Consider the following 57,671-nt stretch of genomic DNA (forward strand, 5'->3'; position numbering starts at 1 on the left):
CGCGCGCGCCGCTGCGCGCCTCGCCGAGCCAGGAGCGCAGCTTCTCGCCGGAGACGCCGGTCAGCGTCAGCGTCGCGCGATCGCCTTGCACCGAGATCTTGCCCTTGTCGCCGAGCCGGTCGGTGGCCGACTTGAGCGCCTCGGCGGCCTGCTGCGGCGACACCGGCGCCACACCGCGCAGCTCGCGCACCTCGCCGGCCAGGCGCTGCATCGACTGCAGCTGGGCGTCGAGCGCATCGAGCGTGGCCGGGGCCTCGCGCAAGACGCGCAACGCCGGCGCGACCGCGATCATCCAGACGATCAGGATGCCGACGCAGATCATCGCGGCGCCGGCGCCCATGCGCTCGCGCGCGGCCAGGCCGCTCCACATCGTGAGGAACTGGGTGCGGATGGCCGCCAGCGGCGCCGGCAGGGCCAGGCGCGAGGGGCGGGAAGGGCGAGCGTTGCGGGCGGTACTCACAGCGGGCGTCCTGGCGTCGTGGCGGGGGCGCGGCTGATGGTGAGCCGGCCATCGACCGACTCGACCTGCCAGCCGGCGGGTGTCAACTGGTTGCGGAACTGGTCGATCTGCGGCGGGCTCCAGCCGGCGGCCGCGAGCGTCAGCTTGCCGGGCTCGTACTTCAGCGTCTCGACCGGCGGGCGATCGGGCGGCCACGCGGCGGCGGCCGCCTGCAGCATCGGCTCGAAATCGGTTTCTCCAGGGCGGCCGGCAGCGGCCCGAAGGGTGTCGGTCTCACGCTGCATCTGGGCCGGCGCATCGAGCACCGCGCGCACCTGCGGGTAGGCGGTCTGCACGACGGTGACCATCGCCTGCCGGCGCGCCGAGATCGCCGAGCTCTGGTGCGCGGCCCACAGGTTCAGGCCGAGCAGCTGCACGACGACCAGCGTGATCAATCCGTAGCGCAGCGGCCGCCACGCGGGCGTCAGGAACTTGCGCCAGCTGTCGCGCATCGCGCGGGTGCCGCGGTTCTTGCGGGCGAGCGAGAACTGGCGCAGATTCCACAGCGAACGCGAGGCCTGCAGCGCGCGCTGGGCCGGCGTCATCACGGTGATCGGGTTGCCGAGCCAGCGCTCGGCGGTGGTCGCGGCGGCCGGGGTGGCGCTCCAGCGCGCGCCCTCGGGCAGCGGTTGCGGCAGCAGCGCGCGTGCGAGCGTGCCCTGCAGGCTGAAGAGCGCGACGCCGTCGTGGTGCGCCCAGCTCAGCGTGACGCCTTCGGAGCCCCGGGCGGCCTGCGGATCGGCGCTGCTCTCGGCGAAGTGGCCGGTCGGCGGATCGTCGGGCCAGGCCACCGGCACCACGCGGTCGACGAAGACCTGCGCCTTCTCGAGGGCGGCCAGCTCGCCGGTGAGCCACAGGCGGTCGACCGCGGCGATCCAGGTCGGCTGGCCGGCGGTGGCCTCGGGCGCCACCGCCAGGTGCACGCCTTCGGCGTCGTCGAGCAGGGCTTCCTCGAGCACGCCGGTGAGGGCGGCGCGCAGCCGCGCGGCGGGTGCCTTCGGCAGCGTGATGCGGTGCCAGCTGACGTCGGTGTCGGCGAGCACCGCGACGACGACGCTCGCCTTCGGCAGCAGCGACGCGGCGCAACGCCCGTGCGTGGCCATCGACAGGCCGTCCGGCGACATCGCGTAGACGTACTCGGTGCCCGTGCCGTCCGCGCCGGCCGGCGCCTGGCTGCTGGCGCGCAACCGGGGACGGGGCGGGATCTGGATGACGAGTGTGCTCATGGGGGGCGCAATGTTGGCTGCGGCATTGTAGGCATTCGGCGCACGCAAACCTTAGGAAATCAACGACTTACGGTGTCTTGTTGTAGTAATTCCTGCGCCAGCGTGGCGGCGCTGGCGGGGCTTGTCAATTGCTGCTGTCGATCGAACTCACGCGTTCTCGCGACAACGGGGTCACGGTGGTGCCGCGGCGCTCGACGACCGAGCGCTGTTCGAGCACCTGGTCGGTCAGCCGCAGCCGGCCGCGCACCTCGAAGTAGCTGGTGTTCACGCCGACCTGCTGCGCGTTCAGCTCGGGGAAGGTGGCGGGGAGCTGCGCCTTGATGTCGGCCGGGGTCTTGAACGGCGTGCGCTGGCGCACCTGCACCAGCCGCTCGGCGCTGCCGAGGTCCAGGCCCGGGATCACCGCGGCCAGCACCTCCTTGCTCGCGGTGTTGGCGTTGATCGGGGTGYGCGTCGGCAGGATCGTCACATAGGGCTCCAGCCGGGCGAGCGCCGCGGCGTCGACGCCCAGCCAGGTCAGCTGGTCGAAGCGCTTCGGCAGCAGCGGTGCGTTGGCGGTGCCTGCGGGGGCGCTGGCGCCGGGCGCCGGCGGCGTTGCCTGGACCAGGCCCTTCGCGAGGTTGTCGGCCACCGTCACCGCGACGTTGGCGCGCTCGCACAGGCGGCGGAACGCCAGCAGGTCGGGCTCGCTGATCTTGCCGCCGTCGACCAGGTTGCTCAGGTTGAAGCGCGCCTGCAGGTCGGTGATGCCGCCGGACAGGAAGGCCTCGGGCGCGTCGTCGGTGTTGTCCTTGTCGGCAGCGAGGAAGGTGGACAGCCGGGCCTCCTCGAGCGGCACCGCCCAGGGTTCGCCGAGGTTGTCGGAGCCGCCGGACTTGGCGTCTTCCTTCAGGATGATGCGCGACCAGTCGAGCGCGCCCGACAGCATCCAGCCGGACTGCGAGCGCGAGCGCTCGGCCGTCTCGACCTGCACCGCGCGCCATTGCTGCCAGACCATCGACACCGCCAGCGTCGCGATCAGCGTGACGATGATCATTGCCATCAGCAGCGCGGCGCCGCGCTGGGCGGCCGGCGGGGAGGTGGCGTGGCGCGTCATTGCGGGCCGATCGTCACGTCGCGCGTGACGTTGCCGGAGAAGCCGCTGCCCTCGCCGAACGTCAGCACAAGCCGCACGCCCTGCGGCAGCGGGGTCGTGACGCCGCTCGGCGGATTCGGCTGGCCGGACCCGGGTCCGGTATTCGGCTGCGTCGGGTCGGCGCTGGATTGCGCATTGGTCCAGGCATTGCCGCGGTAGTAATACACCTGCCAGTCCGACAGGTGGGTCAGCGTGCGCAACTGGCCGACCTCGCTGCCGAGGAACTGCTGGCTCGACATCCAGTTCTGCTGCAGCTCGCTGGCCGTCGTGACGACCGGGCCGGCCCAGCGCAGCCAGGTGCCGCCGCGCAGCGACCACACCACCATCTGCAGCCCGCCGGGCACGCGGCGCGTGACGCGCATCGAGGCGCCGTCGAAGGCCATCGCGCTCGGCAGCACGCCGCTGTCCTGCGCGTTGTCGAGGTCCTGCTCCCACTGCGCGAGCACGCTGCTCACGCGCAGCACCTGCTCCAGCCGCTGCTGGCTCGCGGCGCGCGCGCGCACGATGCCGTCGACGCCCTGCCACGACATCATCGCGACGATCGCCATGATGGTCATCGCGACCAGCACCTCGATGAGGGTGAAGCCGCGGGCAAGGGGGGCGCGCAGGGGTGGCGTGTCCATCAGCGCGGCAGGATGGTCGAGAGCGTCAGCACCGGCTGGTCGTCCTCGTTGAAGATCTGCGCGTCGACGCGCCGGAAGTTCGGGTTCGGCGTCGGCCGCGTGGCCTGCTTGCCCTTGTAGCTGGTGCCGAACTGGTCGCAGCTGAATTCGGCGTCGCCGACGCTCGGGAAGGTGTGGCTGAGCTTCAGGCCGGTGAGCTGGTTCTCGGCGCACCACTGGGCCGCGGTGACCTCGACCAGGCGCTGCGTGTTGTTGGTCAACGCGCCGGCCGCCTTGATGCCGGCGCCCAGCGTGACCGCGATGATGGCGAGCGCCACCAGCACCTCGATCAGCGTGAAGCCGCTCGCTTTGGCGAGATGCGGACGGTGCTTGCTCATGGCTGCGCGACCTGCTCGTTCTCGAGCACCACGAAGGGCCCGAGCCCGTCGGTGCCGAGCGCGACGCTCTGGTCGTCGAGGTGCAGCACGATGCGCTGCGCGCCGATCAACGGCTCGGGGCCGAGCACGATGCCCTTGGAGCCCGCGATGTCGGCGGAGACTTCGGGCGTCAGCCACTTGGTCGGCAGGTCGTTGGTGGTCGGCAGCCCGACGAAGCGGAAGCCTTCGGCCGCATTCGGCTCGGCGGCGCGCGGCAGCCAGGTCACCGGGATGCCCGAGGCGCGCGACGCGGCGCGCGCCGATTCGAGCAGCGCGACCAGCCGGGCGGCTTCGTGGTCGAGCCGCGTGCTGGCCGGGTTGCGGATCGACAGGCTCGCGACGGCCGACGCGATGGCGATCAGCGTGATCACCACCAGCAGCTCGATCAGCGTGAAGCCGCCCGCGTGCGCCCGGCCTGCGGGCGACGCGGCACGGCAACGCTCATTGCCAGGAGCCAACTTCGGCGTCTTTGCCTTCACCGCCCACCTGGCCGTCGGCACCGAGGCTGTAGACATCGATCTCGCCTTTCACGCCCGGGTTGGCGTATTGATACGGCTTGCCCCAGGGGTCGTTGGGCAGCTTGTCGAGGTAGGGCTTCCAGTTCGGCGGGATGGTGCCGGTCGTCGGCTTGACGACCAGGGCCTGCAGGCCCTGCTCGCCGGACGGGAAGCGCTGGTTGTCGAGCTTGTAGAGCTTGAGCGCCTGCATCAGGTTGTTGACGTCGGTGCGGGCGGCGGTGACGCGCGCTTCGGCGGCACGGTCCAGCACGTTCGGGACGATCAGCGCCGCCAGCACGCCGATGATCACCAGCACGACCATCAGTTCGATCAGCGTGAAGCCGCGGTGGCGACGCGGGGCTTGAAGAGAGGCTCGGGTCATAAGAGTGTCAGCAACAATCACGTTACCGTTCGGAGGTGAACGATCAATCATAATCGTCGAATGACTGCGAGATTGTCGGCATTCGTAATCTGGGCCCTGGTGGCCGGATCCATCGTGTTCTGGGGGATGCGCCTGTTCGTGCGGCCGACCCCTGCGCCTTCCAATGCGGTGACGGTGGCGACCTCGGTCGGCCTGCGCGGCGACCTGACGCGGCTGCTCGGTGCCGAGCCGGTCGCGGCCGTGGCCGAGGTCTCGCCGGCCGCCAACCGCTTCAAGCTGATCGGCGTGATGGCGGCGAAGAACAGTCCCGAGGGGTCGGCCCCGGGCGTCGCACTGATCGCGGTTGATGGCAAGCCGGCGCGGGCGTTCCTGGCCGGCGCGCGTGTCGACGAGAACTGGATCCTGCAGACCGTGAGCCTGCGCACCGCGTCGATCGGCCCGCTGCAGGGGACGCCGGCGCTGGTGCTCGAGATTCCGGCGCTGCCGCCGCCGGCGACCGGCAGCCTGCCGCCGGTCGATACCGCGTCGATGCAGTCCTCGCCGCCGCCGATGCAACCCGCACCGCCGCAGATGCAGCCGGCACCGCCGATGCCGGCCGTGCAGGGCGCCATTCCGCCGCCGCCGACGTCGCAATCGAAGGGCGGCAACAACATGGGGCGCCCTCGCGCACCCTATGTGAAACCAGGCGAAACGGCGCGCTGATGACAGCCCCTCGGTCGACGGGTACGTCGACCGATCCCCCGAGGGGATCCGGGCCGGCTTGGGGCGRCCCGGCGCTCGGCCCGGCTTTGCTCAGTCGCGGGTGAAGCGCCCCGGTCCCGAATTGCCCGCCGGACCGAACTCCGCCGGCAGCGACGGCCCCGGATCCTCGCCCTCCGCGACCTCGGTCAACAGCGCCGCGGCGCTGCGCACCAGCGGCCATGCCAGCGTCGCGCCGGTGCCGTCGGTGCTCTCCATGCCCAGCTCCAGCAGCGCGAGCGCGTGGAACAGGCCCAGTGTCTGCGTGAGACCGGGATGGCTGTGGCTGCGGCAGAACACGCAGTAGTCGGTGACGGTCGGCGCGATGCGCGAGGCCACCATCAGCGCAGCGCAGGCCGGCACGCCGTCGGCCATGATCAGGTGGCGCTTGCTCGATGCGACGAGCATCACGCCCACCATCATCGCGATCTCGAAACCACCGTAGGCCGCGAGCACCTCGACCGGGTCGGTGACGTCGCGGTGGCGGCCCTGTGCGCCCTGCAGCACCATCAGCAGCCGGGCTTCGTGGTCGGCGCGCGCGCCGGGGCCGCCGAACACCAGGTCGCGGATCGGCTCGCCGGACAAGCCCGACAGCACCAGCGCCGCGCTCTCGTGCGAACCGACACCGACGCCGGCGCAGGCGATCACGTTGCCGGGCAGCGCATCGGCGATCTCCATGCCGGCGCGGATCGCGGCATGCGCCTGGTCGAGCGTCATCGCGACATTGACCCGCGCGTTGCGCGTGCCGTGGGCGATCTTGCGGGCCATCAGCCGCGGGTGCGGCGCCACCGCCTCGGCGACGCCGCAGTCGACGACGCTCAGCTCCAGCCCCTGGATGCGCGCGAACACCGACACCGGCAGCTGCGAAGCCAGCAGGTTCTGCACCAGCCTGGCCGTCGAGGGCTGGCCGACCGGGCTGATGCCGTCGACCGCCAGGCCGTGGTCGGACGCGAACAGCGCGATCTGCGGCGAGCTGAAGCGCGGCTTCAGCGTGTTCTGGATCAGGCCCAGGCGCACCGCGAGCGGCTCGAGCTCGCCCAGGTTGCCGGTCACCTCGCTGCGGCGCTTCAGCTTCTCGCGCAGGGCCTGCTCGAGAAGGGGGTTGGCCGTGGGAGAGATCAGCGAACGGTTGACGGACATGGGCAGGGTGTTGGATCGTGCCGGAGGGGTCGTCATGGAATTCGCCCCGGCGTCACCGTCACTTCGACTTCGATTTCGACCTCGATTGGCGAGCACGGATTGTGGGGCTGCTTGCGCGGCTGCGGCAATGGTGTGTCATCCCTAAGCTGGGTGGTGTCCGTGCACACGATGGGTGTCAGCGCAGGAACAGCCGGTAGACCGGGTTGTCGGTTTCGTCGACACACGGGTAGGCGAGGCCTTCGAGGAACGCCTTGAAGGCCTTCTTGTCACCGCGCGGCACCTGGATGCCGACCAGGATGCGGCCGTAGTCGGCGCCCTGGTTGCGGTAGTGGAACAGGCTGATGTTCCAGTCCGGGTGCATCGACGACAGGAAGCGCATCAGCGCGCCCGGGCGTTCGGGAAACACGAAGCGGTACAGCCGCTCCTCGCGCGCGAGTTCGCTGCGCCCGCCCACCATGTGGCGCACATGCTGCTTGGCCAGTTCGTCGTCGGTCAGGTCGATGGTGTCGAAGCCGTGCTTGCCGAAGCTGCGCGCGATCTTCGCCGACTCGCCGCGGTTGCTGGTGGCCAGGCCGACGAACACATGCGCCTGGTTCGCATCCGAGATGCGGTAGTTGAACTCGGTGACGCTGCGCGCGCCGATCAGCTCGCACAGGCGGCGGAAGCTGCCGTGCTCCTCGGGGATCGTCACCGCGAACAGCGCCTCGCGCTCCTCGCCGACCTCGGCGCGCTCCGCGACGAAGCGCAGCCGGTCGAAGTTCATGTTCGCGCCGGTGGTGATCGCGACCAGCGTGCGACCCTTCAGCTTGTGCGTCTCGGCGTACTGCTTGATGGCCGCCACGCCGAGCGCGCCGGCCGGCTCGAGGATGCTGCGGGTGTCCTGGAACACGTCCTTGATGGCGGCGCAGGCCGCGTCGGTGTCGACGAGCACGAAGTCGTCGACCAGCTCGCGCGTCAGCCGGAAGGTCTCTTCGCCGACCAGCTTGACGGCCGTGCCGTCCGAGAACAGGCCGACGTCGCTCAGCTGCACGCGCTTGCCGGCCTTGACCGAGCGCACCATCGCGTCGGAGTCGGACGTCTGCACGCCGATCACCTTGATCTCGGGCCGCACCGCCTTGATGTACGCGGCGATGCCGGCGATCAGGCCGCCGCCGCCGATCGCGACGAACACCGCGTCGATCGGACCCTGGTGCTGGCGCAGGATCTCCATCGCGATGGTGCCCTGGCCGGCGATCACGTCGGGGTCGTCGAACGGGTGCACGAAGGTGAGGCCGCGGGCCTTCTCGAGTTCCAGCGCGTGCACGTAGGCGTCGGAGTAGCTGTCACCGTGCAGCACGACCTCGCCGCCGAGGGCGCGCACCGCGTCGATCTTCACGCGCGGCGTCGTCACGGGCATCACGACGACGGCCTGGCAGCCGAGCTTGTGGGCGCCGAGCGCCACGCCCTGCGCATGGTTGCCGGCCGAGGCGCAGATCACGCCGCGCTTCAGCGCCACGCTGTCCAGGTGGGCCATCTTGTTGTAGGCGCCGCGCAGCTTGAAGCTGAATACCGGCTGGCTGTCCTCGCGCTTGAGCAGCACCTGGTTGCCGACGCGCTTCGAGAGGCTGCGTGCGGCCTCGAGCGGCGTCTCGTCGGCCACGTCGTAGACCTTGGCCGTCAGGATCTTCTGCAGGTAATCGGACAGGCCGAGCGGCGAGCCGGCGGCTCTGGCGGGCGCGGGGCGCGATGTTTTCGGACGAGCGGCGCCGGCCATCGGGAGACTCCTCGGAGGGGTTGTTCTGGGGGCGCCGGATGATACGTCGTCAGTGACCACCAACCGCGCAGGCAGAAAAAAGCCCAAGTCATTGCTGACTTGGGCTGAATCCACCAATGGAGGAGGTGGAGGAGACAAACGGTGATGTCCCGGAAGACATCGATTGCGCGAGTGTAGCTGCAGTCATGTTGCGCCGCAATATGGGCGAGGGGCTTCGGCGACGCTGCCGGGCGTGGGGTTGTGACGGGATGCACAATGCCGGTCGCCCGTTGCGGCGGATGTGGCGGTTTTGCGAAGGCCTGGAGTCAGACGATGGAATGCACGATCAACTGGATGCCCGCGACCGGGATGGGCATGGTGGCCGAGACCGGCAGCGGCCATGTGCTGCTGATGGACGGCGCGCCCGACGGCGGCGGCCGCAACCTCGCGCCGCGCCCGATGGAGACGGTGCTCGCCGGCACTGGCGGCTGCACCGCCTACGACGTGGTGCTGATCCTGAAGCGCGGCCGCCACGAGGTGACCGGCTGCCAGGTGAAGATGCAGGCCGAGCGGGCGCCGGCCGACCCGAAGGTCTTCACGAAAATCCACCTGCACTTCACCGTCAGCGGCAAGGGCTTGCCGGCGCAGGCGGTCGAGCGGGCGATCCAGATGTCGCACGACAAGTATTGCTCGGCCACCATCATGCTGGCGAAGACGGCCGAGATCACGACCAGCTTCGAGATCGTCGACGCCTGATCGTCGTCGGAGCCCGTCAGATGCGGTGCGCGGTGGCCGTCATGACGCGGGCCGCCAGGCGCATCGCGGTGCGCACCGGCCACGGCAGCGCGATGCCGCCAGCTGCGCTGGCGTCTTCCGCGTGGCGGGCTTCGTCGTCCTTCATCTGCTGCACGATGGCACGCGACGCGTCGTCGGCGGCGGGCAATTGCTCGTCGTGGCCGGCCAGGTGCGCCTCGACCTGGCGTTCGGTCTCGACGATGAAGCCCAGGCTGATGCGGTCGCCCGCCAGGCCGGCCGCCCAGCCGATGCCGAAGGCGCCGGCGTACCACAGCGGGTTCAGCAGGCTGCGGTGGGTCTGCAATYCGACGAGCCGCTGGTGCGTCCACGACAGGTGGTCGGCCTCCTCGCGCGCCGCCGATTCGCAGTGCGCGCGCAACGCCGGATCGCGCGCCGTCAGCGCCTGCGCCTGGTAGAGCGCCTGGGCGCAGACCTCGCCGACGTGGTTGACGCGCATCAAGGCGCCGGACAGCTGCTGTTCGGCACGCGTGAGGGCCGGCAGCGTGCGGGCCGGCGTGGGCTTGGAGGCGGCGCCGGGTGTCGGCGCGGCGAGGGTCCTGAGGGCGCTGTCGGCTGCGCCCAGCCAGTGATCGAGACGCGAGAGCGAGCGGCCGGGAGGTGCGATGGAAGGCATGTGCGCAGGATACCGAACAGGCGTCCGCGCCGGCATGCGCCAGCGCAGCAAGCACGCTTTCGTGTCGATTCCGTGCACGTTGTGCTCAGACAACACAAGCCCCCAATGCAGCGCCACGAGCCTTTGCTTACATGCCGCGCTCTGGTGCAATACGCCAACTTCCACTGAGGAGGTTGGCTCGGTCTGTCCCCGGCGGGGATTCTGGTGACCGGGACCTCTTGTTCAACTTAGGAGATCGTCGCAATGAAAAAATCTCTACTCGTTCTCGCAGCTCTGGGCGCGTTTGCCGGTGCAGCTTCGGCGCAATCGTCGGTCACGCTGTTCGGCATCGTCGACGTCAACGCCCGCTACACCAAGAACGGTGACCTGAAGGTCAAGTCGCTGAGCACCRACGGCCTCAACAGCAGCCGTCTGGGCTTCCGCGGTGTCGAAGACCTGGGTGGCGGCCTGAAGGCTGGCTTCTGGCTGGAAACGAGCTTCGCTGCCGACTCGGGCAACGGCGGCACCACCAGCAACGGCACGAACCGTTTCTGGCACCGTCGTTCGACCGTCAGCCTGCTCGGCAACTTCGGTGAAATCCGTGCCGGCCGCGAACTGACCGCGACCTACACGGGCTTTGCCGACTACGACGTGATGGGCACGAACGGTGTTGGTGACGTCGGTCACTTCAACGCTCCCTCGACCGTCGGTGCAACCCTGGTTGACACGGCCACCCGTGCCGACAACATGGTCAGCTACTACACCCCGGCTCTGGGCGGTCTGTATGCCCGCGCTTCGGTGGCTGCCGGTGAAGGCACCCCGGGCAAGAAGCACATCGCCGGTCGTATCGGCTACGCTGCTGGTCCCCTGGACGTGTCGGGCTCGTATGGCACGACCGATGCCAACGCCGCTGAAGACAAGTACAAGAAGGGCAACTTCGGCGCTTCGTACGACTTCGGCGTCGTCAAGGTGATGGGCTTCGTGTCGCAAGCCAAGTTCCTGGATGCCAAGCAGAACGTGATTCAAGGCGGTGTGTCGGTGCCGTTCGGCCCGACCACGCTGCGCGCGAACTACGTGCGTGTGGATGCCAAGGGCAAGATCGGCGCGACGAGCATCGATGCTGACGATGCGAACCAGTTCTCGCTGGGCGCGACCTACGACCTGTCCAAGCGCACCGCGCTGTACTCGTCGTACGCCCAGATCAAGAACAAGGGTGCTGCGAAGTTCGCCGTGGCCGGTGGTTCGGCCACCAGCCTCCCGAACATCGCTGCTGGCCAGAAGTCGCAAGGCTTCGAAGCTGGTATCCGCCACTCGTTCTGATCGCTGCGGCACGGCTTGCCGTGCCTCTCTGATCCAGTTCGTTCAAAGGCCGCCTTCGGGCGGCCTTTTTCATGGGCATGTCACCTGAGTGACACGAATTGACACAACAAGAACGAACCAGGCTTCGTCGCAATCAAGGTTTACGCCAGTGAACGCGTAGCAACAGGAAAGCGCACGACCGTGCTGCTTCAATGACAATTCCTGCAACAAGAAGTTCGCTACCGACAACAGGAGACAACTGTGAGAAAGACGATCTTGGTGACTGCGGCGCTCGCTGCAATGGGTTCTTCGGCATTCGCGCAGTCGAGTGTCACGATCTACGGCATCGTCGACGTGGCGGTGCGGCACACGTCGAACGAACAGAATGCCGGGCAGGCCGAAGCCGGCATGTGGCGCGAAATCGGCGGCGGCATGTCGCAAAGCCGACTCGGCATCAACACCGTCGAAGACCTCGGTGGCGGCATGAAGGCGCTGGTCAACCTGGAGCACCGCCTGTTGCCCGACAACGGCACGCAGGCGGCCACACAGTTCTGGCAGCAGTCCTGGGTCGGCTTGCAGACCGGCTTCGGTCGCGTGACCCTCGGCCGCCAGTACAACGTGCTGTTCGACGTCGTCACCAGCACCTACGCGTCCTACCCCTATTCGCCGTACTTCGAGGCCTACAAGCCGGAGATCGGTTTCGCGGTGGGCGCGCGCGCTGACAACATGGTCAAGTACCTGATCGAAGTCGGCCCGGTGCGCGCTGCGCTGCAGGTGTCGGCCGGAGAAGGTTCGGCCACCGGTGGGAAAACCGTGGGCGGCTACCTGCGCTATTCGGACAGCGGCATCGGTGCCGGCGTGGGCTACGAAGAATACGAGTTCGCCTCGGAGAAGAAGTTGAAGGCCACGACCTTCGGTGCGTCGTACAAGACCGGCCCCTGGTACTTCAATGTCGGCTGGGGTGAGAACAAGGTCGACTCCGGTCTAACGGCCACCGACAGGGCGACGCTCGGCGCCTTCTGGACCGGCTCCGCCAACGGCGGCTTTGGCGGCGCGGCCTTCCTGGCCGCCGACAAGCGCCAGATCTGGAGCGTCGGCACCAACTTCCAGGCCACGACCGAACTGAACCTTGGCATCCACTATTTCCATGCGAAGCAAAGCGGGCCGCTTGCATCGGCCGATGCCACCGCGAAATTCCTGACCGCCGCTGCCGACTATGCGCTGTCGAAGCGCACCGACGCCTACCTCGAAGCCGACACCACCAAGCTGACTGGCAATGTCAGCCTCAACGGTGCCGGCGGTGCAGCCAACGGCGCCCAGAAGCGCAATGGCTTCACGATCGGGCTGCGCCACCGCTTCTGATCGACGACGCCTTCTCCAGCCAGGGCCGCCACCGAGCGGCCCTTTTTCATGCATGCGCACCCCCGGGCCCCTCGTTTGCCCGAGGCGGTTCGGAAGTTGCTTCGGAAGTAAAGTCACGCGGGACCTTTCGGGACCTCTTTCACCCACGCATGCTCGCTTTCATCATTCGCCGGTTCCTGCAGGCCATCGTCGTGATGCTGTCGGTGGCCTTCATCTCCTTCATGCTGTTCCAGTACGTCGGCGACCCGGTCACCAACCTGCTCGGCCAGGAGGCCACGCCCGCCCAGCGTGCACAGCTGCGCGCCGATCTGGGGCTCGACAAGCCGTTTCCGATCCAGTTCGCACGCTTCGTCGGCAATGCGGTGCAGGGCGAGTTCGGCCTCAGCCTGCGCCAGGGCCGCAAGGTCTCGTCGCTGATCGTCGAACGCCTGCCGGCGACGCTCGAGCTGTCGCTGGTGGCAGCCGTCATTGCGCTCGCGGTCGGCATTCCGTTCGGCGTCTATGCCGCGCTGCGCCGTGGCAGCGCGCTGTCGCAGGGCCTGATGACGCTCTCGCTGCTCGGCGTCTCGCTGCCCACGTTCCTGATCGGCATCCTGCTGATCTACGTCTTCGCCGTCACGCTGAAGTGGCTGCCGAGCTTTTCACGCGGCGAGGTGGTCGCCTTCGGTTCGTGGACCTCGGGTTTCTTCACGGTCGACGGCTGGCGCCACCTGATCCTGCCGTCGATCACGCTCGCGGCCTTCCAGTTGACGCTGATCATGCGGCTCGTGCGCTCGGAGATGCTCGAGGTGCTGCGGGCCGACTACATCCGGTTCGCGCGTGCACGCGGCCTGCCGAACCGGGTCGTCTATTTCTCGCATGCGCTGCGCAACACGCTGGTGCCGGTGATCACGATCACCGGGCTGCAGCTGGGCGCGTTGATCGCGTTCGCCATCATCACCGAGCAGGTGTTCCAGTGGCCCGGCATGGGGCTGCTGTTCATCCAGGCCGTCACGTTCGCCGACATCCCGGTGATGGCCGCCTACCTCTGCCTGATCGCGTTGATCTTCGTCGTGATCAACCTGGTCGTCGATCTTCTCTACTTTGCCGTCGACCCGCGCCTGCGCGTCGAGCGCACGGCAGGAGCCCACTGATGATGCGCGAATCTGCCCCCCTGGCCGCGTCGGGTGCCTACCAGCGGCTGGCCGGCTGGCAGCCCGAGTTGATGGCGTTCCGCCGCGACCTGCATGCCCACCCGGAGCTGGGTTTCGAGGAGGTGCGCACCGCCTCCAAGGTGGTCGAGGCGTTGCGCGTGTGCGGCGTCGACGAGGTCCACACCGGCATCGGCAAGACCGGCGTGGTCGGCGTGATCCGCGGCAGCCGCCCGGCTGGTGCGCATGGCGCGAAAGCCATCGGCCTGCGTGCCGACATGGACGCCCTGCCGATGCGCGAAGAGAACGACTTCCCGTGGCGATCTGCCACCCAGGGCCTGATGCACGGCTGCGGCCACGACGGCCACACCGCGATGCTGGTGGGCACGGCGCGCTACCTGGCCCAGACCCGGCAGTTCGCCGGCGACGCGGTGCTGATCTTCCAGCCGGGCGAAGAAGGCTTCGCCGGCGCGAAGGCGATGATCGACGACGGCCTGTTCGACCGCTTCCCGGTCGATTCGGTCTACGCGATGCACAACTGGCCGAGCATGCAGCCCGGCACGATCGGCCTGAACATGGGCGCGATGATGGCGGCCGCCGACCGCATCGAGATCACCGTCAACGGCCGCGGCGGCCACGGTGCGCACCCGTACATGGCGATCGATCCGGTGCTGGTTGCCGCGCACATCATCACCGCGGCGCAAAGCCTGGTGTCGCGCAACGTCAATCCGCTCGACAGCGCCGTCGTGAGCCTGTGCGCGATGCAGGCCGGCGACCTGGGCGCGTTCAGCGTGATCCCCCGCCAGGCGAAGCTGATGGGCACCGTGCGCACGTTCAAGCGCGAAGTGCAGGACCTGATCGAGGAGCGCCTGGGCCGCCTCGCCGAATCGGTCGCGCTCGGTTTCGGCGCGACCGCGAGCCTCGACTACCAGCGCGTCTACCCGGCGACGATCAACACGCCGCGCGAGGCCGCTTTCGCGGCCGATGTCGCAGCGAGCCTGGTCGGCGAGGACAAGGTGGTGCGCGAGCTCGTGCCGAGCATGGGCGCCGAGGATTTCTCGTTCATGCTGCAGGCCCGCCCCGGCGCCTACCTGCGCATCGGGCAGGGCGGCGAGGGCGGCTGCTTCCTGCACAGCACGCGCTACGACTTCAACGACGAGATCCTTCCGCTCGGCAGCGCCCTGCTCGCGACCCTGGTCGAGCGCGCGATGCCGCTGTAGCCGCCTCCACCTGCCGCGGCCGCGCTGCCGGCCGCCGCGCCACCCCGACGTTCGTTCATCCCCCAAGGAGTCCACGATGAAGCTGAAACCCACCCTGCTCGCGGCTGCGCTGTTCCTGTCGTGCGGCATGGCCGGTGCCGTGACCCTGCGCGTCGCCAACCAGGGCGATGCGCAGTCGATGGACCCGCATTCGCTGAACGAGACGCTGCAGCTCACCTTCACCGGCAACGTCTACGAGCCGCTGATCGGCCGCGACAAGAAGCTCGCGCTCGCGCCGATCCTCGCCACCGAGTGGAAGCAGACCTCGCCGACGGTGTGGCGCTTCGAGCTGCGCAAGGGCGTGACCTTCCACGATGGCACGCCGTTCAGTGCCGACGACGTGGTGTTCTCGCTGAAGCGCGCGGCCGGCGAGGGCTCCGACATGCAGAGCTACACCTCGCCCTTCAAGGAGGTGCGCAAGGTCGGCCCGCTGACGGTGGAGATCGAGACGCTCGCGCCGTTCCCGATCCTGCCGGACGTGCTGACCAACGTCTTCATGATGAGCAGGAAGTGGTGCGAGGACAACAAGGCCGTGATCCCGGTCGATCGCCGCAAGGGCATCGAGAACACCGCGAGCTTCAAGGCCAACGGCACCGGCCCGTTCCGGCTGAAGGAGCGCCAGCCGTCGGCGCGCACCGTGCTGGTCCGCAACGGCACCTGGTGGGGCAAGGTCGAAGGCAATGTCGACGAGGTGATCTTCACGCCGATCGGCAGCGCTCCCACGCGCGTCGCGGCGCTGCTGTCCGGCGAAGTCGACGTGATCGAGCCGGTGCCGCTGCAGGACATCGATCGCATCAAGTCGTCGCCGAACCTGAAGGTGTCGCAGGGCCCCGAACTGCGCACGATCTTCCTCGGCATGGACCAGAAGCGCGACGAGTTGCAGTTCTCGAGCGTCAAGGGCAGGAACCCGTTCAAGGACAAGCGCGTGCGCCAGGCCTTCTACCAGGCGATCGACATCGAGACGATCAGGAACCGCGTGATGCGCGGTGCATCGCTGCCGTCGGCGCTGATGGTGGGGCCGGGCATCCGCGGCTTCACGCCGGAGCAGAACAAGCGCCTGCCGTATGACGTCGACGCGGCGAAGAAGCTGCTGGCCGAGGCCGGCTACCCGGCCGGCTTCGAGGTCGGCCTGAACTGCCCGAACGACCGCTACGTCAACGACGCCGACATCTGCCAGGCGGTGGCCGCCAACCTCGCACGCATCGGCGTGAAGGTGAACCTGCAGACCGAGACCAAGAACACCTATTTCCCGAAGATCCTGCGCCGCGACACCAGCTTCTACCTGCTGGGCTGGACGCCGAGCACCTACGACGCCCACAACGCGCTGACCTCGCTGATGGCCACGCCGACCGACAAGGGCCAGGGCCAGTTCAACCTCGGCTCGTACAGCAACCCGAAGGTCGACGAGCTGACGCTGAAGATCCAGAGCGAGACCGACCAGGCGAAGCGCAACGCGATGATCAAGGAGGCGTTCGAGCTGCATGCCAACGACGTCGGCCACATCCCGTTGCACCAGCAGGCGCTCGCCTCGGCGATGAAGAAGAACGTCGACATCGTCCAGCTGCCCGACAACTTCATGCCCTACAAGTGGGTGGTCGTGAAATGAAGTCGGCGCTGCGGAGGTTCTTCGACGGCGACCTCTGGTACAGCTTCCGCCGCTCGCCGACCGCGATGGTGGCCGCGGTCGTCGCCTTCACCTGCATCTTCTGCGCGCTGTTCGCCGAACTGGTCGCGCCGCACAACCCGATGGACCTTGCCACGCTGGAGCTTGCCGACTCGCGGCTGCCGCCGGCCTGGCTGCCCGAAGGCAGCTCGAAATACCTGCTCGGCACCGACGACCAGGGCCGCGACATCCTGTCGGCGCTGATGTACGGCTCGCGCATCTCGCTGCTGGTGGGCGTCGCCTCGGTGCTGGTGTCGCTCGCGGTCGGCGTGTCGCTCGGGCTGCTGGCCGGCTTCGTCGGCGGCAAGACCGATGCCTTCATCATGCGGCTGTGCGACGTGATGCTGTCGTTCCCGTCGATCCTGGTCGCGCTGCTGATCGACGGCATCGGACGGGCGGTGTTCCCGAATGCGCACGAAGGCCTCGCGTTCGCGGTGCTGATCGTCGCGATCTCGCTGACCGGCTGGGTGCAGTACGCGCGCACGGTGCGCGGCTCGACGCTGGTCGAGCGCAACAAGGAGTACGTGCAGGCGGCGCGCGTGATCGGCGTGCCGACGCTGCGCATCATGCGGCGCCACGTGCTGCCCAATGTCACCGGGCCGGTGATGGTGCTGGCGACGATCCAGGTGGCGTCGGCGATCCTGATCGAGGCCACGTTGTCTTTCCTCGGCGTCGGCGTGCCCCCGACCTCGCCGTCGCTCGGCACGCTGATCCGTGTCGGCAACGACCTGCTGTTCTCCGGCGAGTGGTGGATCACGCTCTACCCCGGCGCGATGCTGGTGATGATCGCGCTGAGCGTGAACCTGCTCGGCGACTGGCTGCGCGATGCGTTGAACCCGAAATTGCGCTGACCATGACCGCCTTGCTTGAAGTGAAGAACCTGCGCGTCGAGTTCCCGACGCGGCGCGGCACGCTGGTGGCGCTCGACGACGTCTCGTTCGACATCGCGCCCGGCGAGATCCTCGGCGTGGTCGGCGAATCGGGGGCCGGCAAGTCGCTGACCGGTGCCGCGATCATCGGCCTGCTCGACCCGCCCGGCCGCGTGGCGTCCGGCGAGATCCGCTTCCAGGGCCGGCGCATCGACAACCTGCCGTACGAGCAGATGCGCCGCATGCGCGGCAAGCACATCGGCGCGATCTTCCAGGATCCGCTGACCTCGCTGAATCCGTTGTTCACCGTCGGCCGCCAGCTCGTCGAGACGATCCGGACCCACCTGCCGCTCGATGCGGCGCAGGCACGGCAGCGCGCGATCGAGCTGCTGAAGGAGACCGGCATCCCGGCCGCCGAGGCGCGCATCGACCAGTACCCGCACCAGTTCTCCGGCGGCATGCGCCAGCGCGTGGTGATCGCGCTCGCGCTGGCCGGCAACCCGCAGCTGATCGTCGCCGACGAGCCGACCACCGCGCTGGACGTGTCGATCCAGGCGCAGATCATTTCGCTGCTGAAGCGGCTGTGCAAGGAGCACGGTGCGGCGGTGATGCTGGTCACGCACGACATGGGCGTGATCGCCGAGACCTGCGACCGCGTCGCGGTGATGTACGCCGGCCGCGTGGCCGAGATCGGCCCGGTGAACGACGTGATCCATGCGCCGGCGCACCCCTACACCGCCGGGCTGATGGGCTCGATCCCCGCGATGGACCTCGACCGCGAGCGCCTGCTGCAGATCGACGGCGCGATGCCGCGGCTGAACGCGATTCCGCCCGGCTGTGCGTTCAATCCGCGCTGCCCGAAGGCCTTCGGGCGCTGTCGTGAAGAACGCCCCGACCTGCTCGAAGCCGGGGCGACCCGGGCCGCCTGCTGGCTTCACGACAGGTCGGTGGCAGCCGTCGCAGGGGCCACGCCATGAACGTGCTCGTGGAAGTGCGCGACCTGGTGAAGACCTTCGACGTCTCGGCGCCGTGGCTGAACCGCGTGATCGAGCGCAAGCCGCGCCAGCAGGTGCATGCGGTGGACGGCGTCAGCTTCTCGATCGAACGTGGCACCACGCTCGCGCTGGTGGGCGAATCGGGCTGCGGCAAGAGCACCGTCGCGCGGCTGCTGGTGGGCCTGCAGGCGCCGACCGCCGGCGAGGTGCATTTCGGCCACAAGAACATCGCGCTGACGCTGGCCAGCCAGGAGGCGGCCGCGTTGCGCCGGCGCATGCAGATGATCTTCCAGGATCCGTTCGCAAGCCTGAACCCGCGCTGGAAGGTGCAGCAGGTCGTCGCCGAGCCGCTGACCGAGCACGGGCTGATCACCGACCGGGCGCAACTGAAGGCCAAGGTCGGCGAGCTGCTGCAGTCGGTCGGCCTCGCGAGCGGGGACATGGAGAAGTTCCCGCACCAGTTCTCCGGCGGGCAGCGGCAGCGCATCTCGATCGCACGGGCACTGGCCACCGAGCCGGAGTTCCTGGTCTGCGACGAACCGACCTCGGCGCTCGACGTCTCGGTGCAGGCCCAGGTGCTCAACATCATGAAGGACCTGCAGCGCAGCCGCGGGCTGACCTACCTGTTCATCTCGCACAACCTCGCGGTGGTGCGGCACGTCAGCGACCAGGTGGGCGTGATGTACCTCGGCCGCGTCGTCGAGCTGGCGCCGAAGGCGGAGCTCTTCGCGCGGCCGCGGCACCCGTACACGCGCATGCTGCTGGATGCGATTCCGGACATCGCGATGAGCGGGCGGGCCCGCACGCCGGTGCAGGGCGAGGTGCCGAATCCGCTGAGCCCGCCGAGCGGCTGCTCGTTCCACCCGCGCTGCCCGCATGCGAACGAGCGTTGCAAGCTGGAGCGGCCGGCGCTGTTGTCGCTCAACGGCATCCAGGTGGCCTGCCACGCGGTGGCAGAAGGACGGCTCTAGCCGGGCAGCAGGTGCTCGCCGGCAAACAGCGCGGCAGCGTCTTCGCGGTCGCGGATCAGCCAGGCCTGCGAGCCCGACACCAGCACCTCGGCCGCGCGCGGCCGGGTGTTGTAGTTGCTGGCCATGCTCATGCCGTAGGCGCCGGCGGACAGCACCGCGACGCGGTCGCCGGGTTGCACGGCCAGGACGCGGTCGCGCCCGAGCCAGTCGCCCGATTCGCAGACCGGGCCGACCACGTCCCAGGTCAAGGCGGCCGTGGCTCGCGTGCGGCAGGGCACGATGCCCATCCAGGCCTCGTACATCGCCGGACGGGCGAGGTCGTTCATCGCGGCATCGACGATGCAGAAATTCTTCTCGTCGCCAGGCTTCAGGTACAGCACCTCGGCGAGCAGCACGCCGGCATTGCCGACCAGCGAGCGGCCCGGCTCGAACAGCACCTTGCGGTGGCCGTGGCCGCGGGCGTCGATGCGCTCGAGCAGTTGCGCGACCAGCACGCCGGCCTCGGGCGGTGTTTCATCGGTGTAGGTGATGCCCAGGCCGCCGCCGACGTCGACGTGGTGCAGCCGGATGCCCTGGGCTTCGACCGCCTCGACCAGGTCGAGCAGCCGGTCCAGCGCATCGAGGTAGGGCGTGGCCTCGGTGATCTGCGAGCCGATGTGGCAGTCGATGCCGACGACCTCCAGGCCCGGCAGCGCGGCGGCGCGCTGGTAGGTGGCGACCGCACGCTCGTGCGCGACGCCGAACTTGTTGCCCTTCAGGCCGGTGGAGATGTAGGGGTGGGTGCCGGCGTCGACATCGGGGTTCACGCGCAGGCTGACGCGGGCGGTGCGGTCGGCGGCGACGGCCACCTGCGACAGCAGTTCGAGCTCGGGCTCGCTCTCGACGTTGAAGCACAGCACGCCGGCCTCGAGGGCGTCGCGCATCTCGGTGCGGGTCTTGCCGACGCCCGAGAACACGATGCGCGACGCGGGCGCGCCGGCCGCCAGCACGCGCTTCAGTTCGCCGCCGGAGACGATGTCGAAGCCGCAGCCGGCCTGCGCGAAGGTCTGCAGCACGGCCAGGTTCGAGTTCGCCTTCATCGCGTAGCAGATCAGGTGATCGCGGCCGGCCAGCGCACGCTGGTAGCTGCCGAGTGCCGCCAGCATCGCCGCCTGCGAGTACACGTACAGCGGTGTGCCGAAGCGGTCGGCGAGCGCGTTCAACGCGCAGTCTTCGATGAAGAGATCGGCGCCGCGGTAGGCGACGTAGGGCGAACCGGGCAGGGTCATGGGGTCAGCGGGGCGCAGAGGCGGGAGAGGATGCGGAGGGCGCCGCGGCAGGCGGCGAGGGCAGCTTCAGCGGCCCTTTCTGGCCGCAGGCCGCGAGCGCGGCCAGCAAAGACATCGATGCGCCCAGTGTTGAAAGGCGTGTCGCTACACTGCGCTGCTGCTGAAACATGCGAACAATTCTACCGGCCATGACTGTCGAGATCGTCCCCACGCCCCTGAGCGATGCCCAGTTCCACGCGCTGACGGGCGCCATCCTGTCGAGCATCGAGGCGAGCGTCGACGCCTGGCTGCAGGACGACGTGATCGACATCGACGCATCGCGCACCGGCGGCTTGCTGGAGATGGGATTCCCGAACGGCAGCAAGCTGGTGATCAACACGCAGCCGCCGCTGCACGAGCTGTGGCTGGCCGCGCGCTCGGGCGGCTACCACTACAAGCACGTCGGCGGCCGCTGGCTCGACACGCGGGAAGGGCGGGAGTTCTTCGCGGACCTCTCGGCCTGCGCGAGCGAGCAGGGCGGGATGCCGCTGCACTTCGCCCCGCCGGCCTGAGATCCTGCCTAGCGCTTGAAGAGGTCGAGGATGCCCTTCTTCTCGTCCTCGCTCGGCGGGGTGGGCAGCTTCTCTTCCAGGCCGAGGCTGCTGACGCCGCTGCCGTGGGTGTACTCCTCGTAGTACCACTCGCCACCCAGGTTGACCACGCCCTCCGGGGCTGACGGCTCCTCGACCGGCACGCCCTTCAGCGTCTGCTGCATGTAGTCGATCCACACCGGCAGCGACAGGCCGCCGCCGGTCTCGCGGTCGCCCAGCTTGCGCGGGTTGTCGTAGCCGATCCACACCACGCCGACCACGCTGCGCTGGAAGCCGGCGAACCAGGCGTCGTTCGAGTCGTTGGTGGTGCCGGTCTTGCCGTACACGTCAGGGCGCTTCAGCGTGCGTTGCGCATTGGCCGCCGTGCCCGAGCGCGTGACCTCCTGAAGCAGGCTTTCCATCACGAACGCGTTGCGCGCCGGCAGCGTGCGCGTGCTCTCGTCCATCGCCTGCGGAGCCGCCTCGTTCAGCACGTGGCCGCGCGAATCGGTGATCTTGCTGATCAGGAACGGGTTCAGCCGGTAGCCGCCGTTGGCGAACACGCCGTAGGCCGACGCCATCTGCAGCGGCGTCACCGAGCCCGCGCCGAGCGCCATCGTCAGGTAGGCGGGGTGCTTGTCGGGATCGAAGCCGAAGCGGGTGATCCAGTCCTGCGCATACGCCGGGCCGATCGCCTGCAGGATGCGGATCGAGATCATGTTCTTCGACTTGGCGAGGCCGCGCCGCATCGACATCGGTCCGTCGAAGGTGCCGTCGTAGTTCTTCGGCTCCCACGGCTGGCTGCCGGTGGTGCCGGCGTCGAAGAACAACGGGGCGTCGTTGATGACGGTGGCCGGCGTGAACCCCTTCTCGAGCGAGGCCGAGTAGATGAACGGCTTGAAGCTCGAACCCGGCTGGCGCCACGCCTGCGTGACGTGGTTGAACTTGCTCTTCGCATGGTCGAAGCCGCCGACCATCGTGCGCACGGCGCCGGTGCGCGGATCGAGCGAGACGAAGGCGCCTTCGACCTCGGGCAGCTGGGTGATCGACCAGTCGCCCTTCGGCAGCTTCACGAGCCGGATCACGGCGCCGGGGCGGATCTGCGTCTTCGGGTTGCCCTTTTCGGCCAGGCCGGAGGTGGCCGGCTTCAGGCCTTCGCCGGTGACGGTCAGCGATTCGCCGCTCTGCAGCACCGCCACGACCTTGCGCGGGCTCGCTTCGAGCACCACGGCAGCGCGCAGTTCGTCGTTGTCGGGGTGCTCGACCAGGGCCTCGGCGATGCGGCTGTCCAGGTCTTTCACGTTGGCCGGCAGGTCGACATAGGCCTCGGGGCCGCGGTACACCTGACGGCGCTCGAAATCCATGATGCCCTTGCGCAGCGACCGGTAGGCCACGGTCTGCTCGGACGCCTGGATGGTCAGGTAGACGTTGAGTCCGCGCGTGTAGGCCTCTTCTCCGTACTGCGAGAAGATCATCTGGCGCGCCGCCTCGGCCACGTACTCGGCGTGAACGACCACTTCAGGTGCGGCGCGGTACTTCAGTTGCTGCGCGCGTGCCGCATCGTGCTGCTCCGGCGTGATGAAGCCGTTCTCCAGCATGCGGTCGATGATGTAGAGCTGGCGCTGCGTCGCGCGCTTCGGGTTGACGATCGGGTTGTAGGCCGACGGCGCCTTCGGCAGGCCGGCCAGCATCGCGGCCTCGGCGATCGAGATGTCCTTCAGCGGCTTGCCGAAGTAGATCTCGCTGGCCGCCGCGAATCCGTGCGCGCGCTGGCCGAGGAAGATCTGGTTCATGTAGATCTCGAGGATCTGGTCCTTGCTGAGCAGGCTCTCGATCTTCAGCGCCAGCAGGATCTCGTAGATCTTGCGGGTGAACGTCTTCTCGGTGGAGAGATAGAAGTTGCGCGCCACCTGCATCGTGATCGTCGAGGCGCCCTGGCTGCGCGACTCGTTGAACTGCGCGAGGCCGGCCCGCAGCACGCCCTTGTAGTCGACGCCGCCGTGCTGGTAGAAGCGCGCGTCCTCGATCGCGAGCACCGCGTCCTGCATGACCTTGGGCACCTGGGCGAGCGGCGTGAAGTTGCGGCGCTCCTCGCCGTACTCGCCGAGCAGCACGCCGTCGGCCGAATAGACGCGCATCGGCAGCTTCGGCCGGTAGTCGACGAGGCCGCTGACCTGCGGGAGGTTCGGATACGCCACCGACAGCGCGATACCGATCACCAGCAGCAGCGCAAGCACGCCGGCCAGCGCACCCCCCACCAACCACAACAGCGCACGGCCCAGCCAGCGAGCCCAGTTGGGCAAGGGCGAGGTGGCAGAAAAAGACGATCGGCGGTTCGGGCTGGCTGCCGGGCGCTCGGACGGGCCCTCGGATTCGCTCATGGGACTCCAACAGTGGTCGCGACGATTATATGAAGCGACTTTGACCGGTCCGCATCGACCGTGAACTGCTTGGCAGCTTGTGTCGCCGGGTGCCTAGGGTTGACCCGGAATGACAATTTTTGGCTCCAGAATCCGTCACGATTTCGCAACGAGGACGGGTTGCAAGAAAAGGAAAAATCTTTGGTGCACAAAGGGTTTACTGCTAGCATTGAAGTAACTTCTTAACAATCCAGCGCACGTATCACAGCCAATTCGGTCGTCGATTCGTGTCGCGTTGGGAGATGGCCCCTTGAGCTTCCTAGACCTGTTGTTAGGCCGAAAGCATCCACCGATGATCGGCTTGGATATCAGCTCGTCCAGTGTGAAGCTGGTCGAGTTGGGCCAAAGTGCCTCCGGTGAATATGTACTCGAGCGTTTCGCCTCCGAGAGCTTCGAGAAGGGCTGGATCACCGACGGCCAGATCGAGAAATTCGACGAGGTGGCCGATGCCGTCCGCCGCGTGGTCACCAAGAGCGGCACCAAGACCAAGCAGGTCGTGCTCGCGATGCCGCAATCGGCGGTGATCACGAAGAAGATCATGCTGCCCGCCGGCTTGCGCGAAGAAGAGCTCGAGCTGCAGGTCGAATCCGAAGCCAACCAATACATCCCGTTCTCGCTCGACGAGGTGAGTCTTGACTTCTCCGTGGTCGGCCCGAGCCCCACGTCGGTGGGCGATGTCGAGGTGCTGATCGCCGCGTCGCGCAAGGATCGCGTGCAGGACCGTCAAGGCCTGGCGGAAGCCGCCGGCCTGAAGCCCGCGGTGCTCGACATCGAGTCGCATGCCTCGCGCCTGGCGATGGGCCGGCTGATCGAGGCGCTGCCGAACGAGGGCAAGGACGCCCTCGTCGCGCTGTTCGAGATCGGTGCCGACACCACCAGCCTGAAGGTGCTGCGCGACGAAGAGATGCTCTACGACCGCGACCAGGCCTTCGGCGGTTCGCAGCTGACGCAGCTGATCTCCCGCCAGTACGGCTTCTCGTTCGAGGAGGCCGAGCAGAAGAAGCTCTCGGCCGAGTTGCCGGAAGACTACGAGTCGTCGCTGCTGGTGCCGTTCGTCGACAGCCTGTCGCAGGAGATCGGGCGCGCGCTGCAGTATTTCTTCACCAGCACGCCGCACCACAAGGTGCACTACGTGATGCTGGCTGGTGGCACGGCGACCCTGCCGGGGCTGAAGGACCGCGTCACCGAGCTGACGGGCTTCGCATCGATGGTCGTCAATCCGTTCGAAAACATGAAGCTGGGCTCCGCGGTCCGCGAGAGCAAGCTGCGCCGTGAAGCGCCTTCCTACCTCACGGCCTGTGGGCTGGCGATGCGGAGGTTCTTGCAGTGATTCTGATCAACCTACTTCCGCACCGCGAAGAAAAGCGCAAGCGGCGCAAGGCGGCCTTCTTCCTGGGCTTGGCGCTGGCCGCCGCGGCGGGTCTCGCAGCCGTCGGCATGTGGTACCTGGTGCTGCAGCAGATGACGGAGAACCAGATCCACCGCAACGAATTCCTGTCGGCGGAGATCCGCAAGCTCGAGGCGCAGATCAAGGACATCGCGTCCTTGCGTGCCGAGATCGACGCGCTCAAGGCACGGCAGAAAGCGGTCGAAGACCTGCAGATCGATCGCAACCTGCCGGTTCACGTGCTCAACGAACTCGTCAAGCAGACGCCCGAAGGCGTCTATTTCAGCAGCATCAAGCAGGAAGGCCAGGTGCTGCAGCTGACCGGCATCGCGCAGACCAACGAGCGCGTGTCCGAGTTGCTGAGGAACACGAGCAACAACTCCGAATGGCTGACGAAGCCGGAGTTGGTCGAGATCAAGGCGGCCACCGTGCAGACGGCCAGCCGCGAGCAAAAGCGCCTGTTCGACTTCTCGATGCGCGTGACCATCAAGCGCCCGCAGGATGTCGACGCGGCCGCAGCTGCAGCCTCGGCCGTCGTGCCGGGTGCCGCGGCCAGCGCCGCCGTCGCTGCGAAGAAGCCCTGACCATCGAGACGCCATGGCAACGAAAGCGAAATCCGTCAACGTCGATCTGAACTCGGTCTTCGGGGCTGCCGCCTCGCAATTCCGGGGACTGAATCCCAATGAACCCGGCCAATGGCCGATGCTCCCCAAGCTTGCCACCTGGCTCGTGCTGGCCGTCATGGTGGTCGTGGTGGGCTGGTTCCTGCTGCTCGCCGGTGTCGACGAGCAGTTGCAGGCCGAGCGCGACAAGGAACCCAACCTGAAGCAGGACTACCGGGGCAAGCTGGCGCAGGCCGTGAACCTCGAAGAATTGCGCAAGCAGAAGCTGCAGGTCGAGGAATACGTGACCCAGCTCGAGAAGCAGCTGCCCGGCAAGGCCGAAATGGACGCGCTGCTGTCGGACATCAACCAGGCGGGCCTCGGCCGCGGCTTGCAGTTCGAACTGTTCCGTCCCGGCCAGGTGCTCGTGAAGGAGTACTACGCCGAACTGCCGATCTCGATCCGGGTGACGGGGCGCTACCACGACATCGGCGCGTTCGCGGCCGATGTGGCGAACCTCTCGCGCATCGTCACGCTGCACAACATGCAGATCGCGGCTGCCGGCGGCAAGGACGCTTCCGGATTGCTGGGCATGGATGCGACGGCCAGAACCTACCGCTATCTGGATCCGAACGAGATCACAGCGCAGCGCCAGGCTGCGGCGAAGGCTGCGGGAGCGAAGAAATGACGGGAACCACAATGCGTTGGCCGGCAGCTGCCTGCGCGAGCGCCATCATGGCGCTCACCCTGACCGCCTGTGGCGATGCGCAGGACGAGTTGCAGCAGTGGATCGAGCAGCAACGCCGCGAGGTGAAGCCGAACGTGACGCCGCTGTCGCCGCCGAAGAAATTCAATCCGCAGGCCTACCTGGCCGGCGCGGGCGTCGAGCCGTTCAGCACGCAGAAGCTGACGGTGGCCATCAAGCAGGAATCGCGGCAACCGAATTCGTTGCTGGCTGCGGAGATCAACCGCCGCAAGGAACCGCTCGAAGCGTATCCGCTGGACAGCATGGCGATGGTCGGCAGCGTGACCAAGCAGGGGCGCCCGTACGCGCTGCTGCGGGTCGACAACCTGCTGTACCAGGTGAAGACGGGTGACTACCTGGGCCAGAACTACGGCAAGGTCACCAAGATTTCCGAGACGGACGTCTCGCTGCGCGAAATCGTGCAGGACGCGGCGGGTGAGTGGATCGAGCGTACGAGCTCTCTTCAGCTTCAGGAACGGGCGCGGTGAAGAACATGCAGGAGAAACAGATCATGGGTAAGTGGCAAGTTCGAAGCGTTGCGCTCGCGTTGCTCTTCGGTGCGTCCTTGTCTGCGTGGGCGCAGAACGCCATCCAGTCCATCAACAGCTCCCAACAGGCGGGTGCAGAGGTCGTGCGCATCGAACTGTCCGAGCCGCTGGCGGCGGTGCCGACCGGCTTCACGGTCCAGACGCCGCCGCGCATCGCGCTCGACCTGCCCGGGGTCGGCAATGCGATGGGCAAGTCGAACCTGGACATCAACCAGGGCAACATCCGCTCGATCAACATCGCGCAGTCGGGTGATCGCACGCGGCTGGTCATGAACCTCAAGACGGCGTCCAATTATCGGGCGCAGCTCGAAGGCAAGGTGCTGGTGGTGGTGATGGAAACGTCGGCACCGGCGGGCGGCATCGCTGCCACGGCCAAGGCGCCGGTGGCGGGTGAATCGACCCGCTTTGCGGAGAATCTGAACGACGCGCCGATGCCGCTGAAGGGCATCGACTTCCGTCGCGGCCAGGACGGTGCGGGCCGGGTCGTGGTCGACCTGCCGAACAACCAGGTCGGGGTCGACATCCGCCAGCAGGGCCAGAGCCTGGTGGTCGAATTCCTGCGCTCGAACCTGCCGGAGAACCTCCGACGCAAGCTCGACGTGACCGACTTCGGCACGCCGGTGCAGAGCGTCTCGACCTTCCAGAACGGTGACCGTGTGCGCATGGTCGTCGAGCCGCGTGGTGCCTGGGAGCACAGCGCGTACCAGACCGACAACCAGTTCGTGCTGGAAGTGCGCCAGCAGAAGCAGGATCCGAACAAGCTGGTGCAGGGGCCGGGTTATGCGGGCGAGAAGCTGTCGCTGAACTTCCAGAACATCGAGGTTCGCGCGCTGCTGCAGGTCATTGCCGACTTCACCAACTTCAACGTCGTCACGAGCGACACTGTCACCGGCAACGTGACGTTGCGCCTGAAGGATGTGCCGTGGGACCAGGCGCTAGACATCATCCTGCAGGCCAAGGGCCTGGGGCTGCGCAAGTCGGGCAACGTGATCTGGATCGCCCCGAAGGATGAGCTCGCGTCGAAAGAGAAGATCGACCTCGAGGCGAAGGCGCAGATCGCCAACCTGGAGCCGGTGCGCACGCAGTCGTTCCAGCTCAACTACACGAAGGCCGAAGAAGTGGCCAAGGGCCTGACCGGTCAGAACACGACGGGTGGCAGTGGCACCGCGTCGCGCATCCTGACGACCCGTGGCAGCGTGATCTTCGAAACCCGCACCAACCAGCTGTTCGTCAGCGACATTCCCTCGAAGCTCGAGGAAGTGCAGGCGATGATCACCAAGATCGACGTGCCAGTGCGGCAGGTGCTGATCGAAGCGCGCATCGTCGAAGCGAACGACAGCTTCGGTCGCTCGCTGGGGGCGAAGCTGGGCTACTCCGACTTGCGCGGCCTCAATGGTGGCGTGCCCGGGTTCAACACGGGTGGCAACATGCGGGTCGGGGTCGGCGGCAACATCAATGCGATCGGTGTGCAGACCGGGCAGGTCACTCCTCCGCTGGTGTACAGCAATACCAATTTCGTCAGCCTGCCGGCCATCGGCCAGAACGACTACAACGCGGCGACGTTCGCGCTGTCGCTGTTCGGGGTCGGTGCCAATCGGTTCCTGAACCTGGAGCTGTCCGCGCTGGAAGCCGAGAACAAGGGCAAGATCCTGTCGAGCCCGCGCGTCATCACGGCCGACCAGGTGAAGGCGCTGATCGAGCAGGGCACGGAACTGCCGTACCAGACGGCCACGTCCAGCGGCGCGACGGCCATCCAGTTCCGCAAGGCGAACCTGAAGCTTGAAGTCACGCCGCAGATCACGCCGGAAGGCAACGTCATCCTCGACCTCGACGTGACCAAGGACACCGTGGGGCAGGTGACATCGCAGGGCCTGGCCATCGACACCAAGCATGTGCGCACGCAGGTCCTGGTGGAGAATGGCGGCACGGTCGTGATCGGTGGCATCTTCACGCAGGACGACCAGGAAAGCGTGACCAAGGTGCCTTACCTCGGCGACATTCCCTTCCTCGGCAACCTCTTCAAGACCAAGACGAAGTCGTCGAAGAAGACCGAACTGTTGATCTTCATCACGCCGAAGGTTGTGAGCGATCGCACCGCGGTGCGCTGATATGACTGGCCCCAGAAATCAGGTACTTGACATGAACTACGGTGTACTCAATCGGCTTGCCGCGGCTACCTTGATGTCGCTCGCGCTGGCGTCGTGCGGTGGGAGCGGCGATGACGAGGCGGGGTCGCCCACGGCGCTCCAGACAGTGCCGACCGACATCACCTTCCAGGGTGACGGCACCAACTGTCTGGGCGGATCCGCACAGATCTTCGTCTACGGCGGGGTGGCTCCTTATCACATCGACAACACGAACACGAGCGGGATCACGCTGAACACGACCAGTGTTGGCAACCGGGGCGGCAGCTTCACGGTGACGGTCGCGGATGGCGCCTGCATGACGACCGTCCAGGTGGTCGTGAAGGACGCGCTGGAACACCTCACGACCTTGAAGGTCAGTGCGACGCCGACCAAGCCGAGCTGACCGGCCGCTTGCGGCGGGGGGCATGTGCCGATGAGCGGCCCCGGCGAGGGACATGAGTTGCTCGCGCTGGTCGGCATGCCTGGCTCAGGCAAATCCACGATCGGCCGCCAGCTGGCGCGCCGCATCGGTTGGGACTTTCGCGATTCCGACGGCGTCATCGAGACGCGCATCGACGGTTCGATCCGCAGCTTCTTCGAGCGTGAAGGCGAAGATCGCTTTCGCGAGATCGAGTCCGCGGTGATCGGCGAGCTGAGCGGGCTGGACCGGACCGTGCTCGCGACCGGTGGCGGAGCCGTGCTGCGTGTGGACAATCGCAGGGTGCTGCGCGAACGCTGTCACGTCGTCTACCTGCGCTGCAGTCCGGACGAGCTGTACCGCCGGCTGCGGACCGACACGCAGCGGCCTCTGTTGCAGGTCGGAGATCCGCGCTCGCGGCTGCGGGAGCTGTTCACGCAAAGAGACCCGCTCTATCGCGAGACGGCCCACCTCATCGTCGACAGCGGTCGCGCGACGGTCCCGACCCAGGTCAACACCTTGCTGATGCAGCTGGAGCTGGCCGGCATCGTGATGCGGCGCCCCGATGCGGCACACACGGACGAGGCGCGAAACGAGCGGCGCTAAACTGCGCCCATGAACGACGAGCGAAGCAGGGTCAGGATCGAACTGGCCGACCGGGCCTACGACATCGCGATCGGCTGCGGCCTGTTGTCGGACCGCGACGTGTTGCAAGGCCTGCCGCAGGGCAGCAGTGCCGTCATCGTGACGAACCCGACCGTGGCGCCCTTGTATGCGCAGCGGCTGCAGAATCTGCTGAGGCAGCACATTGCCCACTGCCTGCTGGTCGAACTGCCGGATGGCGAGATCCACAAGGACTGGAGTTCGCTGGAGCGCATCTTCGGCGCGTTGCTGCGTGCCGGCGCCGATCGCAAGACGATGCTCTATGCGTTGGGCGGCGGCGTGGTCGGCGACATCACCGGCTTCGCGGCGGCCTGCTACATGCGCGGCATCCCCTTCGTCCAGGTCCCGACAACGTTGCTGGCGCAGGTGGATTCGTCGGTCGGCGGCAAGACCGCGATCAACCATCCGCTGGGCAAGAACATGATCGGCGCGTTCTACCAGCCGCTGCGCGTGATCGCCGACCTGGACACGCTCGACACGCTTCCTGACCGCGAGATCTCGGCCGGGCTGGCCGAGGTCATCAAGTACGGCCCGATCGCCGACGATGCCTTTCTCGGCTGGATCGAAGACCACCTCGACGCGCTGCTCGCGCGCGACAAGAAGGCGCTGGCCCATGCCGTCAAGCGCTCGTGCGAGATCAAGGCCTGGGTCGTCGGCCAGGACGAGCGCGAAACCGGCCTGCGCGCGATCCTGAACTTCGGCCACACCTTCGGCCATGCGATCGAGGCCGGGCTCGGGTTCGGAACCTGGCTGCATGGCGAGGCTGTCGGCTGCGGGATGGTGATGGCGGCCGACCTGTCGCACCGCCTCGGCCTGATCGACGCGGCGTATGCGCAGCGCATCACCCGGCTGGTCGAGCGCGCGCGCCTGCCGATCCGTGGCCCGCAACTCGGTGCCGACCGCTACCTCGAGCTGATGCGCGTCGACAAGAAGTCCGAGGCCGGCGAGATCCGCTTCGTCGTGATCGAGGCGCCGGGCCGCGCCGCGCTGCGGCCGGTACCCGACGACATCGTGCGCGAGGTGCTGGCGGCCCACGCTGCCTGAGCCATGTCGGCCCCGCGTCCGGCCGGAGCATGGCAGCCGTATGCCTGCGACCCGCAGCACAGCGGCGGTCGCCGGCTGCACGAGTCGCCCGCGCCCACGCGCAGCGAGTACCAGCGCGACCGCGATCGCATCGTGCACTGCACCGCCTTTCGCCGGCTGGTCTACAAGACGCAGGTGTTCCTGAACCACGAAGGCGACCTGTTCCGCACCCGGCTGACCCATTCGCTGGAGGTGGCCCAGCTCGGCCGCTCGATCGCGCGCAGCCTCGGCCTGAACGAGGACCTGGTCGAAGCCATCGCGCTGGCCCACGACCTCGGCCACACACCGTTCGGCCACGCCGGCCAGGATGCGTTGAACGACTGCCTGCAGGCGGTGGATCCGCACAGCGGCGGCTTCGAGCACAACCTGCAGAGCCTGCGCGTCGTGGATTCGCTCGAAGAGCGTTACCCGCACTTCGACGGGCTGAACCTGACGCTGGAAACCCGGGAGGGGATCCTGAAGCACTGCTCCGGCCCGGCCGCCGCACGGCTCGAGGCCAGGGAGCCGAACGGTGTCGCGCACCGCTTCGTCGCGCGGCTGCGCCCGGGCCTGGAAGCCCAGCTGTGCAACCTGGCGGACGAGATCGCCTACAACGCGCACGATGTGGATGACGGCGTGCGTTCCGGCCTGCTGAAGCTCGAGCAACTCGACGACGTGCCGCTGTTCGCGCGCTACAAGGCCGAATCGCTGGCAGCCCACCCCGGCCTGCGCGGCAAGCGGCTGCTTTTCGAGAGCATCCGCCGCATGCTCTCGGCCCAGGTCTACGACGTGCTCGACGCCAGCGCCGCGGCGATCGCACAGCACGGTCCGCGCAGCGTGGCAGACGTTCGCCGGGCGCCGCCGCTGATCTGCTTCAGCGCGCAGATGGCAGCCGACAGCGTCGAGCTGAAGCGCTTCCTGCGGCACAACCTCTACCGGCATCCGCAGGTCGTGGCGACCACCGACCGGGCCAAGCAGGTGGTGCGCGAGCTGTTCGCGATCTACCGCGCTGCGCCGCAGGAGTGGATACCGCCCGGCGAATCGCGCACGGCCGGGCTGCGGCAACTGGCCGACTACATCGCAGGGATGACCGATCGCTACGCGCTGCGCGAGCACGAGCGCCTGACCGGCCGGCGGCTGTTCGACTGAGCCATGGCGCGCCTCGCCCGCCTGTGCATTCCCGGCCACCCGCACCTCGTGCAGCAGCGCGGGCACAACGGCCAGCCGGTGTTCATCGACGAGGCTGACATCCAGGGCTTCCTGCGGATGCTGGCCGAGGCTGTGAAGGCGAGCGGCGTCGCGGTCCATGCCTACGGATTGGCGGCGGGCGAAGTGCACCTGCTCGCAACACCCTCCGCTGCGGATTCGCTGAGCCGGCTGATGCAGGCCATCGGCCGCCAGCACGGCCAGGCATTCAACCGCCGGCATGGCCGTTCCGGCAGCCTGTGGGATGGCCGCTTCCGTACCGCCCCGATCGAGGGGGAACGGCACTTGCTTGCTGCCATGCGCTATGTCGAGTCGGCCGTGCCGGACCTGCGCGCCTCGAGTGCGCCGCACCACCTTGGGCAGGCGACCGATCCCGTGGTAAGCGACCACTCCCTTTATTGGGCCTTGGGTAACACGCCATTCGACCGGGAGATGAAATACCGGACATGGTTCGAGCAGGGCACTTCATCGGCCGAGGCCGAGCGCTTCCGGCGTGCCACCACGCAAGGATGGCCGCTCGGCGAGGCGTCGTTCATCGACAGCCTGTCCCTGGTGACGAGCCGCCGCTTGGTGGCCCGCCCCCGGGGACGGCCGCCGAAAGCTGCCATTTGATGTGTCCCCATTTATAAGGTCGATGAATCGATCGACACATCGAAAGGTGTCTGACCCTATTTATTTCGATTGAAGCCCCTGTTGCACTGCAGTATTCTTCGCGTCCATTCCAGATTTCCGGACGGAGCACGCCATGACCCAGGCCGACCAAGGTGGGGCATCTCCCGCAGATTCCGCAGACGCCGCTGAACTGCAGCAATCGGCCGAGCACGGCCTGTACGACCCGGCGAACGAGCACGATGCCTGCGGCGTCGGCTTCGTCGCCCACATCAAGGGCCACAAGGCGCACAGCATCGTCGCGCAGGGCCTGAAGATCCTCGAGAACCTCGACCACCGCGGTGCGGTCGGTGCCGACAAGCTGATGGGCGACGGCGCCGGCATCCTGATCCAGATTCCTGACGAGTTCTACCGCGCCGAGATGGCGGTGCAAGGCGTCGTGCTGCCACCGCCCGGCGAGTACGGCGTCGGCATGATCTTCATGCCGAAGGAGCACGCGTCGCGCCTGGCCTGCGAGCAGGAGGTGGAGCGCGCGGTGCGGGCCGAAGGGCAGGTGCTGCTGGGCTGGCGCGAGGTGCCGGTCGACTCGGAGATGCCGATGTCGCCCACCGTGCGCGCCAAGGAACCGATCATCCGGCAGGTCTTCATCGGCCGCGGACCCGACGTGATCGTGCAGGACGCGCTCGAGCGCAAGCTCTACGTGATCCGCAAGACGGCGTCGAGCGCGATCCAGCGCTTGAAGCTCACGCACAGCCGCGAGTACTACGTGCCCAGCATGAGCTGCCGCACCATCATCTACAAGGGCCTGCTGCTGGCCGACCAGGTCGGCAAGTACTACCAGGACCTGCAGGATCCGCGCGTGATGTCGGCGCTCGCGCTGGTGCACCAGCGCTTCTCGACCAACACCTTCCCCGAATGGCCGCTGGCCCACCCGTACCGGATGGTGGCGCACAACGGCGAGATCAACACCGTCAAGGGCAACTTCAACTGGATGCGCGCCCGCGAAGGCGTGATGAAGTCGCCGGTGCTCGGTGACGACCTGAACAAGCTCTACCCGATCACCTTCGAGGGGCAGTCCGACACCGCCACCTTCGACAACGCGCTCGAGCTGCTGACGATGAGCGGCTACTCGCTCGCGCATGCCGCGATGATGATGATCCCCGAGGCCTGGGAGCAGCACGCGACGATGGACGAGCGCCGCCGCGCGTTCTACGAGTACCACGCGGCGATGATGGAGCCGTGGGACGGCCCCGCCTCGATGGTGTTCACCGACGGCCGCCAGATCGGCGCCACGCTCGACCGCAACGGCCTGCGCCCGTCGCGCTACATCGTGACCGACGACGACCTGGTCGTGATGGCCTCCGAATCCGGCGTGCTGCCGATGATCCCGGAGAACAAGATCGTCAAGAAGTGGCGGCTGCAGCCCGGCAAGATGTTCCTGATCGACTTCGACCAGGGCCGCATCATCGACGACGAGGAACTGAAGAACCAGTTCGCACTCGCCAAGCCCTACCGGCAGTGGATCGAGAACGTGCGCATCCGCCTCGACTCGATCGAGCTGACCGGCGAGCCGCGCGAGTTCGGCGAATCGCTGCTCGACCGCCAGCAGGCCTTCGGCTACACGCAGGAGGACATCAAGTTCCTGCTGAGCCCGATGGCGCAGGCCGGCGAGGAAGGCACCGGCTCGATGGGCAACGACTCGCCGCTCGCGGTGCTGTCGGACAAGAACAAGCCGCTGTACAACTACTTCAAGCAGCTGTTCGCGCAGGTCACSAACCCGCCGATCGAYCCGATCCGCGAGGCGGTCGTGATGTCGCTGGTGTCGTTCATCGGCCCGAAGCCGAACCTGCTCGACATCAACGCGGTGAACCCGCCGATGCGGCTCGAGGTGTCGCAGCCGATCCTCGACTTCGCCGACATGGAGCGGCTGATCGAGATCGAGAAGCACACGCATGGCAAGTTCAAGAGCCATGTGATCGACATCACCTACCCGCTCGCGTGGGGTGACGAAGGCGTCGAAGCCAAGCTCGCCTCGCTGTGCGCCGAGAGCGTCGATGCGCTGAAGAGCGGCCACAACATCCTGATCATCAGCGACCGCGCGATGAACCGCGGCAACGTCGCGATCCCCGCGCTGCTCGCGCTGTCGGCGATCCACCAGCACCTGGTGCGCGAGGGCCTGCGCACGACGGCCGGCCTGGTCGTCGAGACCGGCTCGGCGCGCGAGGTGCATCACTTCGCGGTGCTGGCCGGCTATGGCGCCGAGGCGGTGCACCCGTACCTCGCGATGGAGACGCTGATCGGCCTGCACAAGGAGCTGCCGGGCGAGCTGTCGGCCGACAAGGCGATCTACAACTACGTGAAGGCGATCGGCAAGGGGCTGTCGAAGATCATGTCCAAGATGGGCATCTCGACCTACATGTCGTATTGCGGCGCGCAGATCTTCGAGGCGATCGGCCTCGACAAGGCGCTGATCGACAAGTACTTCCGCGGCACCGCGAGCCAGGTCGGCGGCATCGGCGTGTTCGAGGTTGCCGAAGAGGCGATCCGCATGCACCGCGCGGCCTTCGGCGACGACCCGGTGCTCGAGAACATGCTCGATGCCGGCGGCGAGTACGCCTGGCGCGTGCGCGGCGAGGAGCACATGTGGACGCCGGATGTGATCGCGAAGCTGCAGCACAGCGCGCGCGCGAACAAGTTCGACACCTACAAGGAATACGCCCAGCTGGTGAACGACCAGTCGCGCCGCCACATGACGCTGCGCGGGCTGTTCGAGTTCAAGGTCGACCCGGCCAAGGCGATCCCGCTCGACGAGGTCGAGCCCGCGGCCGAGATCGTCAAGCGCTTCGCGACCGGCGCGATGTCGCTCGGCTCGATCTCCACCGAGGCGCATGCGACGCTGGCCGTCGCGATGAACCGCATCGGCGGCAAGTCGAACACCGGCGAGGGCGGCGAAGACCCGGCCCGCTACCGCAACGAGCTGAAGGGCATCCGGATCAGCGCCGGCACCAAGGTCAGCGACGTGATCGCGAACAAGGTCATCGAGGCCGACTACGAGCTGCAGGAGGGCGACTCGCTGCGCTCGAAGATCAAGCAGGTGGCGTCGGGGCGTTTCGGCGTCACCGCCGAGTACCTGTCGTCGGCCGACCAGATCCAGATCAAGATGGCCCAGGGCGCGAAGCCGGGCGAGGGCGGCCAGTTGCCGGGCGGCAAGGTCACCGACTACATCGGTTTCCTGCGTTACTCGGTGCCGGGCGTCGGGCTGATCTCGCCGCCGCCGCACCACGACATCTACTCGATCGAAGACCTGGCGCAGCTGATCCACGACCTGAAGAACGCGAACCAGCGTGCGAGCATCAGCGTGAAGCTGGTGTCCGAGGTCGGTGTCGGCACCATCGCGACCGGCGTGGCCAAGGCGAAGGCCGACCACATCGTGATCGCCGGGCATGACGGCGGCACCGGCGCGTCGCCGTGGAGTTCGATCAAGCATGCCGGCACGCCGTGGGAGCTCGGGCTGGCCGAGACCCAGCAGACGCTGGTGCTGAACCGGCTGCGCGGCCGCGTGCGCGTGCAGGCCGACGGCCAGATGAAGACCGGCCGCGACGTGGTCATCGGTGCGCTGCTCGGGGCCGACGAATTCGGCTTCGCGACCGCGCCGCTGGTGGTCGAGGGCTGCATCATGATGCGCAAGTGCCACCTGAACACCTGCCCGGTCGGCGTGGCCACGCAGGACCCGGTGCTGCGCAAGAAATTCCAGGGCCGCCCGGAACACGTCGTCAACTTCTTCTTCTTCATCGCCGAAGAGGCGCGCCAGATCATGGCGCAGCTGGGCATCCGCAAGTTCGACGACCTGATCGGCCGCGCCGACCTGCTCGACACCCGCAAGGGCATCTCGCACTGGAAGGCGCGCGGCCTCGACTTCTCGCGCATCTTCCACCTGCCGACGGCTCCGGCCGACGTGGCGCGCCGCCAGGTCGAGGAACAGGACCACGGCCTGGCACGTGCGCTCGACGTGAAGCTGATCCAGAAGTGCCTGCCCGCGCTGGAGCGCGGCGAGAAGGTGCAGTTCATGGAGGAGACGCGCAACGTCAACCGCACGGTCGGCGCGATGCTGTCGGGCGAGCTGGTGCGACGCCATCCCGAAGGCCTGCCCGACCACACGATCTTCATGCAGATGGAGGGCACCGGCGGCCAGAGCTTCGGCGCGTTCCTCGCGAAGGGCATCACGCTGTACCTGATCGGCGACGCGAACGACTACACCGGCAAGGGCCTGTCTGGCGGCCGCGTGGTGGTGCGCCCGAGCATCGACTTCCGCGGCGACGCCACGCGCAACATCATCGTCGGCAACACCGTGCTGTACGGCGCGACCAGCGGCGAGGCGTTCTTCCGTGGCGTGGCCGGCGAGCGTTTCGCGGTGCGCCTGTCGGGCGCGACCGCGGTCGTCGAAGGCACCGGCGACCACGGCTGCGAGTACATGACCGGCGGCACGGTCGCGGTGCTCGGCAAGACCGGGCGCAACTTCGCAGCCGGCATGAGCGGCGGCATCGCCTATGTATTTGATGAAGACGGCCAGTTCGCGAAGCGCTGCAACACCGCGATGGTGCAGCTCGACAAGGTGCTGGGTGCCGCCGAACAGGAAGCCTCGGTCGACAAGGCGGTGTGGCACCTGGGCCAGGCCGACGAGGCGATCCTGCGCAAGCTGCTCGACGACCACCATCGCTGGACCGGCAGCCTGCGCGCGCGCGAGATCCTCGACACCTGGGCCGAATCGCGTGGCCGCTTCGTGAAGGTGTTCCCGAGCGAGTACAAGCGCGCGCTCGGCGAGATCAACGCGGCGAAGCAGGCCGGCGACACGATCGCGAAGGCGAAAGTCATTGAAAAGAACGCCGACAAGGGCGGCCCCAAGTCCAAGAGTGGCGCCAAGGCCTGAGCCAGGCCCAGCCCCAGCCAACCGGAGTAGCGAGAGATCATGGGAAAAGTCACCGGCTTCATGGAGTACGAGCGCCTGGAAGAGGGCTATGCGCCCGTGCAGGCGCGCCTGAAGAACTACAACGAGTTCGTGATCGGGCTCAAGGCGGATGAGTCGAAGGTCCAGGCGGCGCGCTGCATGGATTGYGGAACGCCCTTCTGCAACAGCGGCTGCCCGGTCAACAACATCATTCCGGACTTCAACGACCTCGTGTACCGCAACGAGTGGCGCAATGCCATCGACGTGCTGCACTCGACGAACAACTTCCCGGAGTTCACCGGGCGAATCTGCCCGGCGCCGTGCGAGGCGGCCTGCACGCTGAACGTCAACGACGACGCGGTCGGCATCAAGAGCATCGAGCACGCGATCATCGACCGCGCCTGGGCCGAAGGCTGGGTCAAGGCGCGCCCGCCGAAGGCGAAGACGGGCCGGAAGGTCGCGATCGTCGGCTCCGGCCCGGCCGGCCTGGCGGCCGCGCAGCAGCTGGCGCGGGCCGGCCATGACGTGACGGTGTTCGAGAAGAACGACCGCATCGGCGGCCTGCTGCGCTACGGCATTCCCGACTTCAAGATGGAGAAGTCGCACATCGACCGCCGCGTCGAGCAGATGCAGGCCGAGGGCGTGCAGTTCCGCACCGGCGTGATCGTCGGCAAGCTGCCCGAAGGCAGCAAGGTCACCAACTGGGCCAAGGAAAGCATCACGCCCGACGAGCTGAAGGCGCAGTTCGATGCGGTCGTGCTGGCCGGCGGCGCCGAGCAGTCGCGCGACCTGCCGGTGCCGGGGCGCGACCTCGACGGCGTGCACTTCGCGATGGAGTTCCTGCCGCAGCAGAACAAGCTGAACGCCGGCGACAAGCTGAAGAACCAGCTGCGCGCCGACGGCAAGCACGTGATCGTGATCGGCGGCGGCGACACCGGCAGCGACTGCGTCGGCACCAGCAACCGGCATGGCGCGAAGAGCGTCACGCAGTTCGAACTGATGCCGATGCCGCCCGAGCAGGAGAACAAGCCGCTGGTGTGGCCGTACTGGCCGATCAAGCTGCGCACCAGCTCCAGCCATGAAGAAGGCTGCGAGCGCGAGTTCGCGATCGCCACCAAGGAGTTCATCGGCGGCGAGGGCAAGGACAAGGGCAAGCTGCGCGCGCTGAAGGCGGTGCGCGTCGAGTGGCAGGGCGGCAAGATGACCGAGGTGCCGGGCAGCGAGCAGACGCTGCCGGCCGATCTCGTGCTGCTGGCGATGGGCTTCGTCAGCCCGGTCGCGAGCGTGCTCGATGCGTTCGGCGTCGACAAGGATGCGCGCGGCAATGCGCGAGCCGGGACCGATTTCATCGGTGGCTATGCGACCAATGTCGCCAAGGTGTTCGCGGCCGGCGACGTGCRGCGCGGCCAGTCGCTGGTGGTGTGGGCGATCCGCGAAGGGCGGCAGGCGGCCCGCGCAGTCGACGAATTCCTGATGGGATCCAGCGACTTGCCGCGCTGAGGGCCGATCGGCGGCCGACAAACGGTCGTTCCCGCCCGACCGGCAGTGCCGTCGCCGGCGGGGCCTCCGCCTAGACTACGGTCCATGAACGGCGGCCACCTCCCCCCCACCTCCGTGCCCTGGCGGCACGGCGGCTTCACCCTCATCGAATTGATGGTCACTGTCGCGATCGTGGCCGTCCTGGCGATGGTTGCGGCGCCGTCGATGCGCGATTTCGTGATCCGCAATCGCAGTTCCGCAGCGAGCAACGAGTTCGTCGGCAGTGTGCTGCGCGCCCGCAACGAGGCCGCCTCGCGCAACTCGTGCGTGACGATGTGCGTCAGCAGCAACGGATCGAGCTGTGCCGCCACCACCGAGACGGCCTGGGGCAGCGGATGGATCGTCTTCCGCAATCCGGCATGCGATGCATCGGTCACGTCGCCTCCCGCGGCCGACGACCTGCTGCTGGCGACGAGCGCGCTGAACACCGATTACACCGTCACCGGTCCCGGTGGCCTGATCTTCTTCTCGGCGACGGGCAGGCCCCGGTCGACCGATGTCGGTGCCTTCAACGTGCGCTACCAGACATCGACCCGCTCTTCCAACCGCACGATCTGCGTGAGTCCGCTGGGTCGTACGCTGACGGTGACCTACGGCGCGACATGCCCATGAAAACGATGCATTCCATCTCTTCCGGTCCGGGGCGCGGCGGCCGCCGCTCCTCCGGGTTCACGCTCATCGAAGTGCTGGTGACCGTCCTCATCATGTCCCTCGGCATGCTGGGTATCGCCGCGCTGCAGGCGACGACCTCGCGCTTCAAGATCGGCGCGTGGGCGCGCTCCTCGACGGCGGTGCTGTTCAGCGATTTTGCCGACCGCGTGCGCGCCAATCCGGATGTGGCCGGGCTGTCCTACTTCAGCAGCGGAGCGGCGACCTCGACCTCGTCCTACGCGCTGACCACGAACTGGAGCACGCAGTCGACCACGGCGCCGCCGGCCGTCACGACCGACTGCAGCACGGCCGCCTGCACCGCCACCGAGCGTGCCACCTACGACCTGACCATCTGGCGCCAGCAGATCCGGCGCCAGCTGCCGCAGGGCTCGGCGTTCGTCACCGGCAATCGCGCCACCGGCATGACGGTGACGATGATGTGGTTCGACAAACAGTTCCTCAACGCGGCGGGCAACGCCCTGGAAACGAGCAACGCCTGCAATACCGTCTCGGGGGGCACTTTCACCTCGGCGGCCCTGAGCAACTGCTGCCCGGATGCCGCCGGCGTGGCGGCTGGCGTTCGTTGCGTCAACTTCACCTTCCTGCCATGAACGGCCATCACTTCCCGAAACGTGCCGGGCGCCGTCCCGGGCAGCGTGGCCTGACCTTGGTCGAGTTGCTGGTGGCGATCACCATCAACCTGGCCATCGTCATCGCCGCGGTCTATCTCTACCTCGGCACCCGCGAAAGCCAGCGCGCGATCGACCAGACCTCGGAGGCCAACGAAGTCGGGGTCTTCGCGCTGCGGGCGCTGGGTCGCGATGTCGTCAATGCAGGCTTCTACCCGGCGGTCAGTTCCGAGGGCAACGAAAACGTCTTGGCAGCCTACAGCAACCTGACGCCGACCGTGGCCGCCTACAACACGGGCATCTTCGGTTGCGACGCGACGGACTTCGACGTGGCAGCCGGTACCTGCGGCAGCACGGCCGGGAAAGATGGCCTGGTCGTCGCCTACTTCACGAACGATGCGTTCGGCGAGGCCGGCGGCCAGCGCAAGGATTGCAACGGCAACGACGTCGGGACGGCCACCGTCAACACGAGCCGTGTTGGCACCGGCGCGGCAACCCAGCCGCCCGCCAAGCCGCTGTTCGTCGCCAACCACTACCGGCTGGGGCCTGCCACGTCCGTGGTGGTCGATGGACAGACGACCAGCGTGCGCAGCCTCGAGTGCCGCGGCAATGCGGCCGGCTCGACCACCTATCAGCCAGTGATCTCGAACATCGAGGATTTCCAGGTCACTTATGGCGTCTTCTCGACCAGCGCCCGTACGGTCGACAGGTTCTACACCGCAGCCGAGTTTGCCAGCATCCCCCTGCCGACGTTGACCATCGACGGCAAGTCGCTGACGCCCTGGGCCCGGGTGGCCGCGGTGCGCATCTGCGTCCTCTCGCGCACCTACGGTGCGGCCAGCAAGCTTGCCGACACCGCGGGAGCGCTGCGAACCTACCAGGCCTGTGACGGCAGCTCGGTGCAACAGCCGCTCACTGACCGTTCAACCTACAAGACCTACACACAGGTCTTCGGGCTGCGCAACTTCCTCAACAAGACGTATTGATTCCTATGCTGCCGCTTCGTCTTGAATCCCGTGCGCCGGCGCTGCTGCCGAACCGTCTCGTGCGTCGCCAAGCCCCGGCGCGGCAGCAGGGTGTCGCGATGGTCGTCGTGCTGATGCTGATGCTGGCGCTGATGGGCATCGTCGCGTTCTCGGCGCGCAACGCCACGTTTGGTGAAGCCTCGTCGCGCAACCAGCTGGACGGCGAGATTGCCCGCCAGGCGGCGGAGTCGGCCATGCGCGATGCCGAGCGCGACCTGCTGCTGTCCGACGGGTCGGTACTGCAGGGCACGGCCAAGTGCAAGCGCGAAGGCGCCCGGCCGCTGGAAAGCGCCATCGCGGGCTTCTCGACGACCTGCGTCGGCGGGCAATGCGACAAGACGCTGAACGACTACAAGACGACGAGTTGGGTTGCCTCTTCCACCAACGCCGAGCCGTGGTGGCCGACTGCGAAGGGCGGCCTGTGGGGGGATCCGACCACCAAGCCGCAGACCGTGAATGCCGCCAGCTGCGCGACCTTCACCGGCGGCGTGCCGATCGGCCTGTACACCGGCGCGCCGGCGGTTCCCGGCGTGGCCATCCAGCCGGAGTACCTGATCGAGCAGTTCTCCCGCAGCGGCGGCCGAATCATCTACTACCGCATCACTGCGCGCGGGTTCGGCGTCTCCGATCGCACGCAGGTGGTCCTGCAGTCGTACTTCCAGCCCTTCACGATCAAGTGATCGCCGGCCACGTCGGCTCCTGAATTCATTCGAGGTTTTCCATGCGTCACATCATTCGACGAACCTTCTGCATCGCGCTGGTCTGGGCCATGATGCCGCTGCCGCAGGCCTTCGCCGCCTCGACGGCCACGGTCTACACGCCGATCACCCCGATCCCGGCGAATGCGGTGACCACGCCGGCCAAGCCCGCGATCATGCTGAACATGTCGAAGGACCATCAGCTGTTCTACCGGGCCTACAACGAGTTCACCGACTACGACAACGACGGGCAGCCCGATGGCGGCTACATCCACGCGATCCGTTATTCGGGCTATTTCGATACCGGCAAGTGCTATGCCTACAGCGGCACGAGCGGGCGCTTCGTCTGGACTGCCGACACCACCGACAAGTACTGCGCCAGCGGCACCGGCTGGAGCGGCAACTTCCTGAACTGGGCGACGATGACGCGCATGGACATGGTCCGCAAGGTCCTGTACGGCGGCTTCCGCTCCAGCGACACCGGCTCGCTGACGGTGCTCGAGCGTGCATCGCTGCCGATGGACGCCCACTCGTTCGCCAAGTACTACAACGGCACCGACATCAACCGGCTGACTCCGTACACGGGCCAGACGCAGATCACGATGTGCAACACGACGATCGACGTCAACGGCGCCTATTCCCACACGACGACGAATCCGCCGTTGATGCGGGTCGCGAGCGGCAACTACTCGCTGTGGAATGCCAACGAGCGCCGGCAATGCCGGTGGGGCGACGAAAACGGCTGGAGCAGCAACGGCAGCGGCAACGGCAACAGCCTCGCCGTGACCGGCCTGAGCGCGGCCAACGACAACCCGCCGCGCTCGGCGGCCCTCTCGGGCGGCAACAACGGCGACTTCATCGTGCGCGTCGAGGCGTGCAACAGCGCGCACATCGGCGGCGAGCGTTGCCGGCAGTATCCGAACGGCAACTACAAGCCGATCGGCCTGCTGCACGAGTACGGCGAGAGCAACCAGGCCGAATTCGGCCTGCTCACCGGCTCGTTCTCGAGGAACATCGCCGGCGGCATCCTGCGCCGCAACGTGACCTCGTTCGTCCCTGAAGTGAACACGACGACCGACGGCACCTACACGTCCGTGGTCGGCATCGTTGGCACGATCAACAGGCTGCGCGTCTTCGGCTATGAATATGGCGACAGCAGCTACAACAACACCACCGACGGCAGCTGCACGTACCAGCTGACCGCGCTCACGAACGACCAGTGCGCGAGCTGGGGCAACCCGATCGGCGAGATGTTCACCGAAGCGCTGCGCTACCTGAAGGGCCTGGCGCCGGCGTCGGACTACGGATCGAATGCCGATGCGAAGGGCGACACGATGAACCTGCCGCACCCGGCCTGGGTGGACCCGTTCACGCGTGGCGCGACGATCAATGCCACCTATGGCGCGCCGCAGTGCCGCCCGATCGACATCATCAACTTCAACGCCAGCGTCGTCTCCTACGACCGCGACACGCAGGCACCGTTCGCCGACCTCGGGGCCACCGGTTCGCTGAACAGCTACGTGAATGCCGTCGGCACCGGTGAAAACCTGACCGGCACCTTGCGCTTCGTCGGCCACACGGCCAGCGTGGACGACAAGGCGTGCACGGCGAAGACGCTGGCCAACCTGTCCGATGTCGAGGGCCTGTGCCCGACGGCGCCGGCCTACAAGGGTTCGTACAGCCTGGCGGGTGCCGCCTACTGGGCGCACACCAACCCGATCCGCAATACGACGACGCTGCCGCTGACCTCGAACAGCGCCGATCCGAATTTCCACGTCAACACCTACAGCGTGGCGCTGGCACCGGGGGTTCCGCGCATCACGGTGACGACCGGCGGGACGACGCCCATGAAGGCGATCATCCAGCCGTCGTACCAGCTGTTCAAGTCGGCCGGCGACACCGGCAACGGCACGCTGGTCGACTTTCGGGTGGTCAGCCAGACGGCCACGCACGGCAAGTACCTGGTGGTGTGGGAAGACTCGCAACAGGGTGGCGACTATGACCAGGACGCCTCGGGCATCCTGGAGTGGGACCTGAACGGCACGACGCTGAAGGTCACCACCTCCACCTTCGCCGACGCGACCGTCAACCCGCAGGGCTTCGGCTACACGATCTCGGGCACCAACCGCGACGGCGTGCATTTCCACTCCGGTATCCTGAATTTCAACTACACCGACCCGACCAACCTGCCGGTCACCAGGACCGACGGCACCGCGCACCCCAACGTCAACACGTCCGGCGGTTGCAACAACTGCCAGAAGAACCAGCCGGCCAGCATGGCGACGTACACCGTCACCGGCAACACCGGCGGCGCGCTGGAAGACCCGCTGTGGTACGCCGCGAAGTGGGGCGGCTACAAGGTCACCTACACCAACGGCGTCGCGGATCTTCCTGATGCGACGAGCAAGTGGGACGTGAAGGACGCGAGCGGCGCGGCAACGGCCACCGGCGACGGCACGCCCGACAACTACTTCCTGGTGTTCAACCCGGATCAGCTGGAAGCAGCGCTGCGCTCGGTGTTCCAGAGTGCGCTCGAGTCGTCGAACGCGGCCCCGGCCGTCTCGTCCAGCCAGCTGACGACCGGCGGCTACAAGTACCTGGCCAACTTCAGCATCTCCAAGGTCTCGGGCGACGTCGAAGGATTCCCGATCCTGAGCAACGGTGCGTTCGCGACAGCTCCCACCTGGACCGCTGGTGCCCGGCTGTCCGCCATTGCCGCGAACTCGCGCAACGTCATCACCAATGACGGACCTGCGGGCATCGGCTTCGATTGGACGACGCTGAACGCGACGACCAATTACAAGGCTGCGCTGACGACCGGATCGGTCACCGCGCAGACGGCTGCACAGGCGCAGGCGACGGTCAACTACATGCGTGGCGACCGCAGCAACGAAGGTACCGCCACGGGCCAGCAGCGCGTGCGGCTGGCCACCAACATCATCGGGCCGATCGTCAGTGCGGCACCGTGGATCCAGGACAAGCCGGTGGCGCGCTACACGGCCGGCAACTACCCCGGCTACGGTGCCTTCGCGGCGGCCAAGGCCACCCGCAAGAAGCTGCTCTGGGTCGCTTCCGACGACGGCATGGTGCATGCGTTCGAAGCGCCGCCGGAGTCGACCACGAGTGCGCAGACCGGCGCCGCGCTGTTCTCGTATGCGCCTGGTGCGCTGGCGCAGCGTTTCTTCTCGATCGGCCAGCAAGGCTTCGGCGTCACGGCCTATGTCGACGGCACGCCGTTCACTGCAGACGTCTGGATCGATGACACGTCGACGACGAACACGGCCCTCGAGTGGCACACCTACCTCTTCGGCGCGCTGGGGCGCGGCGGTCGCGGCATCTATGCACTCGATGCCACGACACCGGCCTCGCTGACGCAGGCCAATGCGGCCAGCGTCTTCAAGTGGGAGTTCACGGCCGACAATGACGCCGACCTGGGTTATGTGGTCAGTGACATCTCGATCGAGCCGGGCACCAACCAGCCGGCACCCGTCGCGAAGCTGAACAACGGCAAGTACGGTCTGATCCTGGGCAACGGCTACAAGTCGCGTGACGGGCATGCCGCGCTGTTCGTGATCCCGGCCGACGGCCCGACCTCCGCCGGCAGCTGGACCGGCCGCTACACGAAGATCGTCGCGGACGGCACGAGCACCGACAACGGCCTGTCGACGGCCACCTGGGTGGACCTGGACAACAACGGCACGGCCGATGTCGTCTACGCCGGCGACCTGAAGGGCAACCTGTGGAAGTTCGACATCTCGTCGAGCAATACCGCGGACTGGAGCGTGGCGTTCGTCAACACCTCCGGTGTGGCGCAGCCCTTGTACACCGCGCGCAGTCCCAACGACGATGTGCTGCCGATCACCGGTGCGCCTCAGTTCACGTTCCCGTCGATGGGGGGCGTGATGGTGAGCTTCGCCACCGGCCTGGCGAACACCAGCACGGAGTACCCGCGAACCGGTGTCACGCAGCGGGTGTTCGGCATCTGGGATCGACCGGACTTCACGGTGACGCCGAAGACGGCCGCCCGCCCGCGAGCCCTGCCGAGCGGCGTCGGCACGCTGGTGCAGCGCACGCTGACCCGGTCGGCCACGACGGGCATCGTGACGGTGGCGGCCGGTGCGGCGGTGGACTACCTGAACAGTTCGGGTGCTGCCAAGGACGGCTGGTTCATCAACCTTCCCGGATCGTCCGAGATGGTGGTGTCGAACCTCGAGTACCGGTTGAACAACATCATGATGACGTCGATCCGGCCGATCTCCACCAGCGGCGTCAGCTGCAGCGACCTGCCGCTGGCCACGTTGTTCGTCTTCGACCCGGTCACCGGCCTGCCGAACAGCGACGTGCTGGGCCCGCCGACGCTGGTCAACGGCGTGGCCACTTCCTTCACGATCGGCATTCCGGTGGATGACCAGAAGCTGCGCTTCGCCAACGACCGCACGCCAGCGCCGAGCGACACCTCGTGCGTGAAAGGGCAGCCGGGCTGTACCTGCACGGGCACGGGCGCGGCCGAAGTGTGCTCGAAGGCACCCAAGTGCCCGGACGGTTCGGGCAGCCTGCGCGGCATCGGGCGCGATACCGACACCAACTTGTGCTTCTCGCAATCGAACTCCCGGATCCAGTGGCGTGAGGTTCCGGGCCTGCGGACCAAATAACAGGATGACTTCGATCATGAGGATTGACATGCGAAGCGGAGCAAGGCGTGCGGGCGGCTTCACGCTGATCGAGTTGATGATCACCGTGGCCATCATCGGCATCCTGACGGCCATCGTGTACCCGTCCTATCGCGAGAGCATCGCGAAGGGACGCCGCGCGAAGCTGACGACGCAGATGCTGGCGGCGCAACAGTTCATGGAGCGCTGGTACAGCGAGAACTACGACTACTCGAAGAACACGGCCGGCACGCTGGTGACGGATGCTGACCAGTTTCCGAAGCGCTTCGGGACGGTGCCCCCGGAGGGCGGGCAGTACTACTCGCTGAGCCTGACGGCCACGGCAACCAACTCGTACACGATGACCGCCGTGCCCACGGGGGTGATGACCGGCGACAAATGCGGTTCCTTCACGCTGGACAACAACGGCAAGAAGGGTGTGACCGGCGGTACCACGACCGACGTGCAAACCTGCTGGCGTTGAACGTTCCAAGGGCAGGCCGGGGTCCCGCATCGCCGGGTTCCCGCCTGCTGCCGGCAGCGGTCGCGGCAGCGTTGCTGCACTGTGCCGTGCTGTACGTCGGGGCCGGGCCGGTGCCGGTGTTCACCCACAGCGATCGGCAGGCACCGATGTCGGTGCGTGCCATTCCCCCCGAACCCATTCCCGCACCGATCCCCGACCGCGTCGCGACGCCGCGGGTCCGACCCGTGCCGCAACCCGGCGAGCGCGTGGCCAGGGTCCTGCCGCCCGTGCAGGAATCGGCGGCCGCCGCGCCTGCGGCCGCCTCCGGCGTCGACCTTCCATCGGCCGAGGCGCCGGGCGGCTACGACGTTCCGCCGGTGCCGGAGCGGGGCTGGAACGTGGTGTTCCAGGCCATCGATCCCGGGGCAGAGGCCGATACCGTGGCCACGGTCGAGCTGGAGGTGTCGGCCCAGGGGCTGATCCGGCACTGGCGCATCGTCGAGTCGAACGCGCCGCTGGAAGCGACCACGGCCCTGCTGCTCGGCCTCGAAACGACCACCATGCTGCCGGCCGTGCGCGACGGGGAGCCCGTGGATGCCATCGTCCGGTACGAATTGCGATTCCTGAGGGTTCCGTCCAATTGACGACGCATTCGGATACGGTTCGTCGCCGGTGGGCCGGCGCGAGGATCATCTATCATCCGCTTCCACGGGCATCGCTCACGCGGCCTGATCCTACGACCAGCGCATGTCCACCATCCCCTTGTCTCCCCCTGCGAACCCCGGCGGCACCCTGATCGAACTGCGCGACGTCACCTGTGGCTACGGCGACCGGGTGATCCTCGAGAACGTCAACCTCAGCGTGCCGCGCGGCAAGGTGCTCGCGCTGATGGGCACCTCGGGTGGCGGCAAGACCACGGTGCTGCGCCTGATCGGGCGCCAACTGCAGCCGATGAAGGGCCAGGTGCTGTTCGACGGTGTCGACATCGCCACCCTCGATGCGCAGGGCCTGCACGCGATGCGCCGGCGCATGGGCATGCTGTTCCAGTTCGGCGCGTTGTTCACCGACCTGTCGGTGTTCGACAACGTCGCGTTCCCGTTGCGCGAGCACACCAACCTCGGCGAGGCGATGATCCGCGACCTGGTGCTGATGAAGCTCAACGCGGTCGGCCTGCGCGGTGCGCGCGACCTGCTGCCGTCGCAGGTGTCGGGCGGCATGGCCCGCCGTGTCGCGCTGGCGCGGGCCATCGCGCTCGACCCCGACCTGATCATGTACGACGAACCCTTCGCCGGGCTCGACCCGATCTCGATGAGCGTCGCCGCGACGCTGATCAAGGACCTGAACCACGCGCTGGGCGTCACCAGCATCGTCGTGTCGCACGACGTGGCCGAGACCTTCCTGATCGCCGACCACATCGTCTTCGTCGCCAACGGCAAGATCGCGGCGCAGGGCTCGCCGGCCGAGATGCGTGCGAGCGACGACCCGCTGGTGCAGCAGTTCGTCAACGCGCAGACCGACGGGCCGGTGCGCTTCCACTACCCGGCCGTGTCGGTCGAGGAAGATTTCGGCGCAGGTTCCGGCGCAGGAGCAGCCCGATGAGCTGGTACAACCCCGCCGACATCGGCTTCTCGGTGCGCAGCAAGCTCGCCGGCATCGGCGATGCGGCGCGCCTGTTCTTCCGGCTGGCCGGCCTCGGCAGCGCGAGCTTCGGCCGCCCGCGCCTCGTCAGCGACCAGGTGTTCTTCCTCGGCAACCACTCGCTGTCGATCATCACGGTGTCGGGCCTGTTCGTCGGCTTCGTGCTCGCGCTGCAGGGCTACTACACGCTGCAGCGCTACGGCTCGGCCGAGGCGGTGGGCCTGCTGGTGGCGCTGTCGCTGGTGCGCGAACTCGGCCCGGTCGTCACCGCACTGCTGTTCGCCGGCCGTGCCGGCACCTCGCTGACGGCCGAGATCGGCCTGATGAAGGCCGGCGAGCAGCTCGCCGCGATGGAGATGATGGCGGTCGATCCGGTCAAGCGCGTGCTGGCGCCGCGCTTCTGGGGCGGCGTGATCGCGATGCCATTCCTGGCGGCGGTGTTCAGCGCGGTCGGCATCATCGGCGGCTGGCTGGTCGCGGTGCCGCTGATCGGCATCGACGCCGGCTCGTTCTGGTCGCAGATGCAGGGCGGCGTCGACGTCTGGGCCGATGTCGGCAACGGCGTGATCAAGAGCCTCGTCTTCGGTTTCACCGTCACCTTCATCGCGCTGCTGCAGGGCTACAACTGCAAGCCGACGCCTGAAGGCGTGTCCGCCGCCACCACGCGCACCGTCGTGATGGCTTCGCTTGCAACGCTGGGGCTCGATTTCGTGCTCACGGCCATGATGTTCTCGATTTGAAGAAAGAGGCGACGATGCAGAAATCTCGTCACGATGTGTGGGTGGGCCTGTTCGTGCTGATCRGCGCGGCAGCGGTGTTGTTCCTCGCGTTGAAGGCCGGCAACCTGCTGAGCCTGAACTTCGACGAGACCTACCAGGTGATCACCAAGTTCGACAACATCGGCGGACTGAAGCCGCGCGCGGCCGTCAAGAGCGCCGGCGTGGTGGTCGGCCGCGTCGAGTCGATCGGCTTCGACGACAAGAGCTACCAGGCGCGCGTCGTGCTGCAGCTGCAGAAGAAGTTCGCGTTCCCGAAGGACAGCTCGGCGAAGATCCTCACGTCCGGCCTGCTCGGCGAGCAGTACATCGGGCTGGAGGCGGGTGCCGAGGAGAAGAACCTGGCGGCCGGCGACGTGATCAGCCAGACCCAGTCGGCGGTGGTGCTCGAGAACCTGATCAGCCAGTTCCTGTACAGCAAGGCGGCCGATTCCGGCGCCCCTGCGGCTGCGGCGGCACCCGCCAGCGGAGCGAAGAAGTGAACCTGCGCCCGGCCCTGCGCCTGGCTTTTGCCGGCCTCGCGCTGGCGTGGCTCGCGCTGCTCACCGGCTGCGCGACGACCGCGCCCGGGCCCGACGGCAGGCCGGTGCAGCGCGTCGACCCGTGGGAGAGCTGGAACCGCAAGGTCTACAACTTCAACGACGCGCTCGACACCGCGGTGCTGAAGCCGGTCGCCACCACCTACCGCGATGTCGTGCCGCAACCGACGCGCCGCGGCATCAGCAACATCTTCGGCAACGTGTCGGACCTGTGGTCGGCGTTCAACAACGTGCTGCAGGGCAAGGTCAACGACGGCATGCAGGACGTGATGCGCGTGACCACCAACACGATCTTCGGCCTTGGCGGCTTCTTCGATGTCGCCACCGAGATGGGCCTGGACCGGCACAACGAAGACCTCGGGCAGACACTGGGGCGGTGGGGCATGGGTTCAGGGCCGTACGTGGTGTGGCCGTTCTTCGGGCCGTCGACGCTGCGGGATTCGTTCGCGCTGCCGGTCGACCGCTCGGTGTCGCCGGCGCTGGCCTTCAACGACAGCCTGGCGCGCTATGCGGTGGTCGGTGTCGGCTTCGTCAACGAGCGCGCCGCGCTGCTCGGCGCAACCGGCATGCTCGACGACATCGCGCTCGACAAGTACACCTTCATCCGCGATGCCTACCTGCAGCGCCGGCGCAGCCTCGTCTACGACGGCGAGGTGCCGGAGTCGAAGGACGAACGCTACGACCAGGACGAGGCACCGGCGTCGGCCCCTGCCGCGGCACCGGCCCCGGCGGCAGCGCCCGCGTCGGCGCCGAAACCATGAACTTCACCTGCCGGAAACGATCCGGCGGCCAACCGGCAGAGACCTGCGGCCGTTGAGGTCATGTGCCGGGCCGCAGCGCAGACGCAGCGAACTCCAGATACCGTGCCCGCTCCAAGCTGCGAGGCTCTTCCCAGAAAGGAACCACAGATGCTCATCCCACAATTCGTCAGATGGATCTCCGCCGCCACGATCGCCGTGGCCAGTGCCGCTGCGTTCGCGCAGCAGGCGCCCGACCAGCTCGTGAAGCAGGTGTCCTCCGAGGTGCTCGATGCGGCCAAGGCCGACAAGTCGATCCAGGCCGGTGACGTACAGAAGGTGTCGGCGCTGGTCGAGGCCAAGGTGATGCCGCACGTCAACTTCCAGCGCATGACGGCCTCGGCGGTCGGCCGCTACTGGCGCCAGGCCACGCCCGAGCAGCAGAAGAAGCTGCAGGACGAGTTCAAGACGCTGCTGGTGCGCACGTATTCCGGTGCGCTCGCGCAGGTGCGCGACCAGACCGTGCAGCTGAAGCCGATGCGTTCGTCGCCCGAAGACACCGAGGTGATCGTGCGCACCGAGATCCGCGGCAAGGGCGACCCGATCCAGCTCGACTACCGCCTTGAGAAGGCAGCAGACGGCTGGAAGATCTACGACGTCAACGTGCTTGGTGTCTGGCTGGTCGAGAACTACCGCAACAGCTTCGCGCAGGAGATCGGTGCCGGCGGCATCGACGGCCTGATCGCCAAGCTGATCGAGCGCAACAAGTCGGCTGCCGGCGGCAAGAGCTGAGGTCCGCATGCTGCTGCTGCCCGCCACGGTGACCACGCGCGAGGCCCGCGACACGCAGCGCATGCTGTCGCAGGCCTTGCAGCAGGAAGTGAAGACGCAGTCCGAGCCCACCGTGACGGTGGATGCCTCGGGCCTGGCGCAGTTCGATTCGGCGGCGCTCGCGGTGCTGCTGGAGTGCCAGCGGCTGGCGACGGCGTTTGGCAAGGGATTTGCCGTGCGCAATGCACCGGTGAAGCTGGCTGAGCTGGCTCGGCTGTACGGTGTGGATGGGCTGTTGCTGAAGGCGTCTTGAGCTTGTCGCGGTGCGGCGCGTCGCGTCGCGTCGCGGCGGGTGAGGGGCTGGGCTGGGGGCTCATGCCTCGGCGGTCGGCCCTGGCGGGCCGACTCCACGAAGAAGCTCGGCTTCGTGGGTGCATCGCCAAACTCCCTCCGCTCACTGCGTTCGCTGTGGTCAAACAGTGGCGATGAGYATRTCTACGAAGCGCGCTGGCGCGCGCCAYCCCCRAAGCCGACCTTCTYCGTCGCCTCAGAARTCGCCCCCAGCCCAKCCCCTCACCCGCCGCGCCGCTAAGCACCACCAACTCTTGTTGGAGGGAAAAGATTGAAGTGACCGACAAGCATGCGAGCGTTGGCGCGCTCGTCGGTCACTTCAATCTTTTCCCCCCACCCACGCCTTTGCCGCACAAGAGCTCCGCAAGCAAGCTACTCAGCTTGTGCGTACCGCTTGGCGCGCAGATTGCGCTTGATCTCTTGCAGCATCGGTCGCAGCTCGCTCCCCAGCCGCAGCGCCACCCCGGTGGTCAGGATGTCGATCACGATCAGGTGCAACAGCCTCGACACCATCGGGCTGTAGCGGTCGTAATCCTCCGGGTGGTCGGCTGCCAGCAGGATCTGGCTGCTGCCGGTCTGCCCGATCACCGCCAGCGGCGAGCCGCTCGCGGTGATCACGATCGTCGTCGCGCCCTTCTTGCGCGCGATCTCGGCCACGTCGATCAGGTCGCGGCTGCGGCCCGAGTTCGAGATGATCACGACGCAATCGCCCGGCTGCAGCATCGTCGCGCTCATCACCTGCACATGGCCGTCGCTGATCGCCAGCGCGTTGACGCCCAGCCGGAAGAACTTGTGCTGCGCATCCTGCGCGACGATGCCCGAATTGCCGACCCCGTAGAACTCGATCCGCCGCCCGGCGCGGCCGGCCTCGGCCAGCGCCGTGATCGCGCGGTCGAACGCCAGGCTCGCAGCATCGTTGCGGTACTTCAGCAGCGCACTGACCGCGTTGTCGACCACCTTGACGACGATGTCGCCCGGCTTGTCGTCCTCGTCCACCGCGCGGTGCACGAAAGGCACGCCCTCGTTGACGCTGCCGGCCAGCTTGCGCTTGAAATCGGCCAGCCCGTCGTAGCCCACGCTGCGGCAGAAGCGCACCACCGTCGGCTTGCTGACATGCGCCCGGTCGGCCAGCTCACTGACCGGCAGGCTCGCAAAGCTGCGGGCGTCGGCCAGCACCAGCTTGGCCACGCGCTGCTCCGCCGGCGGAAGCGCGGGGATCGACGCGCGAATGCGGTCCAGCATGGGGGATCCGGCGAGGTGCGCGCTTATTGCTCTTCGGACCAGGCGTAGCCGTCGCGCGCGACCAGCGCGCTCGCGGCCGCCGGCCCCCAGGTGCCGGCCGCATACGGGCGCGGRCCGGTGCTGTCCTTGCCCCAGGCGTCGAGGATCGGCTCGACCCAGCGCCACGCCTGCTCCTGCTCGTCGCTGCGCACGAACAGGTTCAGCCGGCCGGCGATCGCGTCGAGCAGCAGCCGCTCGTAGGCGCCCACGCGGTTCTCGGCGAAGGCCTTGTCGAAATCGAGGTCGAGCGACACCGGCGCGAGCTGCTCCTGCTGCCCGGCACCCTTGGCCGCCAGCAGGTGCAGCTCGAGGCCGTCTTCCGGCTGCAGGTTGATCACCAGCTTGTTCGCCGGGTTGTGGCCCGGGAAGATGCTGTGCGGCGTCGGACGGAAATTGACGACGATCTGCGCATCGCGCGCGGCCAGCCGCTTGCCGGTGCGCAGGTAGAAGGGCACGCCGGCCCAGCGCCAGTTCTGCACCTCGGTGCGCAGCGCGACGAAGGTCTCGCACTGGCTGCCCGCCGGCACCTTCACTTCCTGCAGGTAGCCGACCACCGGCTGCCCGCCGGCCGTGCCGGCACGGTACTGGCCGCGCACCACGTCGCGGCCGACGCTCTCTTCGGTGAACGGCTTCAGCGAGCGCAGCACCTTCAGCTTCTCGTCGCGGATCGCGTCGGCATCGTTGCGCGACGGCGGCTCCATCGCGATCATCGTCAGCAGTTGCAGCGCATGGTTCTGCACCATGTCGCGCAGCGCGCCGGTGCGGTCGTAGAAATCGCCGCGCGTGCCGACGCCGATCGCCTCGGCCAGCGTGATCTGGATGTTGGCGATGCTCTCGCGGCGCCACAGCGGTTCGAACAGCGCATTGCCGAAGCGCAGCGCCATCAGGTTCTGCACCGWSKGCTTGCCGAGGTAGTGGTCGATGCGGAACGCCTGCGTCTCGCTGAACACCGAGCGCACGACGCGGTTGATCTCCTGCGCGCTCTGCAGGTCGTGGCCCAACGGCTTCTCAAGCACCACGCGGATGCGCGGCGTGTTCAGGCCGGCCACGCCGAGCTGCTCGCAGATCTGCGGAAAGAGGTGCGGGCTGGTGGCGAGGTACAGCACCGCCGTGTCGGCATTGCGCTCCTCGAGCCACTGCTTCAGCCCGGCATAGTGCTCGGGCTTCGACAGGTCCATGCGGCGGTAGTGCAGCATGTCGGCGAAACGGGCGAACTCTTCATCGGTCGGGCGCTTGGCGCCTTCGACTTCTTGAAAACGCTCTTTCAGCCAGCCGCGGTACTTGTCGTCGCTCTGCTCGTCGCGGGCCACCGCGAGGATGCGGCCACCGGCCGGCAGCTTGCCGTGGCGGAAGGCCTGGAACAGCGCCGGCATCAGCTTGCGCCATGTCAGGTCGCCCGTGCCGCCGAAGAAAACGAGATCGAAAGACATGCCTGCCGCCTCAGTGGTGAAGTCGACGCATGCGGTCGACGATGTAATTTAGTTTCACCTGGATGATGCCCAAGTTTCCGGGCAGCGTCAACGAAACCCGCCCCGCACGAGGGGCGCCCGAAGGTGCATCATGCGGCCGGTGGAACTTCGGGTTACGTTCTGAAAACAAACCGTCGTCGGCGTGCTTGCGTGTCACGCCGAACGGGTTCTAATTTCCTTCCTGTGCTCAACAGCGTCTTGCCATGAATCAAATCGACCAGCTCAAGCAGTACACCGCCGTTGTCGCCGACACGGGCAACTTCAAGCAACTCGCGCAATTCGCGCCGAAGGACGCGACGACCAACCCGTCGCTGATCCTGAAAGCGGTGCAGCACGCCGACTACGCGCCGCTGCTCCAGGAGACGGTGGCCAAGCACAAGAGCCTGCCGCTCGAGGGCATCGTCGACCAGGTGCTGGTGCGTTTCGGCCAGGAGATCCTGAAGGTGGTGCCGGGCCGGGTGTCGACCGAGGTCGATGCGCGGCTGAGCTTCGACACCGCCTGCAGCGTGGCGCGGGCGCGCCGCATCATCGAGTTGTACGAGGCGGCGGGCATCGGCCGCGAGCGGGTGCTGATCAAGCTGGCTTCCACCTGGGAGGGCATCCAGGCGGCGCGCATCCTGCAGCGCGACGGCATCAACTGCAACCTGACGCTGCTGTTCTCGTTCTGCCAGGCGGTGGCCTGCGGCGATGCGGGCGTCAAGCTGATCTCGCCGTTCGTCGGCCGCATCTACGACTGGTACAAGAAGTCGGCCGGCAGCCAGTGGGACGAGGCGGCGAACGCCGGCGTCAACGACCCGGGCGTCAAGTCGGTGGCCCACATCTACAACTACTTCAAGAAGTTCGGCATCGCCACCGAGGTGATGGGCGCGAGCTTCCGCAACGTCGGCCAGATCACCGCGCTCGCGGGCTGCGACCTGCTGACGATCAGCCCCGAGCTGCTCGCACAGCTGCAGGCAAGCGAAGCGCCGCTCACGCGCCAGCTCGATCCGGCGAACGCCAAGGGCGCGAGCCTGCATGCGGCGACCTTCAACGAGCAGAGCTTCCGCTTCGCGCTGAACGACGACGCGATGGCCACCGAGAAGCTGGCCGAAGGCATCCGCGCGTTCGCCGTCGATGCCGGCAAGCTCGACAAGCTGATCGAAGGCCTGAAATGAGCAGCTTCCCGCGCTGCGACCGCACCTCGGCCTGGGCCGCGCTGTCGGGCCATTTCGAAGCGCACGGCCGTGACTTCGACATCCGCGAGGCGTTCTCGCGCGACGCGAACCGCTTCGCGTCGCTGAGCGTCGAGGCGCCGGAGATCTTCGCCGACCTGTCGAAGAACCGCGTCGACACCGCGACGCTGAAGTTCCTCGTCGAGCTGGCGCGCGAATGCGGCATCGAGGCGCAGCGCGATGCGATGCTGCGCGGCGACCCGGTCAACGTGACCGAGGGGCGGGCGGTGCAGCACGTGGCCCTGCGCGCGCCCGAGGGCGAATCGCCGTTCGGCCGCGAGGTGCATGCGGTGCTCGATGCGATGCTCGGCTACATCGAGACGGTGCGCGACACCGCGGCCAGCGGCATCCGCCACGTCGTCAACATCGGCATCGGCGGCTCCGACCTCGGGCCGCAGATGGTGGTGCCGGCGCTCGACACCTTCGTGCATCCGGGCATCACGTTCCACTTCGTCTCCAACGTCGACGGCCACGACATCGCGCCGGTGCTGCGCCGGCTGAAGCCGCAGGAGACGCTCTTCATCATCGCGAGCAAGACCTTCACGACGCAGGAGACGATGGCCAACGCGCATGCCGCGAAGGCCTGGTTCCTGGCGCAGGGCGGTGAAGACATCGACAAGCATTTCGTCGCCACCACCACCAACGTGAAGGCCGCGGCCGAGTTCGGCATCACCACCACGTTCGGCTTCTGGGACTGGGTCGGCGGGCGCTACTCGCTGTGGTCGGCGATCGGGCTGCCGATCGCGCTGGCCATCGGTGCCGACAACTTCCGCTCGCTGCTGGCCGGCGCGCATGCGATGGACCTGCACTTCGCGCAGGCTCCGCTCGAGAAGAACCTGCCGGTGCTGCAGGGCCTGATCGACGTCTGGTACCGCAACTTCCACCGCTTCACGAGCCGCAGCATGGCGCCGTACCACCAGGGCCTGAAGCGGCTGCCGGCCTACCTGCAGCAGCTCGAGATGGAGAGCAACGGCAAGCGCGTCGACATCGACGGCGAGCCGCTGCCGTTCGGCACCAGCCCGGTCGTGTGGGGCGAGCCCGGCACCAACGGGCAGCATGCGTACTTCCAGATGCTGCACCAGGGCACCGACGTGATCCCGGTCGAGTTCCTGCTCGTCAGGCGGCCGACGCATTCGCTGAGCGACCTGCACACCAAGCTGCTGGCCAACGGCCTCGCGCAGGCGCAGGCGCTGATGCTCGGCAAGACGACCGAGCAGGCGATGCAGGAGAAGGCGCCGACGGCTTCGGCCTCGCTCGACCCGCTGACGCTCGCGAAGCACCGCACCTTCCCCGGCAACCGGCCCAGCACGACGCTGCTGCTCGACGAGCTGA

General features: G+C 67.5%; 53 protein-coding genes (1 of these 53 running past the window's edge). 38 read left to right on the top strand and 15 right to left on the bottom strand.

Annotation, left to right across the window (positions count from 1 at the left end; all coding sequences use genetic code 11):
* The 7 genes from AC1D1T_RS04535 to gspG form a co-directional block, all read right to left on the bottom strand.
* Positions 1–460: type II secretion system protein M (locus tag AC1D1T_RS04535; protein WP_477991494.1), on the bottom strand; the 460-nt coding region annotated here is incomplete at its 3' end.
* Complete coding sequence (gene gspL / locus AC1D1T_RS04540; RefSeq protein ID WP_047500224.1) at positions 457–1,725, bottom strand: type II secretion system protein GspL; 1,269 nt, start codon at positions 1,723–1,725, stop codon at positions 457–459. The genes gspL and AC1D1T_RS04535, both read right to left, overlap by 4 nt.
* 124 nt (positions 1,726–1,849) lie before the next feature.
* A complete protein-coding gene (gspK, locus tag AC1D1T_RS04545) occupies positions 1,850–2,821 on the bottom strand; it encodes a type II secretion system minor pseudopilin GspK (RefSeq protein ID WP_477991496.1) in 972 nt (323 codons plus the stop codon).
* Complete coding sequence (locus AC1D1T_RS04550) at positions 2,818–3,483, bottom strand: prepilin-type N-terminal cleavage/methylation domain-containing protein (protein WP_477828976.1); 666 nt, start codon at positions 3,481–3,483, stop codon at positions 2,818–2,820. The genes gspK and AC1D1T_RS04550 overlap by 4 nt, the downstream gene beginning before the upstream one ends.
* Complete coding sequence (gene gspI, locus AC1D1T_RS04555; protein WP_477844420.1) at positions 3,483–3,860, bottom strand: type II secretion system minor pseudopilin GspI; 378 nt, start codon at positions 3,858–3,860, stop codon at positions 3,483–3,485. Before gspI ends, AC1D1T_RS04550 begins: the two co-directional genes overlap by 1 nt.
* A complete protein-coding gene (locus AC1D1T_RS04560) occupies positions 3,857–4,357 on the bottom strand; it encodes a prepilin-type N-terminal cleavage/methylation domain-containing protein (protein WP_465110943.1) in 501 nt (166 codons plus the stop codon). Before AC1D1T_RS04560 ends, gspI begins: the two co-directional genes overlap by 4 nt.
* Entirely contained in the window at positions 4,341–4,778 is a 438-nt protein-coding gene (gspG, locus tag AC1D1T_RS04565; RefSeq protein ID WP_047500232.1) for a type II secretion system major pseudopilin GspG, read from the bottom strand. Before gspG ends, AC1D1T_RS04560 begins: the two co-directional genes overlap by 17 nt.
* Before the next feature lie 60 nt (positions 4,779–4,838).
* Here gspG and AC1D1T_RS04570 point away from each other — a divergent pair, with 60 nt between their 5' ends.
* Positions 4,839–5,480 carry a hypothetical protein gene (locus AC1D1T_RS04570; RefSeq protein WP_477828714.1) on the top strand — a complete coding sequence of 214 codons (642 nt, stop codon included), beginning with the start codon at positions 4,839–4,841 and terminating at the stop codon, positions 5,478–5,480.
* A 90-nt stretch (positions 5,481–5,570) separates the two neighbouring features.
* On the opposite strand, the gene AC1D1T_RS04575 is transcribed toward AC1D1T_RS04570, so the two are convergent.
* A complete protein-coding gene (locus tag AC1D1T_RS04575) occupies positions 5,571–6,656 on the bottom strand; it encodes a nicotinate-nucleotide--dimethylbenzimidazole phosphoribosyltransferase (protein ID WP_052211219.1) in 1,086 nt (361 codons plus the stop codon).
* A gap of 175 nt (positions 6,657–6,831) precedes the next feature.
* Complete coding sequence (gene ilvA / locus AC1D1T_RS04580; RefSeq protein ID WP_465110946.1) at positions 6,832–8,409, bottom strand: threonine ammonia-lyase, biosynthetic; 1,578 nt, start codon at positions 8,407–8,409, stop codon at positions 6,832–6,834.
* 312 nt (positions 8,410–8,721) lie between these two features.
* Here ilvA and AC1D1T_RS04585 point away from each other — a divergent pair, with 312 nt between their 5' ends.
* Positions 8,722–9,144, top strand: a complete 423-nt coding sequence (locus AC1D1T_RS04585) for an OsmC family protein (protein WP_047500236.1) — start codon at positions 8,722–8,724, stop codon at positions 9,142–9,144.
* A gap of 16 nt (positions 9,145–9,160) precedes the next feature.
* Here the strand turns inward: AC1D1T_RS04585 and coq7 are convergent, their stop codons facing one another.
* The gene (gene coq7 / locus AC1D1T_RS04590; RefSeq protein WP_477991498.1) at positions 9,161–9,817 is read right to left on the bottom strand and encodes a 2-polyprenyl-3-methyl-6-methoxy-1,4-benzoquinone monooxygenase; all 657 of its coding nucleotides are present in this window, start codon (positions 9,815–9,817) and stop codon (positions 9,161–9,163) included.
* A gap of 243 nt (positions 9,818–10,060) precedes the next feature.
* Between coq7 and AC1D1T_RS04595 the strand changes: the two genes are divergently transcribed.
* The 8 genes from AC1D1T_RS04595 to AC1D1T_RS04630 all read left to right on the top strand — a co-directional run bounded on the left by AC1D1T_RS04595 (position 10,061) and on the right by AC1D1T_RS04630 (position 19,344).
* Entirely contained in the window at positions 10,061–11,116 is a 1,056-nt protein-coding gene (locus AC1D1T_RS04595) for a porin (protein WP_477991500.1), read from the top strand.
* A gap of 201 nt (positions 11,117–11,317) precedes the next feature.
* A complete protein-coding gene (locus AC1D1T_RS04600) occupies positions 11,318–12,457 on the top strand; it encodes a porin (protein WP_477828823.1) in 1,140 nt (379 codons plus the stop codon).
* Between the two features lie 149 nt (positions 12,458–12,606).
* Positions 12,607–13,590 carry an ABC transporter permease gene (locus AC1D1T_RS04605; RefSeq protein ID WP_047500244.1) on the top strand — a complete coding sequence of 328 codons (984 nt, stop codon included), beginning with the start codon at positions 12,607–12,609 and terminating at the stop codon, positions 13,588–13,590.
* A 2-nt stretch (positions 13,591–13,592) separates the two neighbouring features.
* Positions 13,593–14,807 carry a M20 aminoacylase family protein gene (locus AC1D1T_RS04610; protein ID WP_047501025.1) on the top strand — a complete coding sequence of 405 codons (1,215 nt, stop codon included), beginning with the start codon at positions 13,593–13,595 and terminating at the stop codon, positions 14,805–14,807.
* Between the two features lie 76 nt (positions 14,808–14,883).
* Positions 14,884–16,452, top strand: a complete 1,569-nt coding sequence (locus AC1D1T_RS04615) for an ABC transporter substrate-binding protein (RefSeq protein WP_047500246.1) — start codon at positions 14,884–14,886, stop codon at positions 16,450–16,452.
* Positions 16,449–17,360 carry an ABC transporter permease gene (locus AC1D1T_RS04620; protein ID WP_047500250.1) on the top strand — a complete coding sequence of 304 codons (912 nt, stop codon included), beginning with the start codon at positions 16,449–16,451 and terminating at the stop codon, positions 17,358–17,360. Before AC1D1T_RS04615 ends, AC1D1T_RS04620 begins: the two co-directional genes overlap by 4 nt.
* A 2-nt stretch (positions 17,361–17,362) precedes the next feature.
* Positions 17,363–18,355 carry an ABC transporter ATP-binding protein gene (locus AC1D1T_RS04625; protein ID WP_465110950.1) on the top strand — a complete coding sequence of 331 codons (993 nt, stop codon included), beginning with the start codon at positions 17,363–17,365 and terminating at the stop codon, positions 18,353–18,355.
* Positions 18,352–19,344, top strand: coding sequence for an ABC transporter ATP-binding protein (locus AC1D1T_RS04630; RefSeq protein ID WP_477991503.1), 993 nt, complete (start codon positions 18,352–18,354; stop codon positions 19,342–19,344). The genes AC1D1T_RS04625 and AC1D1T_RS04630 overlap by 4 nt, the downstream gene beginning before the upstream one ends.
* Here AC1D1T_RS04630 and lysA read toward each other — a convergent pair.
* On the bottom strand, positions 19,341–20,612 hold the full coding sequence (gene lysA, locus AC1D1T_RS04635; protein WP_477827626.1) for a diaminopimelate decarboxylase: 1,272 nt from the start codon (positions 20,610–20,612) through the stop codon (positions 19,341–19,343). The genes AC1D1T_RS04630 and lysA overlap by 4 nt on opposite strands.
* 4 nt (positions 20,613–20,616) lie before the next feature.
* Positions 20,617–20,877, bottom strand: a complete 261-nt coding sequence (gene lptM / locus AC1D1T_RS04640; RefSeq protein ID WP_082004086.1) for an LPS translocon maturation chaperone LptM — start codon at positions 20,875–20,877, stop codon at positions 20,617–20,619.
* Between lptM and cyaY the strand changes: the two genes are divergently transcribed.
* On the top strand, positions 20,801–21,163 hold the full coding sequence (gene cyaY / locus AC1D1T_RS04645; protein ID WP_477827625.1) for an iron donor protein CyaY: 363 nt from the start codon (positions 20,801–20,803) through the stop codon (positions 21,161–21,163). The two genes, lptM and cyaY, sit on opposite strands and share 77 nt — an antisense overlap.
* Positions 21,164–21,171: 8 nt before the next feature.
* Here the strand turns inward: cyaY and AC1D1T_RS04650 are convergent, their stop codons facing one another.
* Entirely contained in the window at positions 21,172–23,562 is a 2,391-nt protein-coding gene (locus AC1D1T_RS04650) for a penicillin-binding protein 1A (protein WP_477991505.1), read from the bottom strand.
* A gap of 331 nt (positions 23,563–23,893) precedes the next feature.
* Here AC1D1T_RS04650 and AC1D1T_RS04655 point away from each other — a divergent pair, with 331 nt between their 5' ends.
* From AC1D1T_RS04655 to AC1D1T_RS04775, 25 genes are all read left to right on the top strand, one after another.
* Positions 23,894–24,931 carry a pilus assembly protein PilM gene (locus tag AC1D1T_RS04655; RefSeq protein ID WP_052202850.1) on the top strand — a complete coding sequence of 346 codons (1,038 nt, stop codon included), beginning with the start codon at positions 23,894–23,896 and terminating at the stop codon, positions 24,929–24,931.
* A complete protein-coding gene (locus AC1D1T_RS04660; RefSeq protein WP_477842432.1) occupies positions 24,928–25,572 on the top strand; it encodes a PilN domain-containing protein in 645 nt (214 codons plus the stop codon). Before AC1D1T_RS04655 ends, AC1D1T_RS04660 begins: the two co-directional genes overlap by 4 nt.
* Positions 25,573–25,585: 13 nt before the next feature.
* Positions 25,586–26,278 carry a type IV pilus inner membrane component PilO gene (locus tag AC1D1T_RS04665; RefSeq protein ID WP_477829183.1) on the top strand — a complete coding sequence of 231 codons (693 nt, stop codon included), beginning with the start codon at positions 25,586–25,588 and terminating at the stop codon, positions 26,276–26,278.
* Between the two features lie 47 nt (positions 26,279–26,325).
* Positions 26,326–26,823, top strand: coding sequence for a pilus assembly protein PilP (locus AC1D1T_RS04670; protein WP_169671282.1), 498 nt, complete (start codon positions 26,326–26,328; stop codon positions 26,821–26,823).
* Between the two features lie 23 nt (positions 26,824–26,846).
* Positions 26,847–28,991 carry a type IV pilus secretin PilQ gene (locus AC1D1T_RS04675; RefSeq protein ID WP_477842429.1) on the top strand — a complete coding sequence of 715 codons (2,145 nt, stop codon included), beginning with the start codon at positions 26,847–26,849 and terminating at the stop codon, positions 28,989–28,991.
* Between the two features lie 31 nt (positions 28,992–29,022).
* Positions 29,023–29,412: a hypothetical protein gene (locus AC1D1T_RS04680; RefSeq protein WP_477842427.1), complete on the top strand. Its 390-nt coding sequence runs from the start codon at positions 29,023–29,025 to the stop codon at positions 29,410–29,412.
* 75 nt (positions 29,413–29,487) lie between these two features.
* The gene (locus tag AC1D1T_RS04685; RefSeq protein WP_477991529.1) at positions 29,488–30,033 is read left to right on the top strand and encodes a shikimate kinase; all 546 of its coding nucleotides are present in this window, start codon (positions 29,488–29,490) and stop codon (positions 30,031–30,033) included.
* 9 nt (positions 30,034–30,042) lie between these two features.
* Positions 30,043–31,134, top strand: coding sequence for a 3-dehydroquinate synthase (aroB, locus tag AC1D1T_RS04690; protein WP_477991507.1), 1,092 nt, complete (start codon positions 30,043–30,045; stop codon positions 31,132–31,134).
* A gap of 3 nt (positions 31,135–31,137) precedes the next feature.
* Complete coding sequence (locus AC1D1T_RS04695; protein WP_477826423.1) at positions 31,138–32,301, top strand: deoxyguanosinetriphosphate triphosphohydrolase; 1,164 nt, start codon at positions 31,138–31,140, stop codon at positions 32,299–32,301.
* 3 nt (positions 32,302–32,304) lie between these two features.
* A complete protein-coding gene (locus AC1D1T_RS04700) occupies positions 32,305–32,970 on the top strand; it encodes a transposase (RefSeq protein ID WP_477844674.1) in 666 nt (221 codons plus the stop codon).
* A 133-nt stretch (positions 32,971–33,103) separates the two neighbouring features.
* Positions 33,104–37,894: a glutamate synthase-related protein gene (locus AC1D1T_RS04705; RefSeq protein WP_477991509.1), complete on the top strand. Its 4,791-nt coding sequence runs from the start codon at positions 33,104–33,106 to the stop codon at positions 37,892–37,894.
* A 39-nt stretch (positions 37,895–37,933) separates the two neighbouring features.
* Complete coding sequence (locus tag AC1D1T_RS04710; RefSeq protein WP_477991511.1) at positions 37,934–39,412, top strand: glutamate synthase subunit beta; 1,479 nt, start codon at positions 37,934–37,936, stop codon at positions 39,410–39,412.
* Positions 39,413–39,496: 84 nt separating this feature from the next.
* The gene (locus AC1D1T_RS04715) at positions 39,497–40,063 is read left to right on the top strand and encodes a GspH/FimT family pseudopilin (RefSeq protein ID WP_477827099.1); all 567 of its coding nucleotides are present in this window, start codon (positions 39,497–39,499) and stop codon (positions 40,061–40,063) included.
* Complete coding sequence (gene pilV / locus AC1D1T_RS04720) at positions 40,060–40,713, top strand: type IV pilus modification protein PilV (protein WP_477827098.1); 654 nt, start codon at positions 40,060–40,062, stop codon at positions 40,711–40,713. Before AC1D1T_RS04715 ends, pilV begins: the two co-directional genes overlap by 4 nt.
* Complete coding sequence (locus tag AC1D1T_RS04725) at positions 40,710–41,717, top strand: PilW family protein (protein WP_477827097.1); 1,008 nt, start codon at positions 40,710–40,712, stop codon at positions 41,715–41,717. Before pilV ends, AC1D1T_RS04725 begins: the two co-directional genes overlap by 4 nt.
* A gap of 59 nt (positions 41,718–41,776) precedes the next feature.
* Positions 41,777–42,436 carry a pilus assembly PilX family protein gene (locus tag AC1D1T_RS04730; protein ID WP_477991513.1) on the top strand — a complete coding sequence of 220 codons (660 nt, stop codon included), beginning with the start codon at positions 41,777–41,779 and terminating at the stop codon, positions 42,434–42,436.
* A gap of 41 nt (positions 42,437–42,477) precedes the next feature.
* Positions 42,478–47,106 carry a pilus assembly protein gene (locus AC1D1T_RS04735; protein ID WP_477991515.1) on the top strand — a complete coding sequence of 1,543 codons (4,629 nt, stop codon included), beginning with the start codon at positions 42,478–42,480 and terminating at the stop codon, positions 47,104–47,106.
* A 28-nt stretch (positions 47,107–47,134) separates the two neighbouring features.
* Complete coding sequence (locus tag AC1D1T_RS04740) at positions 47,135–47,587, top strand: type IV pilin protein (protein ID WP_477827797.1); 453 nt, start codon at positions 47,135–47,137, stop codon at positions 47,585–47,587.
* Between the two features lie 86 nt (positions 47,588–47,673).
* On the top strand, positions 47,674–48,210 hold the full coding sequence (locus AC1D1T_RS04745; protein WP_477827796.1) for a hypothetical protein: 537 nt from the start codon (positions 47,674–47,676) through the stop codon (positions 48,208–48,210).
* 103 nt (positions 48,211–48,313) lie between these two features.
* Positions 48,314–49,165 (top strand): ABC transporter ATP-binding protein, encoded by an 852-nt coding sequence (locus AC1D1T_RS04750; protein ID WP_477843777.1) that lies wholly within the window; start codon positions 48,314–48,316, stop codon positions 49,163–49,165.
* A complete protein-coding gene (mlaE, locus tag AC1D1T_RS04755; protein WP_047500292.1) occupies positions 49,162–49,944 on the top strand; it encodes a lipid asymmetry maintenance ABC transporter permease subunit MlaE in 783 nt (260 codons plus the stop codon). Before AC1D1T_RS04750 ends, mlaE begins: the two co-directional genes overlap by 4 nt.
* A 14-nt stretch (positions 49,945–49,958) precedes the next feature.
* Complete coding sequence (gene mlaD / locus AC1D1T_RS04760) at positions 49,959–50,462, top strand: outer membrane lipid asymmetry maintenance protein MlaD (RefSeq protein WP_477991517.1); 504 nt, start codon at positions 49,959–49,961, stop codon at positions 50,460–50,462.
* Positions 50,459–51,280: an MlaA family lipoprotein gene (locus tag AC1D1T_RS04765; protein ID WP_477828759.1), complete on the top strand. Its 822-nt coding sequence runs from the start codon at positions 50,459–50,461 to the stop codon at positions 51,278–51,280. The genes mlaD and AC1D1T_RS04765 overlap by 4 nt, the downstream gene beginning before the upstream one ends.
* Before the next feature lie 147 nt (positions 51,281–51,427).
* Positions 51,428–52,048 carry an MlaC/ttg2D family ABC transporter substrate-binding protein gene (locus AC1D1T_RS04770; RefSeq protein WP_465110971.1) on the top strand — a complete coding sequence of 207 codons (621 nt, stop codon included), beginning with the start codon at positions 51,428–51,430 and terminating at the stop codon, positions 52,046–52,048.
* Between the two features lie 7 nt (positions 52,049–52,055).
* Positions 52,056–52,340: an STAS domain-containing protein gene (locus AC1D1T_RS04775; protein ID WP_047500299.1), complete on the top strand. Its 285-nt coding sequence runs from the start codon at positions 52,056–52,058 to the stop codon at positions 52,338–52,340.
* A 410-nt stretch (positions 52,341–52,750) separates the two neighbouring features.
* On the opposite strand, the gene AC1D1T_RS04780 is transcribed toward AC1D1T_RS04775, so the two are convergent.
* Both AC1D1T_RS04780 and zwf read right to left on the bottom strand, forming a co-directional pair.
* Complete coding sequence (locus AC1D1T_RS04780; protein ID WP_047500301.1) at positions 52,751–53,620, bottom strand: MurR/RpiR family transcriptional regulator; 870 nt, start codon at positions 53,618–53,620, stop codon at positions 52,751–52,753.
* Between the two features lie 23 nt (positions 53,621–53,643).
* Entirely contained in the window at positions 53,644–55,089 is a 1,446-nt protein-coding gene (zwf, locus tag AC1D1T_RS04785; RefSeq protein WP_477991519.1) for a glucose-6-phosphate dehydrogenase, read from the bottom strand.
* Positions 55,090–55,331: 242 nt separating this feature from the next.
* On the opposite strand from zwf, the gene tal reads away from it, so the two are divergent.
* Positions 55,332–56,282, top strand: coding sequence for a transaldolase (tal, locus tag AC1D1T_RS04790; RefSeq protein WP_047500305.1), 951 nt, complete (start codon positions 55,332–55,334; stop codon positions 56,280–56,282).
* Positions 56,279–57,671, top strand: the 5' portion of a protein-coding gene (pgi, locus tag AC1D1T_RS04795; RefSeq protein WP_477991521.1) for a glucose-6-phosphate isomerase. Its footprint extends 209 nt past the window's final position; only the first 1,393 of its 1,602 coding nucleotides appear in the window; the start codon lies at positions 56,279–56,281; its stop codon lies beyond the right edge, outside the window. The genes tal and pgi overlap by 4 nt, the downstream gene beginning before the upstream one ends.

The sequence above is a fragment of the Rhizobacter sp. P2_H3 genome, assembly GCF_056403355.1.

Bases quoted from the DNA above. Each gene is read 5' to 3' on its own strand.
- gspL (WP_047500224.1), bottom strand. From the start codon at position 1,725: ATGAGCACACTCGTCATCCAGATCCCGCCCCGTCCCCGGTTGCGCGCC.
- AC1D1T_RS04550 (WP_477828976.1), bottom strand. From the start codon at position 3,483: ATGGACACGCCACCCCTGCGCGCCCCCCTTGCCCGCGGCTTCACCCTC.
- gspI (WP_477844420.1), bottom strand. From the start codon at position 3,860: ATGAGCAAGCACCGTCCGCATCTCGCCAAAGCGAGCGGCTTCACGCTG.
- gspG (WP_047500232.1), bottom strand. From the start codon at position 4,778: ATGACCCGAGCCTCTCTTCAAGCCCCGCGTCGCCACCGCGGCTTCACG.
- AC1D1T_RS04570 (WP_477828714.1), top strand. From the start codon at position 4,839: ATGACTGCGAGATTGTCGGCATTCGTAATCTGGGCCCTGGTGGCCGGA.
- AC1D1T_RS04575 (WP_052211219.1), bottom strand. From the start codon at position 6,656: ATGTCCGTCAACCGTTCGCTGATCTCTCCCACGGCCAACCCCCTTCTC.
- ilvA (WP_465110946.1), bottom strand. From the start codon at position 8,409: ATGGCCGGCGCCGCTCGTCCGAAAACATCGCGCCCCGCGCCCGCCAGA.
- AC1D1T_RS04585 (WP_047500236.1), top strand. From the start codon at position 8,722: ATGGAATGCACGATCAACTGGATGCCCGCGACCGGGATGGGCATGGTG.
- AC1D1T_RS04605 (WP_047500244.1), top strand. From the start codon at position 12,607: ATGCTCGCTTTCATCATTCGCCGGTTCCTGCAGGCCATCGTCGTGATG.
- AC1D1T_RS04610 (WP_047501025.1), top strand. From the start codon at position 13,593: ATGCGCGAATCTGCCCCCCTGGCCGCGTCGGGTGCCTACCAGCGGCTG.
- AC1D1T_RS04615 (WP_047500246.1), top strand. From the start codon at position 14,884: ATGAAGCTGAAACCCACCCTGCTCGCGGCTGCGCTGTTCCTGTCGTGC.
- AC1D1T_RS04620 (WP_047500250.1), top strand. From the start codon at position 16,449: ATGAAGTCGGCGCTGCGGAGGTTCTTCGACGGCGACCTCTGGTACAGC.
- AC1D1T_RS04625 (WP_465110950.1), top strand. From the start codon at position 17,363: ATGACCGCCTTGCTTGAAGTGAAGAACCTGCGCGTCGAGTTCCCGACG.
- AC1D1T_RS04630 (WP_477991503.1), top strand. From the start codon at position 18,352: ATGAACGTGCTCGTGGAAGTGCGCGACCTGGTGAAGACCTTCGACGTC.
- lysA (WP_477827626.1), bottom strand. From the start codon at position 20,612: ATGACCCTGCCCGGTTCGCCCTACGTCGCCTACCGCGGCGCCGATCTC.
- cyaY (WP_477827625.1), top strand. From the start codon at position 20,801: ATGACTGTCGAGATCGTCCCCACGCCCCTGAGCGATGCCCAGTTCCAC.
- lptM (WP_082004086.1), bottom strand. From the start codon at position 20,877: ATGCTCGACAGGATGGCGCCCGTCAGCGCGTGGAACTGGGCATCGCTC.
- AC1D1T_RS04650 (WP_477991505.1), bottom strand. From the start codon at position 23,562: ATGAGCGAATCCGAGGGCCCGTCCGAGCGCCCGGCAGCCAGCCCGAAC.
- AC1D1T_RS04655 (WP_052202850.1), top strand. From the start codon at position 23,894: ATGATCGGCTTGGATATCAGCTCGTCCAGTGTGAAGCTGGTCGAGTTG.
- AC1D1T_RS04665 (WP_477829183.1), top strand. From the start codon at position 25,586: ATGGCAACGAAAGCGAAATCCGTCAACGTCGATCTGAACTCGGTCTTC.
- AC1D1T_RS04670 (WP_169671282.1), top strand. From the start codon at position 26,326: ATGGCGCTCACCCTGACCGCCTGTGGCGATGCGCAGGACGAGTTGCAG.
- AC1D1T_RS04675 (WP_477842429.1), top strand. From the start codon at position 26,847: ATGGGTAAGTGGCAAGTTCGAAGCGTTGCGCTCGCGTTGCTCTTCGGT.
- AC1D1T_RS04680 (WP_477842427.1), top strand. From the start codon at position 29,023: ATGAACTACGGTGTACTCAATCGGCTTGCCGCGGCTACCTTGATGTCG.
- AC1D1T_RS04685 (WP_477991529.1), top strand. From the start codon at position 29,488: ATGCCTGGCTCAGGCAAATCCACGATCGGCCGCCAGCTGGCGCGCCGC.
- aroB (WP_477991507.1), top strand. From the start codon at position 30,043: ATGAACGACGAGCGAAGCAGGGTCAGGATCGAACTGGCCGACCGGGCC.
- AC1D1T_RS04695 (WP_477826423.1), top strand. From the start codon at position 31,138: ATGTCGGCCCCGCGTCCGGCCGGAGCATGGCAGCCGTATGCCTGCGAC.
- AC1D1T_RS04700 (WP_477844674.1), top strand. From the start codon at position 32,305: ATGGCGCGCCTCGCCCGCCTGTGCATTCCCGGCCACCCGCACCTCGTG.
- AC1D1T_RS04715 (WP_477827099.1), top strand. From the start codon at position 39,497: ATGAACGGCGGCCACCTCCCCCCCACCTCCGTGCCCTGGCGGCACGGC.
- pilV (WP_477827098.1), top strand. From the start codon at position 40,060: ATGAAAACGATGCATTCCATCTCTTCCGGTCCGGGGCGCGGCGGCCGC.
- AC1D1T_RS04725 (WP_477827097.1), top strand. From the start codon at position 40,710: ATGAACGGCCATCACTTCCCGAAACGTGCCGGGCGCCGTCCCGGGCAG.
- AC1D1T_RS04735 (WP_477991515.1), top strand. From the start codon at position 42,478: ATGCGTCACATCATTCGACGAACCTTCTGCATCGCGCTGGTCTGGGCC.
- AC1D1T_RS04740 (WP_477827797.1), top strand. From the start codon at position 47,135: ATGCGAAGCGGAGCAAGGCGTGCGGGCGGCTTCACGCTGATCGAGTTG.
- AC1D1T_RS04750 (WP_477843777.1), top strand. From the start codon at position 48,314: ATGTCCACCATCCCCTTGTCTCCCCCTGCGAACCCCGGCGGCACCCTG.
- mlaE (WP_047500292.1), top strand. From the start codon at position 49,162: ATGAGCTGGTACAACCCCGCCGACATCGGCTTCTCGGTGCGCAGCAAG.
- AC1D1T_RS04770 (WP_465110971.1), top strand. From the start codon at position 51,428: ATGCTCATCCCACAATTCGTCAGATGGATCTCCGCCGCCACGATCGCC.
- AC1D1T_RS04775 (WP_047500299.1), top strand. From the start codon at position 52,056: ATGCTGCTGCTGCCCGCCACGGTGACCACGCGCGAGGCCCGCGACACG.
- AC1D1T_RS04780 (WP_047500301.1), bottom strand. From the start codon at position 53,620: ATGCTGGACCGCATTCGCGCGTCGATCCCCGCGCTTCCGCCGGCGGAG.
- tal (WP_047500305.1), top strand. From the start codon at position 55,332: ATGAATCAAATCGACCAGCTCAAGCAGTACACCGCCGTTGTCGCCGAC.